This is a genomic window from Paenalcaligenes hominis, from assembly GCF_011927625.1.
Lineage (GTDB): Bacteria > Pseudomonadota > Gammaproteobacteria > Burkholderiales > Burkholderiaceae_B > Paenalcaligenes > Paenalcaligenes hominis.
The window spans coordinates 1-57,671 of the sequence record NZ_JAATIZ010000001.1 but is presented as its reverse complement, the minus strand read 5'-3'; the positions used below and the strand labels follow the sequence as shown (position 1 = coordinate 57,671).

The 57,671-nt window shown below is 47.8% G+C and carries 51 protein-coding genes and 3 tRNA genes (1 of these 54 running past the window's edge); 15 read left to right on the top strand and 39 right to left on the bottom strand.

The window, feature by feature from the left end:
- The 3 genes from GGR41_RS00270 to GGR41_RS00260 all read left to right on the top strand — a co-directional run.
- Window positions 1-373, top strand: the 3' portion of a protein-coding gene (locus GGR41_RS00270) for an RnfABCDGE type electron transport complex subunit B (RefSeq protein WP_077733675.1). The gene continues 254 nt to the left of window position 1, outside the view; 373 of the gene's 627 nt are visible here — the last part of the coding sequence; its start codon lies off the left edge, out of view; it ends in the stop codon at window positions 371-373.
- A 13-nt stretch (window positions 374-386) separates the two neighbouring features.
- Window positions 387-1,034, top strand: a complete 648-nt coding sequence (gene nth, locus GGR41_RS00265) for an endonuclease III (protein WP_167660150.1) — start codon at window positions 387-389, stop codon at window positions 1,032-1,034.
- A 79-nt stretch (window positions 1,035-1,113) separates the two neighbouring features.
- On the top strand, window positions 1,114-1,800 hold the full coding sequence (locus GGR41_RS00260; protein WP_167660149.1) for an ATP-binding cassette domain-containing protein: 687 nt from the start codon (window positions 1,114-1,116) through the stop codon (window positions 1,798-1,800).
- A 145-nt stretch (window positions 1,801-1,945) separates the two neighbouring features.
- On the opposite strand, the gene GGR41_RS00255 is transcribed toward GGR41_RS00260, so the two are convergent.
- The 4 genes from GGR41_RS00255 to GGR41_RS00240 form a co-directional block, all read right to left on the bottom strand.
- A complete protein-coding gene (locus GGR41_RS00255) occupies window positions 1,946-2,701 on the bottom strand; it encodes an ABC transporter ATP-binding protein (protein ID WP_167660148.1) in 756 nt (251 codons plus the stop codon).
- The gene (locus GGR41_RS00250) at window positions 2,702-4,537 is read right to left on the bottom strand and encodes a branched-chain amino acid ABC transporter ATP-binding protein/permease (RefSeq protein ID WP_167660147.1); all 1,836 of its coding nucleotides are present in this window, start codon (window positions 4,535-4,537) and stop codon (window positions 2,702-2,704) included. It abuts the gene before it with no gap.
- A 4-nt stretch (window positions 4,538-4,541) separates the two neighbouring features.
- The gene (locus GGR41_RS00245) at window positions 4,542-5,579 is read right to left on the bottom strand and encodes a branched-chain amino acid ABC transporter permease (protein WP_167660146.1); all 1,038 of its coding nucleotides are present in this window, start codon (window positions 5,577-5,579) and stop codon (window positions 4,542-4,544) included.
- Between the two features lie 110 nt (window positions 5,580-5,689).
- A complete protein-coding gene (locus tag GGR41_RS00240; protein ID WP_167660145.1) occupies window positions 5,690-6,859 on the bottom strand; it encodes an ABC transporter substrate-binding protein in 1,170 nt (389 codons plus the stop codon).
- A 299-nt stretch (window positions 6,860-7,158) separates the two neighbouring features.
- Between GGR41_RS00240 and msrB the strand changes: the two genes are divergently transcribed.
- Genes msrB through GGR41_RS00220 form a run of 4 tightly spaced genes read left to right on the top strand, consistent with a single transcriptional unit; the run spans window position 7,159 to window position 9,160 of the window.
- Entirely contained in the window at window positions 7,159-7,551 is a 393-nt protein-coding gene (msrB, locus tag GGR41_RS00235) for a peptide-methionine (R)-S-oxide reductase MsrB (protein WP_167660144.1), read from the top strand.
- Window positions 7,548-8,096 carry a septation protein A gene (locus GGR41_RS00230; protein WP_167660143.1) on the top strand — a complete coding sequence of 183 codons (549 nt, stop codon included), beginning with the start codon at window positions 7,548-7,550 and terminating at the stop codon, window positions 8,094-8,096. Before msrB ends, GGR41_RS00230 begins: the two co-directional genes overlap by 4 nt.
- Window positions 8,097-8,112: 16 nt before the next feature.
- Entirely contained in the window at window positions 8,113-8,370 is a 258-nt protein-coding gene (locus GGR41_RS00225) for a BolA family protein (protein ID WP_167660142.1), read from the top strand.
- A gap of 13 nt (window positions 8,371-8,383) precedes the next feature.
- Window positions 8,384-9,160: a peptidylprolyl isomerase gene (locus GGR41_RS00220; RefSeq protein WP_167660141.1), complete on the top strand. Its 777-nt coding sequence runs from the start codon at window positions 8,384-8,386 to the stop codon at window positions 9,158-9,160.
- 47 nt (window positions 9,161-9,207) lie between these two features.
- Here GGR41_RS00220 and ligA read toward each other — a convergent pair whose 3' ends face one another.
- From ligA to smc, 3 genes are read right to left on the bottom strand one after another with little or no spacing between them, the layout of a single operon-like run.
- Entirely contained in the window at window positions 9,208-11,253 is a 2,046-nt protein-coding gene (gene ligA, locus GGR41_RS00215; protein ID WP_229711086.1) for an NAD-dependent DNA ligase LigA, read from the bottom strand.
- Window positions 11,250-12,275, bottom strand: coding sequence for a cell division protein ZipA C-terminal FtsZ-binding domain-containing protein (locus GGR41_RS00210; RefSeq protein ID WP_167660140.1), 1,026 nt, complete (start codon window positions 12,273-12,275; stop codon window positions 11,250-11,252). Before GGR41_RS00210 ends, ligA begins: the two co-directional genes overlap by 4 nt.
- 43 nt (window positions 12,276-12,318) lie before the next feature.
- Window positions 12,319-15,840, bottom strand: a complete 3,522-nt coding sequence (gene smc / locus GGR41_RS00205) for a chromosome segregation protein SMC (RefSeq protein ID WP_167660139.1) — start codon at window positions 15,838-15,840, stop codon at window positions 12,319-12,321.
- 172 nt (window positions 15,841-16,012) lie between these two features.
- Here smc and lplT point away from each other — a divergent pair, with 172 nt between their 5' ends.
- Entirely contained in the window at window positions 16,013-17,317 is a 1,305-nt protein-coding gene (gene lplT / locus GGR41_RS00200) for a lysophospholipid transporter LplT (RefSeq protein ID WP_167660138.1), read from the top strand.
- Here lplT and GGR41_RS00195 read toward each other — a convergent pair whose 3' ends face one another.
- Genes GGR41_RS00195 through tsaB form a run of 3 tightly spaced genes read right to left on the bottom strand, consistent with a single transcriptional unit; the run spans window position 17,318 to window position 20,792 of the window.
- Complete coding sequence (locus GGR41_RS00195; protein WP_167660137.1) at window positions 17,318-18,688, bottom strand: amidase; 1,371 nt, start codon at window positions 18,686-18,688, stop codon at window positions 17,318-17,320.
- Between the two features lie 30 nt (window positions 18,689-18,718).
- Window positions 18,719-19,567 carry a uracil-DNA glycosylase gene (locus GGR41_RS00190; protein ID WP_167660136.1) on the bottom strand — a complete coding sequence of 283 codons (849 nt, stop codon included), beginning with the start codon at window positions 19,565-19,567 and terminating at the stop codon, window positions 18,719-18,721.
- Between the two features lie 7 nt (window positions 19,568-19,574).
- Entirely contained in the window at window positions 19,575-20,792 is a 1,218-nt protein-coding gene (gene tsaB / locus GGR41_RS00185; protein WP_167660135.1) for a tRNA (adenosine(37)-N6)-threonylcarbamoyltransferase complex dimerization subunit type 1 TsaB, read from the bottom strand.
- A 226-nt stretch (window positions 20,793-21,018) separates the two neighbouring features.
- Here tsaB and ompR point away from each other — a divergent pair, with 226 nt between their 5' ends.
- The 3 genes from ompR (at window position 21,019) to GGR41_RS00170 (ending at window position 23,763) form a co-directional block, all read left to right on the top strand.
- A complete protein-coding gene (ompR, locus tag GGR41_RS00180) occupies window positions 21,019-21,753 on the top strand; it encodes an osmolarity response regulator transcription factor OmpR (RefSeq protein WP_077733688.1) in 735 nt (244 codons plus the stop codon).
- Window positions 21,754-21,873: 120 nt separating this feature from the next.
- Window positions 21,874-23,148 carry a sensor histidine kinase gene (locus tag GGR41_RS00175; RefSeq protein WP_477529321.1) on the top strand — a complete coding sequence of 425 codons (1,275 nt, stop codon included), beginning with the start codon at window positions 21,874-21,876 and terminating at the stop codon, window positions 23,146-23,148.
- Window positions 23,149-23,211: 63 nt separating this feature from the next.
- A complete protein-coding gene (locus GGR41_RS00170; RefSeq protein ID WP_167660133.1) occupies window positions 23,212-23,763 on the top strand; it encodes a peroxiredoxin in 552 nt (183 codons plus the stop codon).
- Window positions 23,764-23,840: 77 nt separating this feature from the next.
- Here GGR41_RS00170 and ispF read toward each other — a convergent pair whose 3' ends face one another.
- Window positions 23,841-24,329: a 2-C-methyl-D-erythritol 2,4-cyclodiphosphate synthase gene (ispF, locus tag GGR41_RS00165; RefSeq protein WP_077733690.1), complete on the bottom strand. Its 489-nt coding sequence runs from the start codon at window positions 24,327-24,329 to the stop codon at window positions 23,841-23,843.
- Window positions 24,320-25,030, bottom strand: a complete 711-nt coding sequence (gene ispD, locus GGR41_RS00160; protein ID WP_167660132.1) for a 2-C-methyl-D-erythritol 4-phosphate cytidylyltransferase — start codon at window positions 25,028-25,030, stop codon at window positions 24,320-24,322. Before ispD ends, ispF begins: the two co-directional genes overlap by 10 nt.
- Before the next feature lie 12 nt (window positions 25,031-25,042).
- Between ispD and mfd the strand changes: the two genes are divergently transcribed.
- Window positions 25,043-28,504, top strand: coding sequence for a transcription-repair coupling factor (gene mfd / locus GGR41_RS00155; protein ID WP_167660131.1), 3,462 nt, complete (start codon window positions 25,043-25,045; stop codon window positions 28,502-28,504).
- Between the two features lie 86 nt (window positions 28,505-28,590).
- Here mfd and serB read toward each other — a convergent pair whose 3' ends face one another.
- The 21 genes from serB to GGR41_RS00050 form a co-directional block, all read right to left on the bottom strand.
- The gene (gene serB, locus GGR41_RS00150; RefSeq protein WP_167660130.1) at window positions 28,591-29,436 is read right to left on the bottom strand and encodes a phosphoserine phosphatase SerB; all 846 of its coding nucleotides are present in this window, start codon (window positions 29,434-29,436) and stop codon (window positions 28,591-28,593) included.
- Between the two features lie 56 nt (window positions 29,437-29,492).
- Window positions 29,493-30,035 (bottom strand): DUF2818 family protein, encoded by a 543-nt coding sequence (locus tag GGR41_RS00145; RefSeq protein WP_077733693.1) that lies wholly within the window; start codon window positions 30,033-30,035, stop codon window positions 29,493-29,495.
- Between the two features lie 12 nt (window positions 30,036-30,047).
- A complete protein-coding gene (gene nuoN / locus GGR41_RS00140) occupies window positions 30,048-31,592 on the bottom strand; it encodes an NADH-quinone oxidoreductase subunit NuoN (RefSeq protein WP_167660741.1) in 1,545 nt (514 codons plus the stop codon).
- Window positions 31,593-31,601: 9 nt separating this feature from the next.
- Window positions 31,602-33,104 (bottom strand): NADH-quinone oxidoreductase subunit M, encoded by a 1,503-nt coding sequence (locus GGR41_RS00135; protein WP_188372596.1) that lies wholly within the window; start codon window positions 33,102-33,104, stop codon window positions 31,602-31,604.
- Window positions 33,101-35,104, bottom strand: a complete 2,004-nt coding sequence (gene nuoL / locus GGR41_RS00130) for an NADH-quinone oxidoreductase subunit L (protein ID WP_167660129.1) — start codon at window positions 35,102-35,104, stop codon at window positions 33,101-33,103. The genes GGR41_RS00135 and nuoL overlap by 4 nt, the downstream gene beginning before the upstream one ends.
- A gap of 16 nt (window positions 35,105-35,120) precedes the next feature.
- The gene (gene nuoK / locus GGR41_RS00125) at window positions 35,121-35,429 is read right to left on the bottom strand and encodes an NADH-quinone oxidoreductase subunit NuoK (RefSeq protein ID WP_167660739.1); all 309 of its coding nucleotides are present in this window, start codon (window positions 35,427-35,429) and stop codon (window positions 35,121-35,123) included.
- A 2-nt stretch (window positions 35,430-35,431) separates the two neighbouring features.
- Entirely contained in the window at window positions 35,432-36,046 is a 615-nt protein-coding gene (locus tag GGR41_RS00120) for an NADH-quinone oxidoreductase subunit J (protein ID WP_077733695.1), read from the bottom strand.
- Window positions 36,047-36,064: 18 nt separating this feature from the next.
- On the bottom strand, window positions 36,065-36,553 hold the full coding sequence (gene nuoI / locus GGR41_RS00115) for an NADH-quinone oxidoreductase subunit NuoI (protein ID WP_077733696.1): 489 nt from the start codon (window positions 36,551-36,553) through the stop codon (window positions 36,065-36,067).
- Between the two features lie 16 nt (window positions 36,554-36,569).
- Window positions 36,570-37,643: an NADH-quinone oxidoreductase subunit NuoH gene (gene nuoH, locus GGR41_RS00110; protein WP_167660128.1), complete on the bottom strand. Its 1,074-nt coding sequence runs from the start codon at window positions 37,641-37,643 to the stop codon at window positions 36,570-36,572.
- On the bottom strand, window positions 37,643-39,970 hold the full coding sequence (nuoG, locus tag GGR41_RS00105; protein ID WP_167660127.1) for an NADH-quinone oxidoreductase subunit NuoG: 2,328 nt from the start codon (window positions 39,968-39,970) through the stop codon (window positions 37,643-37,645). The genes nuoH and nuoG overlap by 1 nt, the downstream gene beginning before the upstream one ends.
- Before the next feature lie 14 nt (window positions 39,971-39,984).
- Complete coding sequence (nuoF, locus tag GGR41_RS00100) at window positions 39,985-41,349, bottom strand: NADH-quinone oxidoreductase subunit NuoF (RefSeq protein ID WP_167660126.1); 1,365 nt, start codon at window positions 41,347-41,349, stop codon at window positions 39,985-39,987.
- On the bottom strand, window positions 41,346-41,837 hold the full coding sequence (gene nuoE, locus GGR41_RS00095) for an NADH-quinone oxidoreductase subunit NuoE (RefSeq protein ID WP_077733700.1): 492 nt from the start codon (window positions 41,835-41,837) through the stop codon (window positions 41,346-41,348). Before nuoE ends, nuoF begins: the two co-directional genes overlap by 4 nt.
- Before the next feature lie 28 nt (window positions 41,838-41,865).
- The gene (locus tag GGR41_RS00090) at window positions 41,866-43,119 is read right to left on the bottom strand and encodes an NADH-quinone oxidoreductase subunit D (RefSeq protein WP_167660125.1); all 1,254 of its coding nucleotides are present in this window, start codon (window positions 43,117-43,119) and stop codon (window positions 41,866-41,868) included.
- A 1-nt stretch (window position 43,120) separates the two neighbouring features.
- Window positions 43,121-43,732: an NADH-quinone oxidoreductase subunit C gene (locus GGR41_RS00085; RefSeq protein WP_077733702.1), complete on the bottom strand. Its 612-nt coding sequence runs from the start codon at window positions 43,730-43,732 to the stop codon at window positions 43,121-43,123.
- An 18-nt stretch (window positions 43,733-43,750) separates the two neighbouring features.
- Entirely contained in the window at window positions 43,751-44,227 is a 477-nt protein-coding gene (locus tag GGR41_RS00080) for a NuoB/complex I 20 kDa subunit family protein (RefSeq protein ID WP_077733703.1), read from the bottom strand.
- Between the two features lie 27 nt (window positions 44,228-44,254).
- Window positions 44,255-44,614 (bottom strand): NADH-quinone oxidoreductase subunit A, encoded by a 360-nt coding sequence (gene ndhC, locus GGR41_RS00075; RefSeq protein ID WP_077733704.1) that lies wholly within the window; start codon window positions 44,612-44,614, stop codon window positions 44,255-44,257.
- Between the two features lie 676 nt (window positions 44,615-45,290).
- On the bottom strand, window positions 45,291-46,376 hold the full coding sequence (locus tag GGR41_RS00070; protein WP_077733705.1) for a porin: 1,086 nt from the start codon (window positions 46,374-46,376) through the stop codon (window positions 45,291-45,293).
- 370 nt (window positions 46,377-46,746) lie between these two features.
- Window positions 46,747-46,831, bottom strand: a tRNA-Leu gene (locus GGR41_RS00065).
- Window positions 46,832-46,993: 162 nt separating this feature from the next.
- A complete protein-coding gene (gene secG / locus GGR41_RS00060) occupies window positions 46,994-47,374 on the bottom strand; it encodes a preprotein translocase subunit SecG (protein ID WP_167660124.1) in 381 nt (126 codons plus the stop codon).
- A gap of 19 nt (window positions 47,375-47,393) precedes the next feature.
- Window positions 47,394-48,134 (bottom strand): triose-phosphate isomerase, encoded by a 741-nt coding sequence (gene tpiA, locus GGR41_RS00055; RefSeq protein WP_167660123.1) that lies wholly within the window; start codon window positions 48,132-48,134, stop codon window positions 47,394-47,396.
- Window positions 48,135-48,212: 78 nt separating this feature from the next.
- A complete protein-coding gene (locus tag GGR41_RS00050; protein ID WP_167660738.1) occupies window positions 48,213-49,187 on the bottom strand; it encodes an NAD(P)H-quinone oxidoreductase in 975 nt (324 codons plus the stop codon).
- 181 nt (window positions 49,188-49,368) lie between these two features.
- On the opposite strand from GGR41_RS00050, the gene GGR41_RS00045 reads away from it, so the two are divergent.
- Both GGR41_RS00045 and GGR41_RS00040 read left to right on the top strand, forming a co-directional pair.
- Window positions 49,369-49,458: transfer RNA gene (locus GGR41_RS00045), tRNA-Ser, on the top strand.
- Between the two features lie 19 nt (window positions 49,459-49,477).
- A tRNA-Leu gene (locus GGR41_RS00040) sits at window positions 49,478-49,564 on the top strand.
- 162 nt (window positions 49,565-49,726) lie between these two features.
- Here the strand turns inward: GGR41_RS00040 and pnp are convergent.
- A complete protein-coding gene (gene pnp / locus GGR41_RS00035) occupies window positions 49,727-51,868 on the bottom strand; it encodes a polyribonucleotide nucleotidyltransferase (RefSeq protein WP_167660122.1) in 2,142 nt (713 codons plus the stop codon).
- 87 nt (window positions 51,869-51,955) lie between these two features.
- Window positions 51,956-52,225, bottom strand: coding sequence for a 30S ribosomal protein S15 (gene rpsO, locus GGR41_RS00030; RefSeq protein ID WP_077733709.1), 270 nt, complete (start codon window positions 52,223-52,225; stop codon window positions 51,956-51,958).
- Between the two features lie 182 nt (window positions 52,226-52,407).
- On the opposite strand from rpsO, the gene GGR41_RS00025 reads away from it, so the two are divergent.
- Entirely contained in the window at window positions 52,408-52,908 is a 501-nt protein-coding gene (locus GGR41_RS00025; RefSeq protein ID WP_167660121.1) for a hypothetical protein, read from the top strand.
- Window positions 52,909-52,943: 35 nt separating this feature from the next.
- On the opposite strand, the gene pssA is transcribed toward GGR41_RS00025, so the two are convergent.
- From pssA to ilvB, 4 genes are all read right to left on the bottom strand, one after another.
- Window positions 52,944-53,705 carry a CDP-diacylglycerol--serine O-phosphatidyltransferase gene (gene pssA / locus GGR41_RS00020; protein WP_077733711.1) on the bottom strand — a complete coding sequence of 254 codons (762 nt, stop codon included), beginning with the start codon at window positions 53,703-53,705 and terminating at the stop codon, window positions 52,944-52,946.
- 113 nt (window positions 53,706-53,818) lie between these two features.
- A complete protein-coding gene (gene ilvC / locus GGR41_RS00015; RefSeq protein WP_077733712.1) occupies window positions 53,819-54,835 on the bottom strand; it encodes a ketol-acid reductoisomerase in 1,017 nt (338 codons plus the stop codon).
- 50 nt (window positions 54,836-54,885) lie between these two features.
- The gene (gene ilvN, locus GGR41_RS00010; RefSeq protein WP_077733713.1) at window positions 54,886-55,377 is read right to left on the bottom strand and encodes an acetolactate synthase small subunit; all 492 of its coding nucleotides are present in this window, start codon (window positions 55,375-55,377) and stop codon (window positions 54,886-54,888) included.
- A complete protein-coding gene (ilvB, locus tag GGR41_RS00005; protein WP_167660120.1) occupies window positions 55,377-57,110 on the bottom strand; it encodes a biosynthetic-type acetolactate synthase large subunit in 1,734 nt (577 codons plus the stop codon). The genes ilvN and ilvB overlap by 1 nt, the downstream gene beginning before the upstream one ends.
- Between the last annotated feature and the right edge of the window lie 561 nt (window positions 57,111-57,671).

Genomic DNA, 57,671 nt, shown 5'->3' with positions numbered 1-57,671 from the left:
CTGTATTGGCTGTACGTTATGTATTCAAGCTTGCCCAGTCGATGCCATTGTGGGCGCCAATAAAAAAATGCATACGGTCTTAAGCGATCGTTGTACGGGCTGTGATTTATGTCTTGACCCATGCCCTGTGGATTGCATCACCATGGTGCCTGGCCCAGCTGTCTGGACAGTGCACCTTGCTAATCAGGCTCGCGATCATTTCAATCAACGTCAAGAGCGACTCGCTGAAAAACACGGCGAGGCCACTGGTGTTGCGGCTCGTGTTTTAGCTAATAAACCTAAAGTCAGCGCCCAAGCTGACTCAAGTACACACCGCGCAGCTACGATTGCTGATGTATTAGCCAGAGCACGAGCACGCCGTCATTCCTCTTAACTTTTTTGTCTTCATGAATCGTCAAATTCGCACCGAAATTTTTGAGCGTTTTAGAGCTGCCAACCCCCATCCCACCACAGAGCTCGAGTATGAAAATACCTTTCAACTGTTGATTGCCGTTATTTTGTCTGCCCAAGCTACGGATGTCTCCGTCAATATTGCGACACGGCGTTTCTTTCCTACCCACGGCAGCCCCGAAGGCATTATTGCGTTAGGATTAGAAGGCCTTACCGAATGCATTAAAAGTATTGGTCTGTATAAAACCAAAGCCAAAAATGTCATGCGGACCTGTGAAATCTTACTTGAAGAATACCAAGGGGTTGTACCCAACACCCGTGCCGCGCTTGAGGCCTTGCCAGGCGTTGGGCGCAAAACAGCCAATGTGGTGTTAAACACTGCCTTTGGTCTACCCGCTATGGCTGTTGATACCCATATTTTTCGAGTTTCCAATCGCACGGGTATTGCAAAGGGGAAAAACGTACGCGAAGTCGAAGACCGCTTAATGCGCCTCGTCCCCCGCGAGTTTTTACTGGACGCCCACCATTGGTTGATTTTGCATGGTCGTTATGTCTGTGTGGCACGTAAGCCCAAATGCCCAGAATGCGGTATTGCCGACCTATGCGAATTCAAAGAAAAAACCACTTTGCAACAGACTAAGTAAAACCCTCATAGCCGTTCCCTATGCTGCACCGCATAATAGGACTTATTCAGGACTATTCTGTCTCTAAAGGGGAACCGTTATGCATAAGACGGCTTTAGAAGTTCGCAATCTGCACACCTGGAATAATCACCAACCGATTATTCAAGACCTAAGCTTGTATGCCAAACAAGGCGAGACGATTGCTTTGGTTTCTAGTTGCAAAAGCACTCAGTCCTCTCTGTTGGAAAGCCTCTTAGGTATTAATCAGCACCGTAAAGGCTCCATTCGTATCCACCAAACGGAAACCATTCACCTTAGCTCCGAGCAAATGACATGGTTAGGGGTCGCTTTTTGCTCAAAGGCCACTGGCCTCGACTTCGATTTAAGCTGCGAGGAAAACTTGCTTCTGCCCCTGTCAGGGCTTAGTTTGGGCGGTGGTTTGTCTCTAACGGAAATCTACGACCTTTTTCCTTTGTTGACGCTTTATAAAGATGCACCCTGCTCGCGATTAAGCCCAGGCGAACAACACCTCCTTGCCCTAGCACGCGTGCTACGCACAGGGGCTGATATTATTGTTTTTCACGATTTGCACATTGATATTTGCCCTGCCATCTTGCCTTACGCTATCAAGGTCTTAACACAGCTGAAAAACCGGGGTTATACGTTAATTCTGAACGAATCAGATAAAAGTTTTGCCGCTAATTTGGCCGACAAAATCTATTGTTTACAAAACAATGACGTACGGCTTTCAGTCATCCACCAACGCGCACATCCTATCTCAGGTTAATCCACACGCTTAATCTATGTAGCCCACAAAAGAAAAGACGGCTATGCCGTCACATTACTCATCCTCGCCTTAAACGGCGAGGTTTTCCGTGCTATCTGATAAAAAAAACGGTGCTGTGATAGCACCGTTTTTAGTGGAGCGAAACTTAAGCGTCTTCGTTGCGATCCTTGTTACCTAACCCCAAATAACTTTCAATTACCCTTGGGTTATCACTGAGTTCTGCAGCGGGCCCCTCAAGAATGATTTCACCCGTCTCTAGCACATAGCCGTAATCGGCCACCTGTAATGCCGCCCGGGCATTTTGCTCGACCAATAAAATCGACACCCCTGAACGACGTAAACGCGCAATAATTAAAAAAATCTCGCGCACAATACGTGGTGCTAAACCCAAGCTGGGCTCGTCTAACATCAGCAGTTTGGGGCGCGACATTAAGGCTCGTCCTACCGCTAGCATTTGACGCTCGCCCCCAGACAACGTACCGGCCTGCTGGGTGCGACGTTCTTTCAGACGTGGGAAGAGCTCATAGACCTCATCCATGGTATCGCGCCACCCACTGACCCGCTGACGGTACAAACGAAAGCCCCCAAGCAGTAAGTTGTCTTCGACTGACATACTTGCAAACAACTCACGACTTTCTGGTACTAAACAAAGCCCTTCGCTGACACGACGCTCTACCTGCCAACCCGCCAAATTACGCTCATCGTACGTAACCAAGCCTTCGTTACGACCGTTAGCTGGTAGGTTACCCATAATAGAGTTCAACATGGTGGATTTGCCGGCCCCATTACCGCCAATGACGGTAACGATACTACCGGGGTTCACCACGATATTGGCATTGTTTAACGCAGTGACTTTGCCGTATTGGGTATTTAAATTTTTAACTTCTAATAAAGGCTGCATTTACACTGCCTCCTTAGTTGGATGGACACCTGCTAGCTCGTCCTCATCAAAATCATCGTCAATCCCACCTAAGTAGGCTTGTAACACGGCCGGATTTTGCTGGACCTCCTGGGGTTTGCCTTCGGCCAGCTTGGTACCGAAGTCCATCACGACCAGGTGATCAGTGAGGTTCATCACAAAGTCCATGTCATGCTCGACCAACAGAATGCTCATGCCTTCGGCACTAAGCTGATTTAAGACGTGAGCAAGTTCTTGTTTTTCTTTATAGCGTAACCCTGCCGCAGGCTCATCCAGAAGTAACAGCACAGGATCAGCAGCTAAGGCACGAGCAATTTCTAAAATACGTTGTTGACCTAGGGCTAGATTGCCAGCCTCTTCGTATAAGTAATCGCCTAAGCCTACCCGCTGTAGCTGTACCGCTGCCTCGTGTAAAAGTTCGGCTTCGCTACGGCGCTCGGCATGCAAAGCGGCGGCAACCACGCCCACATCACGACGCAAATGGGCACCTAAGGCCACGTTTTCGAGTACGCTCATTGTAGGAATCAGTTGTACGTGTTGGAAAGTACGTCCAATACCGAGACGGGCAATATCACGAGCGCGTAGATTATCAATACGCTGACCCTCAAAGCGAATATCACCACTGGTTAAAGGCAACACACCAGTAATAAGATTAAAGGTAGTGGATTTACCTGCACCGTTCGGGCCGATTAGACCCATAATTTCGCCTGCATGCAGTTTGAAGCTGATGTCGTTTACCGCCACCAGACCACCAAACTCTTTACGCGCTTTGTCTAGCTCTAGAATCAGTGTGCCTTTTTCTGGCCGCGGACGCTGTGCTAGCGCCTCAGCCTGAGCGGGTGCTTCGGCTTGACGCTTTTTCGTACCACCGCCAAGCAACTGCCCCACTCGAGCAAATAAAGGCCAAATCCCATTACCTGCATACTGCAGGATGAAAATCATCAAAATACCGAATACGATCAGCTCAAAGTTAGCAGTGGTATCAAACAGACGAGGCAACAAGTTTTGCAACTGATCTTTTAGGGTCAAAATAAGCGCAGAGCCAACCACTGCGCCCCACACACTGCCTGCCCCACCAACTACCGCCATAAATAGGTATTCAATACTGTAATTCAGGCCAAATGGGCTTGGACTAACAGCTCGCTGTAAATGAGCATACAACCAACCAGACACACACGCTAAAAGGGCGGCATAGACAAAGATAATGACTTTGTAATTAGCCATGTTCACACCAAAGGACTCCGCCATATTACTACCGCTTTTGAGAGCTCGAATAGCGCGCCCAGGACGAGAGTGCAAGAGGTTATAAGTCAGCCATAAACTGCCCAACACGAATACCCAGACCAAATAGTACATATTGCGGCCCGCCCCCAAGGAAATCCCAAAAATGGAAAGTGGCGCAATACCAGAAATACCGTCGTGCTGACCTAAAAAGCCAAGATTACCGAATAAATAATACAGCGATAAGGACCAAGCGATAGTCCCAAGCGGTAGATAATGACCAGACAAACGCAAAGTGATCGCACCAATAATCGTGGCAAACACAAAAGTTAGAGCAAGGGCTATCCATAATGTAAGCCAAGGCGACCAGCCTAACTGGGTGGTGAACCAAGCAGTGGTGTAGGCACCGATACCCACAAACGCGGCCTGACCAAAGGAGGTTAGCCCCCCCACACCTGTTAACAACACCAAACCAAGAACGACAAGACTACTTAAGCCAATGTAGTTCAGTTGAGTAATCCAAAACTCGGGTACCAGACTAAGTTGTGGCAATATGGCCAATACGCCCACCACAACAACTAAAAGTAAGCGATTCATGTCCTTAGTCCTCATCGTCTACTGGACGCACACCAAAAGAGCGCCATAGTAAAACGGGAATAATAAATGTAAATACGATGACCTCTTTGTAGGAGCTAGCCCAGAAAGAGGAAAAGGCTTCAAGAATCCCTACAAAAATCGCACCTGCTGCAGTCAGAGGGTAACTGGCAAGCCCGCCCACAATGGCCGCCACAAACCCTTTTAGGCCAATTAAGAAGCCGGTGTCGTAGTAAATCGTAGTGACTGGAGCGATAAGCATCCCTGACAACGTACCGATGGCTGCCGCTAAGGTGAAGGTAATACGCCCTGACATTAGGGTACTAATGCCGACTAAGCGTGCACCACGTCGATTCACAGCAGTGGCTCGTAATGCCCGACCGTATAGCGTTCCACCAAAAAACACCCATAGCGCGCCAATCAAAATAGCAGCTGCGGCAAGAACAAAGAGGGTCTGTGCCGACCACGTCATGCCTAATAGCTCGACCTGACCGGTCATAAAAGGAGGGGTACGCCAGCCTTCTGCACCAAAGAAAACCAAACCTAAACCAGTTAATGCAAAGTGCACCGCTACGGAGGTGATCAGTAGAACCAAAACACTGGCTTCAGCGACACGCTGATACACCAAACGATAGATCATGGGCCCCATAGGTACCACAAGTGCCATGGAAAATATCACTTGCAACCATAAGGAAGTATCTTTCTGCAAAACAAGCGGCAAACAATAATACAAAGCCGCGGGCAATGCCAGGGCCCATAGCGCGGTGCGCCATAGCCCACTAAATACCTTAGCCCGAATAGCACAGCCTAATTCGAGCAAAAAGACCAGCCCACCCATAATGAGCAAAAGATGCACAGTACCAGGCACCTGACCATTTACTAAAAAAGCTAAGGTCAGCGCACCAAAAGTAACAAACTCACCTTGAGGAATAAAAATAACACGAGTGACGGCAAAGACTAGCACCAAGGCTAGACCAAGCAGAGCATAGATCGCTCCGTTTAAGAGGCCGTCCTGCAGTAATATCAGAACTATCGTTGAATCCATTTCGGATGCACCATGACAACACATATAAAAAAACCAAAGGTTAATGTAACCAATGGTCAGGCTAACCCGTAATATACAGGCTAGCCACTCGAAAACCTATAGGCAGTAGTTTATAGGTCGGGCTGGTAGGTCCACTTGCCGCCTTCTATTTTGACCATGACGCGGGCACGCTCGTCTAAACCTGCGTGATCGTCTGCTGACATAGTAAATACACCCTGCGAGGCAGCTAAATCTGATGTTTTTTCAATTGCATCACGTAATGCGGCGCGGAATTCGGGAGTGCCTGGCTTGGCACCGCTTTCTAGAGCACGAGGAATGGCATCATGGACAAGTAACGCAGCATCCCACATATGGCCGCCAAACGTATTAATGGAGCCATCGCCGTATTTGCCTTCATACAGTTTTTTGTATTCGAGAGCGGATGCTTTTACGGTATTGTCGTCAGGTAACTGATCGGCTACGAGTAACGGGCCGGCAGGTAAAATCATGCCCTCGCAATCTTTGCCACACACGCGCAACACATCATTGTTGGCCGAGCCATGGGTGTGATAGAGCACCCCTTTATAGCCGCGGTTAATGATTTCACCCTGTGGTAGAGCCACTGGAGTGCCCGCACCAGCAATTAAAATACCATCTGGATTTGCTGCGGTTAATTTCAACACAGGACCCGTAACCGAAGTATCGTTACGGTTGTAGCGCTCTACTGCGGTTATTTTAATACCTTTGGCTTCGGCAGCTTTAGTCATAACATCAAGCCAACCATCGCCATAAGCGTCATTAAACCCAATGAAGCCTAGAGTTTTAACACCTTGTTTTTCCATCGCATCCGCTAGGGCTGCTGCCATTAACTGGTCGTTTTGCGGTGTTTTAAAGACCCACTCGCGAGCGCCCTCTACAGGCTCTACGATACGCGCATTGGCGGCCACACTGATCATGGGCGTTTTGGTTTCACCGGCCACATCCACCATGGCTAATGAGCCAGGGGTAACGGAGGTGCCAATCACCACATCCACGTTATCTTCAGTAATGAGTTTACGCATATTGCGTACTGCTACTGTCGTATCCGTTCCATCGTCCAGTACAATGTATTCCACCTTTTGGCCTGCTACCTCGGTAGGTAACAAACTAACGGTGTTGCGCTCAGGGATACCCAAAGAGGCGGCTGGGCCTGTAGAAGCTACCGTAATGCCGACCTTTACCTGAGCCATAGCAGCCATAGGTAAAGCCAGTGCAATAGCACTTGCTAGTACAGTGCGTTTCATAGTTTGAGAGAGCTGCATAGTATGTCTCCAGAAGTGTTGATTTGAGCTGAGAGTGATTCGTTAGCTCGTTGTTATACATTTTTCATAACAGATACAGCGTAACCGTATCAAATCGTTGGTTAAAACCATATAGGTATTAACCTTAAATAGCTCAGTTCTAAACTAATTACGCTGCGCTGCCCTGTATTATCGTAAAGTTACTAACGCTAACGCTTTAAGGATTATCCCTGCTTTTATTGCGCATAGAATAGTTTGCGTCCGCCTCGATCAAGGCTACACTGTTATCTTATTTATTTTGTTTTATCACCAAACCTTTTATGAAAAAAGTCCATAAAAGCTTAGCAGAATGGCAAGCTCAGCTTAGCCCTGACGCTTTTTATGTTACGCGCCAACAAGGCACTGAACGGCCTTTTACTGGTCAATATAATCATCACACCGAACTGGGCATTTATCATTGCGTTTGCTGTGACTCCGCATTGTTTGCTTCCGATACGAAATTTGATGCAGGGTGTGGTTGGCCTAGTTATTTTGCTCCTTTAAATCCGGAGCATGTGCGCGAAGAGCCCGACTTCAGTCATGGCCGTGTACGTACTGAAATTCTCTGTGCGCTATGTGATGCGCACCTTGGCCACGTTTTTCCCGATGGGCCCGAGCCCACTGGCTTGCGCTATTGCATTAACTCCGTAGCTCTTCGCTTTGAACCCGCATGAAGAAATTTCTGTTTGACCTTTTCCCCCTTATTTTATTTTTTATTGCTTTTCGCACTTTTGATATTTATACGGCGACAGCCGTAGCTATGGCGGCGGCAGTTGTACAAATTGTATGGCTAAAGGTGCGCCAACACGCTATCGAAGGCACTCATTGGATTAATTTAGGCGTTATTGTTGTTTTTGGTTCCGCCACGCTGTTTTTTCAAAATGATGCGTTTATTAAATGGAAACCCACTGTTTTGTATTGGCTGTTCGCCACCGTTTTAATTGGCAGTCACCTCTTTCTGCGCCGCAACCTAATGCAAAAACTGATGGGCTCTCAATTAGTTCTTCCTGTGCCGGTATGGACAAAACTTAACTACAGCTGGGCTTTATTCTTTTTATTCTCTGGTGCAGTGAATTTATTCGTGGCTTTTTCTGGCTACTTCAGCGAATCCCAATGGGTCAGTTTCAAAGTATTTGGCTCGCTGATCTTACTCGTGATTTTTATCATTGTTCAATCGCTTTGGTTGGGCAAATACATGAACGACCAATCTGAACGTTAGCAAAACCATAACTACTATGTCTAAACAAGAACTCATTGAGCTGGTCACACAGCGTATGCAAGCATTAAACCCGACCTATTTCGATTTAATTGATGAGTCACATCTTCACGAAGGCCATGCCGGGGCCAAAGGTGGCGCCAGCCATTTTCGTGTGGTGATCGCTTCCGATCAATTCGACGATTTAAACACCGTGGCTAAACATCGCTTGATCTATCAACAGGTGACTGATTTAATGCCTCTTCCTATTCACGCCTTAGCCATTGAAATTATCTAACCAAGGACCTTATATGAAACGATTTGCTATTGCTGCGCTTAGCTGCGCTCTAGCCTTTCCTTTAGCTGCTCAAAATGTGGCTACGGTAAACGGTGAAGCCATTACTCAAAAACAAGTAGATGAATTTATTACTCTATTAGTTGAGCAAGGCGCCAAAGACTCCCCCGAGCTGCGTGAACAGGTCAAAAAAGAAATGACCGTACGTTTAGTCGCCACCCAAGAAGCCAAAAAAATGGGCTTAGATAAAAAACCTGAAGTCGCTCAAGAATTAGAGCTCGCTCAGCAAGGCATTCTAGTCCGTGCATTACTTAATGACTACGTTACTAAACACCCACTTTCTGACAAAGACATCAAAGCGGAATACGATCGCCTAAAGAAAGAGGAAGCCGGCCAAAAAGAATACAAAGTTAAACATATTTTGGTCAAAGAGGAAGCCGAAGCCAAGCAGCTCTTAGCCGACATCAAGGCCAAAAAAATTAGTTTTGCGGATGCTGCCAAAGAAAAATCCATTGACCCTGGCAGTGGGGCACAAGGCGGCGACTTAGGTTGGGCTCCTAATACCGTGTACGTAGAAGAGTTTTCTGATGCGGTAGCCAAACAAAAGAAAGGCGAGCTCAGTGCGGCGCCCGTTCAGTCTCAGTTTGGATGGCATATTTTACAAGTCGATGATGTGCGTGATATTACCTTCCCAGCGTTAGACGAAGTAAAACCGCAAATTGAAGAGTTATTACGTCAGAAACAATTGACGGACTTCCAAAACTCGTTAATGGAAAAAGCAAAAATTCAGTAATCGAAAACGGTTCAGCACAGGGCTAGCCCTGTGCTGAATAGAGAGCCCTAGCTTCGTAATAACTCTAAAAACTGGGCTTCATTTAAAATCGTAATCCCTAAGCTTTGCGCTTTGGTTAGCTTAGACCCCGCCTCCGAACCTGCCACCACAAAGTCTGTTTTTTTAGACACCGACCCTGTTACCTTGCCGCCCCCTTGTTCAATTAAGACTTGGGCTTCGGTACGAGATAACGTAGGCAACGTTCCTGTTAACACGATAGTTTTATTGCTGAACGGTGTGACGGCAACACGGTTTGCTTGTACGTCTGGCTCAATAGGCACCACCCCGACTTGCTCTAGTTGGCCTAACACTTCACGATTATGTGGCTCGGCAAAAAAATTAACAATTTCAGCTGCTACTACCGGCCCTACGTCATCAATTTGTAGTAGCTCTTCTTCGTTTGCTTGAACCAAGCGCTCTAAGCGCACAAAATGATCCGCTAAGGCTTTAGCGGTGGCCTCGCCTACGTGACGTATACCTAAGGCGTAAATAAAACGAGCCAAGGGCGGGTTTTTAGCTTGCTCTAAGGCAAGCACCACATTACCGGCCGACTTAGAGCCCATGCGCGGATAAGTAGATAGCTCTAACTGAGTCAAGGTAAATAAATCAGCCAAGTTTTTTACTCGATTCGCATCCACAAGCTGTTCGATCAGTTTGGTGCCAAGACCATCCACATCTAAGGCTTTACGGCTGACGGCATGCTCGAGACTTTGCTTGCGTTGCGCCGCACAGACTAACCCCCCTGTACAACGAGCAATAGCTTCATCCATAGGGCGCTCGATCGCTGAGCCACAGACAGGACATTGATTGGGAAAGACAAAGTGTTCCGTCTGTTCGGGTCTGAGTTCGATAATGGGTGCAACCACCTCGGGAATCACATCCCCTGCTCGGCGCACAATGACCGTGTCGCCTGCGCGCACGTCTTTACGACGAATCTCATCTTCGTTATGAAGGGTAGCATTGGTTACCGTAACCCCTCCTACAAAAACAGGCTCTAAGCGTGCCACGGGGGTAATGGCTCCGGTACGACCGACTTGGACATCGATACTTAACAGCTTGGTGGTCATTTCCTGAGCAGGAAACTTATGTGCTACAGCAAAACGCGGAGCGCGAGCTACATACCCTAATAGCTCTTGTTGAGCTAAAACATTGACCTTGTACACTACCCCATCAATTTCATAGGGTAACTCGGCACGGTTCTGTTCAGTGTGAACATAAAACTGCTGTAAGGCCGCGGCGCCATGCAGCACACGTCGATGCTCATCCACAGCAAAGCCTAATTGACGTAGCCAGTCCAGCATAGCCGATTGGGTAGGATACGGTTCAGTATGGGGGGCAGTTCCTTGGACTTGTATTTCGCCCCATCCGTAAGCAAAAAACCGTAAAGGGCGTTGAGCAGTGATACGTGGGTCTAATTGTCGCAAACTGCCTGCAGCAGCATTACGAGGATTGACGAAAATTTTTTCCCCACGACGTAATTGCGCTTGATTTAAGGCCTCAAAATCAGCCCGATGCATAAGCACTTCGCCACGCACCTCAAGCACCGCAGGCCAATGCGCCGCCTCGCCTTGAAGGCGAAGTGGGATCGAGCTAATTGTACGTACATTCGACGTAATATCTTCGCCAGTCACCCCGTCGCCTCGAGTTGCACCCTGTACTAATAAACCATTTTCGTAGCGTAAGCTGACCGCTAAGCCGTCAAACTTATACTCGGCATTGTATTCAATGGCTTGGTTTTGAATGACTCCTTCGGCACGCAAAAGATCAGCTATGCGTTTATCAAACGCGTATAGCTCTTCTTCGTCAAACACATTACCCAAAGACAACATAGGGCGACGATGGGCGACGGTGGTAAAGGCTGAAACCGGTGCCGCTCCCACACGTTGCGTGGGTGAGTCGGCGGTAACCCATTCAGGATGAGCGGCTTCGATTTGCTGCAGTTCGCGCAACAAGGCGTCGTACTGAGCATCAGCAATTAAAGGCTGATCTAAAACGTAGTAGCGGTAATTATGAAAATGCAGTTGTTCTTTCAGTTCTTCTAAGCGTTGTTTCACGTAAATACCCGTAACGTTCTGTTTTCGCCAGCATTAAACCCAGCGTCTTCTAATTGCTCGTAAATTTGATAGAGTTGTTGATCAATTTCGTCATCGTAATGAGCGGTTAAAGGCTGACCCTGATCATCAATCAGCTCAGCATCTAAGCGCATTGCGAGATCGCGTCCCACGGTCGCCATGCGGCTAAATGCATTCTCGTCCTTTGGGCTATTAGGTACATCTAGCAGCAAATCTAAGCGACTCACTTGGGCAGAATGCAAGTCCATAGCGGGCTTGCCATCAAATAACAAAGTAAAACGCGGTATGCCCGAGCTAGCTAGCCAACCTAACTGTTTGCCATATTCCATAAAGCCTGCGCTTAGGGCCACTTGTCGCACTTCTGCAGTGGCTAATGGCTGGGGCAGACGTAAGCTTAAGCCAACTTGTGCATCTAGGTTGGCACAGAGGTTATCCAACTGCTGGGCCCGCTCGATTACCTCTTGTTGCTCGGGCCCATCCACGGTGCCATCCAACTGCTGAGCCAAGTTTTGTGCTGCCATCCATAATCGTGACCAGTCAATTTCACTGATTGGCCCTTTTCGATTGGCCAACAATACGGCTAGCTGCATGCCCACATACTGCTCTGCCTCGTGGGGATAAGCGTGGTGCTCGCCCTGAGTACTTAGCGCAAACAAACGCACCGGCTTTGTTTCTACGCGCAAGTAGGCTCGTAGTAAATCCATGAGCTCTGCCCCGGGCACGGCTTTGGGGAACTGCACGTCAATCACGGCTTCGGTGGCCGCATCGATGTCTTCGGCTAACACGGCTGGCTCTGCTTTGGATTGCGCTAGCGTCTCTGCTATGCGCACGGTGGGTTCGCGTCGCTCGGCTTCTAGTTGCGTCATCAGCGGATCAGCTGGCGCCTCTGGAAACTTATCTTTCATGGTGTTACGCACACGACGGTCTTGCCACCAATTGAAAAGCAATACCAACAAAATGAGTATGGCTCCTAAGGCCACTAAGGCTATTTTTAAATCACTCATTCTCTGACCCGACCCTTATTAGGCTAAATAATTGCAAATCACATTAATGTGCCATTTCTACAGCAGCTGCCATATCGACAGCAACAATGCGAGATACACCTTGTTCTTGCATAGTAACGCCAACCAGCTGCTTTGCCATCTGCATAGCAATTTTATTATGAGAAATAAATAAAAATTGAGTTTGATCGCTCATACTTTCAACTAAATTAGCGTAGCGCTCGGTATTTGCATCATCCAAAGGCGCATCTACCTCGTCTAATAAACAAAAAGGCGCCGGGTTCAATTTAAAAAATGCAAAAACTAATGCGGTTGCTGTTAATGCTTTTTCACCCCCCGAAAGAAGTTGGATAGTACTGTTCTTTTTGCCTGGGGGCTGCGCCATCACCTGTACGCCGGCATCCAGAATTTCCTCGCCCGTCATGACAAGTCTTGCCTCACCCCCACCAAAAAGCTTTGGAAACAAGTCACCAAAATGCGTATTGACCTCGTTAAACGTGCTTTGAAGCAATGCGCGTGTCTCTCTGTCAATTTTTCGAATGGCATTTTCTAGGGTTTCAATTGCTAGCGTTAAATCATCATGCTGTGACTGTAAATACACGTGTCGTTCTTGGGCGGTCTGTAATTCCTCGAGTGCGACTAAGTTCACCGCGCCTAAGGCCTCGATAGCACGATTAATACGCTGCACCTCACTTTGTAACCACGTCACTTTATGCCAGTTTTCCTCTTGTTCTTGCATAAAAGCAGCTAAGGCATGGCGATTTACGTGCTGGGCATCCAATTGCGCCGCATACTGCTCTACTGTGAGCCGTGCCGACTGCTCTGCGAGTTGTAATTGGGTGACCTGCTGACGCAAAGGCTCTAAACCATCACCCGTTTGATGGCGGCTGTGTTGAAGGTCGTGTAACTGCGTGGTGAGCTCGGTCAATTGCTTTTGCTCTGTATGAAGTAAGTCTTCCGCATGCACACGCTGTTCCAGTGCTTCTTGAAGCTGCTGGTGTAGCTCTGCCACATCCGTATTTTCGTATTCATCCACTAACCCCGCCAACTCAATCTGTGCTCGTTGGGCCAGCTCTTGAGCCTGTTGCTGACTGCGCAATAGCTCATCCACACGAGCCTGTGTCAGGTTTTGATTATATTGCAAGCTCTGACTCTGCTGCTCCAATTCACGCAGCTGAGCACGTAAAACCTGCAATTGATCGTTAAGTTCCGTTAAGTTTTGCTGCTGCTCGTCGTGCTGCTCTAGTAGCGTTTCAAGAATAAGCGCTTGCTCTTCACGTTGCTGCACTGCTTGTTCTTGCGTTTCCTGCCAATGTACTTTGAGCTCATTGATCTCTTGTAACTCAACCTGAACCTGGTCTAAGCGTTCGCGCTGCTGCTGAACTTTTTGCTCGGTTTGATGATAGTGTAACTGCAACTCATGTGCCAAATGGGTGAGTTCTTGTAAACGAGTACGGGTTTTGGTTTGTTCCTCTTTGTTAACAACAAGAGCCTGCTGCGCCTGCACGGCTTTTTCTTTAGCGCTTTGCACATGCAGGAGCTGTGCTTTTAGGGCTTTATGTTGTTGCTCTATTTCTTGTTGCCGTGCCAAGATGCCGGCTTGCTCTGTATCAGCGGTATACAACATAACCTGATGCGATTGAACAATATGCCCTTCTGGCGTCACCAAAGACATGGTGGGGCTTAATGCAGAACGAAGATCCAAGGCCTGTGTTAACGTCGGCACCACATACCATCCGGCTACCCATTGATTTAGGGCGTCTTGCCAGGCACTGTGTTTTGCTCGAACATAAGCACTTAATGGACTCAACATCTGACTTTCTAAAGTATCAGTGTGCTCTTGTTCAAAGGGTTCGACTAACCAGAGTCGTGTGGGTGGCACACTATTTAAATCGGCTAAGCCGTTTAGCTCATCAACTGTTAACGCCTGTAAACGTAGACCCAATACAGCCTCTAAGGCGGTAGCCCACCCCTCATCAACCTGCAATCGCTGCCAAAACGGCTGTGATTGATCTAAACCGTATTGCTCAAGCCAAGGCGCCATTTGCTCGTGCCGCTGCAATTGAGCCTGTAGCTGCTCCATCGCCTGAAGTTGCGCCTGTATTTGGGTATAAGATCGCTCTTGCTCATGCAAAATTTGCTGAGTTTGCTCCTGAGCCTGTTGTAAAGCTGACTCTTGCTGTAGCAGCGTTTGCATACTGAGCTGCTGCGCGCCAACACGCTCTTGCGCTTGTAACCATTCCGTTTTTAAGGCGGAACTATCGAGGTGTTTTTCTACTTGCAACTGGCTAAGATCCGCCTCGAACCGTTGTTGACGTTGCTGCAGTTGCTCTTGTTGCACCTGCGCTGAGCTTAGACGCTGCGTTGCTAAAGCAATATGTTGTCGAGTTTGTTGTATTCGTTCTTGCAAGTGCTCTTTTTCTTTTAGGGCGCGATCTTGAGCGCTTTCCAATGGGTTTAGACGCTGCTGACACTCCTCTAAGCGCCCGAGGGCCTCTTCATTACGTAATGCGAACTCCTCTAATTCGTCTTGTTTTAACTCTAATTCGTGACTGCTGTCGGTACGCAACTGCTGCCATTCGAGTTGTTGGGCTTGAAGCTGTTGTTGACGCTGCTCTAGACGTTGCTGAGCCGTTTTAGCATGGTGGATCTCTGCTTCAATCTTATTGACGGCGGTGGCGTGCTGATAGAGTTGAGCTTGGGCTTTTTGTACCGCATCCGTTTGATCAAGCTGTGCCTGACGCAACGCCTCTAGTCGTGCCTCGGTACTGCGCATATCGGCCATAGCGGCCTCCACCGCGGTTTGTGCCTGCTCAATGGCTAAAGCATGCTGACGTTGTTCCTGACGGGCGTTTTGTTCACGTAACCACCACAAGGCGTGTTGCTTTTTTTCGCCTTCATCCTGCAAGTCTCGGTATTGACGGGCAATTTCTGCTTGCACCTCTAGACGTGCTAACTGCTGCTCTAGCTCTTGCAGGATATCCTCTAACCGAACGAGGTTTTCATTGGTATCACGTAACCGACTTTCTGTTTCCTTGCGGCGCTCTTTGTAGCGTGACACGCCAGCGGCCTCCTCAAGATAAACACGTAACTCTTCGGGTTTGGCTTCAATCAGCCGATTAATCATGCCCTGACCGATAATGGCGTAGCCTCTAGCACCTAGCCCCGTTCCTAGGAAAATATCGTTAATATCACGTCTACGAACTTGCTGTCCGTTAATAAAATAGCCACTGGTGCCATCACGGGTGAGTTCGCGCCGTACCGAAATTTCGGTGTAGGTGCCCCATTGCCCTAGTACTCGCCCTTCGGAGTTATCAAAGGTTAACTCTACCGAAGCCCGTGCCGAGGGTTTACGTTGCCCCGACCCGTTGAAAATGACATCTTGCATGGAGCCACCACGTAGCTCTGAAGCACGACTCTCCCCCAGCACCCACCGTACTGCATCAATAATATTTGACTTCCCACACCCGTTTGGCCCAACCACACCCACTAACTGGCTAGGGGTTGGGATTAGTGTAGTATCTACAAAGGATTTAAATCCTGATAATTTAATTTGTGTTAAACGCACCAAGTACTCGCTTAGGCAAGATAATTACAGCTTTCGTATAATAGCCCAAGCCATTATAGAGATGCTGACTTACCTAGAAAATAGCATAGAGTTATACTGATTTACTTATTAAAGCAGGCAGTATGTTTTCCTGCGCCGCCCTTTCCGCCCTTCTTGCTTATCGAGATCCATTTTGAACAAAGGTTTCTATCTAGTTATGGCAGCTCAAGCGCTGTCATCTGTAGCCGATAATGCCTTACTTATCGCTGCTATAGCCCTAATTGTAGAGTTAAGTGGTCCCGACTGGATGGCTCCTTTAATGAAGTGGTGGTTTGCGCTTGCGTATGTGGTTTTGGCTGCGTTTGTGGGCGCCTTTGCTGATGCATTCCCTAAAGGCCGTGTGATGTTCATCACAAATGGCATTAAGGTCTTAGGTTGTCTTTTAATGTTCGGCGTGCATCAGTTGGCTCAACACCAAGACTCCCAGCTTTTTCTTGTGTTCTTTGCCTATACCCTAGTAGGCATCGGGGCCGCGGCGTATTCTCCCGCTAAATACGGTATTGTCACTGAAATGCTCAAGCCCGAGCTCCTCGTTAAAGGCAATAGCTGGATTGAAGGCCTAACCGTACTGTCTATTATTTTAGGTACGGTATTGGGCGGCGTGCTGATTCACCCTGACATCAGCCCCGTGCTACGCAATGCCCCTGTTATCCAAGATATAGCCTTAAGCCATACGGAAACGGCGATTCTTATTATCGGGTTTATTTATTTAGCCGCCGCTGCCTGCAATTTACTCATTCCTAAAACCAATATTATTTACCCAAAACAAAAAACCAATCCCATTGAGCTCGTTAAAACCTTTAAAGGCTACGTGGTTATTTTATGGGGCGATAAGCTTGGGCAAATTTCGTTGGCCGTCACCACTCTATTTTGGGGTGCAGGCGCTACGCTGCAATTTATCGTCATCGAGTGGGGAGCCCATCAGTTGGGCTATCGACTGGATCAATCCTCAATCTTGATGGGTATGGCGGCATTAGGTACGGTAGTAGGCGCCTACCTAGCGGGAAAAGTCCCCTTAAAGCAGGCCCTAAAGGTATTGCCCATGGGGGTTGTCATGGGGCTGACTGTACTGTTAATGCCTTTTGTAAAAAGCACTTGGGCTGTCTATAGCTTACTGTTATTAATTGGTGCGACCTCTGGCTTTTTTGTGGTGCCCATGAACGCGTTATTACAACACCGTGGTCACGTCTTATTATCAGCGGGACACTCTATTGCGGTGCAAAACTTTAATGAACAGCTAAACATTCTATTTATGTTGAGCTTTTATAGTTTTATGTTGTGGCTAGACATTCCTATCAACGTCATTATCACGATTTTCGGATTGCTTGTGGCTACGCTTATGGTGGTGTTTATCCGTTGGGACAAACAAAACCATCTGCGTAACCCCCATTTAGATGACTGCATTGGCGAGGAATGTCATGGCCAAGCCTTGCGCTAATTAGTTCAAGGCGACTTGCTCACGCTGAGCATAAAAATCAGCCAGATAATGGCGCTCGTAGGCATAGGCCACCTGCAATAACACGCGCTCTCTGTGATGCGCAGACACCAACTGTAAACCAATTGGAATGGCGTGTTGACCTAAGCCACAAGGCAGCGACAAGGCAGGGTGTCCTGTGACGTTAAAGGGTGCACAATTATGCACAATTAACCCAAAAAGATCCTGCATTTGCCCGTCTACCTCAAGCTCATTAACACCTATCTCTTGTGCAGTCACAGGCGTAGTGGGCGTAATCAACACATCAATGTCTTGCAATAACGCCTCAAACTGGTGGGTAAGCTGCACTTGACGCTCTTTGGCTTTAATATAATCCACCGCAGAAAAGTTCTGCGCAGCACTTAGGGCTGCCCAGACATCGGTACCATACTGATCTTTATATTGGGCCATCCGCTCTGCATGCTCCGCAGCCCCTTCGCATATCGCCAATGCGAAGACCACGCCTGCATCGGCCTCGGTGTAAGGCACATCGACCTCGATCAGCACCGCACCTAAAGCCTGCAACTGTTGTAGTGCGCGTTCATAAGCCGCGCCTACGGCAGCATCTACCTGATGCCAAAAATAATTGGTAGGCACGCCAATACGTAGCCCTTTTAAAGAGCGAGGTAGATGGGTTAAGTAATCATGCCCCGTTAAAACCTCTAGGCTCAGCGTCATGTCCTCGACTGTTTTAGTGAGAGGGCCAACATGGTCTAAGGACGCCGAAATAGGTCGTGTTCCTTGACAAGAAATGATGTCTCGGGTTGCTTTTAAGCCGATCACACCACAGGCTGCAGCAGGAATGCGAATAGACCCGCCAGTATCCGTGCCTAAAGTGATCATGGCTAAATTGGCTGCCAACGCTGCACCGCTGCCGCCACTTGAGCCTCCAGGGCTAAAACGGCGATTCCAAGGGTTCTCTACAGCGCCATAAAACGGGTTTTGACTTGTTATACCAAACGCATACTCATGCAAATTAAGCTTACCTAAATTGATAGCACCGGCCTGTTGCATACGTCTGACTGCGGGAGCGTCTTGAGTAGGAATAAACGACTTTTCTATGACGGAACCGGCAGTGTTAGGTAGACCACGCACAAAAATATTGTCTTTATAGGCTACCGGTATTCCTTCTAGCAGCCCAGAGGCCTCGCCTAACTGATAGCGCTGCGTTGCAAGCGCTGCTTGATGGCGCGCTTGCTGGGCGTTTACCGTAATATAAATATTGGTATCCTGATGTTTTTCTATTCTAGCTAGGTAGTCTTCGACCACCTCTGAAGGCGATAACTTTTTAGTTAAAAATAATTCACGCATCTGCCTTAATGAAAAGCTAGACATACAGCCTCCTAATAATACGTAGTTGTCTTTTTAGAATAGGGTTTGCATTAATAATAAATCTGCCCACGCGCTCACTTTGTCTTGAGGACGTAATAACAATGACACGGGATCATACGTCACAATGACGGGGATCGTGTCCCCGTCTGGGCGCTGCCAGGATTGCACCTTGGCGCGGAGCTCATCAAAAGGGGTCTGAGCGCCAAAAAAAAGTTCTGCGCTGGCTTCGCCCAATAAAATAATATGTTTAGGTTGAATCAGCGCGATCTGACGCCACAAAATTTGCTGACACGCCTGGATATATTCTGTCTTTGTATGATGAGGGCTGCGGCATTTCACCAGTTGGGTCGTGTAGAAAGTCAGGTGCGGCGGCACCGCTATACTTTGTAGCTGTTGAGCAAAAAGCTCTCCTGTTTTACCTTGCATAGGTAAGCCCACCATTTCCTCGTTACTACTAGGAGCAATGGAAATCACCATCCAATCGGGTTGTTCAGTATGCCCAGCACCTATCACTGCACGTTGCCGCTGTTCATGTAACGCACATGCCGAACAGTGATCCGCATAGTTTTGAATTTGCTCTAGGCTAAGGGCGTTTAATGCTTCTCTTACTATCGGTTGCGTTGGTGCCTCTGGCTCTGCTGCCACGGGGGGAGTCGATTTTTTTAGACCCAAGTGCTCGTGCAGTGCGGCTCGAGCAGTCGCTGGCATCGTACCGGCGGCGTTTGACGTACTGACTGGCGTATCAGAGACTGGCGGAGGACTGCGCTTTAACTCTTGCGGTGCGGCGACCACAACGGGCCTTGCTAAAAACGCTGGTGCCACCTGCAACTCGCGTAACCAGGCATGCTGGATGGGGCTAATTTGAAGAGACGGGTCCGTCATAATATTCCTACGCTAAGGTCTTACTATAAAGCACGGCCGCTTCCTTTTCTGCTGTCGGTGTTTTGTAATAGTTTTTACGAAGCCCAACGGAACGGTACCCTGCCCCTTTGTAAAGCTCTTGGGCGGCGGTGTTTGACTCTCGCACCTCTAAGTGCATCACTGAACACCGCTTGGCTCTGGCATCTTGTTCAACATAGCATAATAACTGTTGCGCTATGCCCTGCCGCTGGTGCTCCGGCGTGACACCGATCAGTAATAACTCGGCCTCATCTACAGTGGGCATGACGACTGCATAGGCGACCACATGCCCCTCGTATAATGCCACCCACGCCCAATGCCCCGACTGAATGCTTTGTTCAAACTGAGCCATAGACCACGGGTCGTACTGCAGTACGTGCTCTATAGCAGCCACTGTTTCGAGATGTTGGGTAGCCATGGGTTTGAATTGAACAGCTTGCCACAAAGCACTGGGATTGCCTCCTAAGCCTGTTTCACGCTCTGCAATAGTAAATGCCACACGATTACGCACATATAACGGGGTAGCTAAAGCGGGATCAATGAGTTGGTCTTGTTCAAACGCTAAAAGCGCTAAGTGCGCTAGGGTTTGCACCTGAACCCGCCCCGTATTTCCTAATTGCGCCCCGAGGCCTAGCGCCTGCTGATTAAGTGTAGGAAACGCATCTAAGCCATCGCCCGATACACGCACTATGGCTTTAGTTTGCAATGCCGTTTGTTGTTGAATGAGTTGTTTTAAATAATAATAAAAAGTAGCTTCAGCAATCAAAATGGGTTTATGCAGACTATACCAACCGTGTTGGGTACGTTGATACGCCCCTACATACAGCTCTTGCATACGCGCATCGGTTACTATCACTTCAATCGAAGGCTGCGCTAATGGGTCTTGTTGGGCAGCAAGCGCTAATAACGACGGGATCGGAGCCACTTTTAACCCTAATGCATACGCCAAACCTTGGGCAACCCCACAGGCGACTCGTAAACCAGTAAAACCACCTGGGCCTTGCGCAAATGCAATACCATGTAAATCAGCGCGTTGTAGGTCGGCCTCTTTTAAACAACGCTCTATTAAAGGCAACATGTGCTCTGCATGTTGAGCAGAACCTTCATGTTCAGCCACAGTTAACTGGGTTTGACCGGTTTCGGATTGCAAGATTGCAACACCACACACAGCATTCGCACTGTCTAGAGCTAAAAGATTCACTTTCATTGACGTATTAGTTTGCTCAGGTAAGAAAGATTTAGCATTAAAATGCACGGATAGATGGATTGTAAATGTGTAGTAGCTTTGGCGTGATAACTAGTTAGCGCCCAAAATCTGTAACAAAATGAAAATTCTTCCGTTAATTCTCGGGGGTTTCATGAATGAAAAGCATCAATTGTAAAAATGTTCTACGAGCCTGTACGCCCCCCTTTTTGCCTGTTACATTTTAATCATGAACACACAAAATCAACCTCTTACCAGAAAAATACTCGTCGTCGATGACGATCCACGTTTACGCGATTTATTGCGACGCTATCTAACGGAACAAGGCTTTAATGTTTTTGTTGCCGAAGATGGCAAAGAAATGTCTAAACTCTGGCAACGCGAACATTTTGATTTACTTATCCTTGATCTAATGCTGCCAGGCGAAGATGGACTTTCAATTTGTCGTCGTTTACGAGGGGGTCACGATAACACACCTATTATTATGCTAACAGCAAAAGCGGAAGAAATTGACCGCATTGTTGGCTTAGAGATGGGTGCAGACGACTATTTAGTAAAGCCATTTAACCCACGCGAATTACTTGCTCGGGTAAATGCCATTTTACGCCGTCGCGGCACAGAAGAGCATCCTGGCGCTCCTAGCCAAGAAAATGAAGCGATCGAATTTGGTCCGTATTCACTCAATCTGTCTACGCGTACGCTTACTAAAGGAGATGAAGTCGTCCCTATCACTACCGGCGAGTTCTCTGTATTAAAGGTCTTTGCACGTCATCCAAAAATCCCGTTGTCTCGTGACAAACTAATGGAATTAGCACGTGGCCGAGAATACGAAGCATTTGATCGCAGTTTAGACGTTCAAATTTCTCGTTTACGCAAGCTGATTGAACCTAACCCATCCAAACCCGTTTTTATTCAAACTGTCTGGGGTTTGGGCTATGTTTTTGTTCCTGATGGTGGTCATTAAAGGTATGATAAGGGCATGAGCAAAACTGCCCTTTCGACCTCTAGCACCCCTTCCAAAAAGCCCCCTTTTAAAATGGGGCTTTTTAGTCGTACTTTTTTTCTTTTGCTTGGCCTTATGGGCATGAGCTTCGGCATTTGGTTGCAAGTCTTCTTTTCTATCGAGTCAGGCCCTCGTGCTATTCAAATGGCACAACGGGTTTCTACCTCCGTAAGCATTACACGTTCCGCATTAACTTACGCTCCATTCGACCAGCGCCCCGCTTTGCTGCTTGATTTAGCCACCAAAGAAAGTCTACGCATTCAACCGCGCGAGCCCGATGACATTCTCGAGCCCATCCAGCATTCAGCCTATTGGAATAAAGTCTCCGAAGAGGTACGCAAAGACTTGGGTAGTAACACACTGATTATGTGGTCAGTCAACAACGTGCCAGGTATTTGGGTTTCTTTCGAGCTCGATACAGAACAATACTGGCTGGTATTTAACCGCGAACAGCTTAGCCTAATTGCAGGTGCTGAATGGATTGGCTGGTTGTTGTCAGCGCTTCTTCTTTCTTTCTTAGGCGCTGCGATTAGTGTGCGTTTTGTAAACCGTCCTTTAGCCCGTTTAGCTCAAGTTACTCATCAGCTTGCTCGCGGCGAAACCCCGTCACCTCTACCAGAGCGTGGTCCCGCTGAAATCCGAGATATGAACGTAGCGTTTAATCGAATGACACGCGATATTCGTCAAGCCGAAGCCGATAGGGAAATTATGTTGGCAGGTATTTCCCACGATTTACGTACTCCTCTTGCACGTATGCGGTTAGAAATCGAACTATCCAACGTCAGCGATGCAACGCGTCAAGCCATTGACGAAGACCTGGCGCAAATTGATCACAGTATTGATCAGCTCATGGAGTACGCACGCCCTGCCGCCAAGGCCCCAGAGCAAGGTATCGATATCAGCAAGGCGCTAAGCTCTCTCTATGAGCGTGAACGTAGTCATACTGAAAGTCTAGGGGGGGAGCTCACCGCCGATATTTCTCCCAACCTTTTTGGTCGGATTGATGAAAACGACTTAAAACGCATCGTAAGTAATTTAATTGAAAACTCCAGACGTTATGGGCGCAGTGCAGCCGACAACAAAGCCTATATTCACCTTTCTGCACACCCTAAAGGCAATATCATTGAGATTAAAGTTCAAGACCAAGGCGTCGGCATTGAAGAACACGAAGTTCAACGTTTATTACGTCCTTTCTCTAGAGGCGAGTTAGCCCGTACTGGGGTAAACGGAGCCGGTCTAGGCTTAGCCATCGTAGAACGCCTATTATTACAGGTAGGGGGTCGTTTTGAGCTCACCTCTCCTCCAGGCCAAGGCCTGACAGCACGTATCGAAATCCCTAAGTTAAAAGTCCGCTAAACGACTAGGCAAACAAATCCATTCGGGTAGAATTATTCTGATTAGTTTACTGAAAGGATCTTTATGAAAACGGTTGGCGATCGACTCGAGCCTTTTAAAGTTACCGGCGTAAAGCCTGGCTTTAACGAAGCTCAAGAAAACGGCATCTCGGCTTTCGAGGAAATCACAGAAAGCTCTTTTCCACACAAGTGGAAAATTATTTATTTCTACCCAAAAGATTTCACTACGGTATGCCCGACTGAAATTTCTGATTTTGGCCGTTTACAGGCCGATTTTCATCAACGTAATGCAATTGTCATGGGTGGCTCTAGCGATAACGAGTTCGTGAAACTGGCGTGGCGTCGTGAACACCCCGATTTGCATCGTCTACAACATTATCAATTTGCAGACACCAGTGGTGCGCTCATTGATCAGCTAGGAATACGTGACAAAATCGAAGGGGTAGCATTACGTGCTACGTTAATTGTTGACCCTGACAATATCATTCAGCATATTTCTGTGAACAACTTAAACGTAGGCCGCAGCCCCGAGGAAATATTACGGTTACTTGACGCTATCCAAACCGATGCGTTATGTCCTAGCAATCGGCAAATTGGTGGTCCCACTCTAGACTAATAAAAAAGCGTAGAAAATTTCTACGCTTTTTTTATCCATGTCGCTGTAAAACCTTGGCCTTCAGGGCAGGCAGGATGTCAAACAGGCTTATGTAATAACACCACGACATTAGCCGCAATGCCTTCTTTACGGCCTAGATGACCTAACCCCTCGTTAGTTTTGGCTTTGATATTAATACGGCTTGTGTCTACTTTTAAATCCGTACTTATTACCTGAAGCATAGCGGGTGCATGTGGCCCGATTTTTGGCGCCTGTGCATGAAGGGTGGCATCTATGTTTATTATTTGCCAACCCTGCTCTTGAACTAATGCATACGCATCGCGTAATAAAACACGGCTATCTGCGCCTTTATACCGTGGGTCTGTATCAGGAAAGTGGCGCCCTATATCACCTAGTGCGGCCGCACCTAACAATGCATCTGTTAATGCATGCAGCAATACATCCGCATCAGAATGCCCTAAAAGACCGTGCGTATGAGGAATCGTCACCCCACCAATAATTAAGGGACGTCCCTCAACCAGAGCATGGACATCAAAGCCCTGACCTACACGCAAATTCATAACCATTTCTCCAAAATTTGAAAATCCCCCGGCCATGTCACCTTGAAGTTTTGCGGAGCGCCCCGAATTAATAAAGAGCGATGGCCTGCTTGTTCCATAGCGGATGATTCGTCAGTAACAGACCACTGTTCGTGCTCTGCTTGCTCAAGTGCCTGCAGCAGGTCAATGGCTTTAAACATTTGGGGCGTCTGGGCTAACCAAAGGTGGTCACGCGGCACTGTTTGGGCTACCTCTGGGTTGGGCTCCCCCTCTGCTTTTTTAACGGTGTCCGGCACAGGCAGTGCGAGCAAACCGCCTTGGTCTTGTTCCAAGCAGGTGTCTAATAGACGTGCTAAGGCCTCTGCAGGCAGCCCGGGTCGAGCCGCATCGTGCACCACAACCCATTGACCTGGCTCTGGATTTAACTCTTTTAACCCGTTACGTACTGTATCGGCCCGAGTTTCACCCCCGACTGCACGCCATGTGGTGCGTTCTAGACCTGTTAACGCATCATTTACCCATGTGTCAGTCGGACTTACAATAACTCGCACATGATCAATGCGGGGATCGGCTAACATAGCCTTTACTGAGAGTCGCAACATCGGCAACCCCTTTAGCAGCTCGTACTGCTTAGGTAAATCTGGTTTTAAGATTGCCGCTGTAGTTTGTCGTCTTGCTCGCGCACCAATACCAGCAGCAGGCACTAAAGCAATTATTTTCTTTGACATAAACGTATTCCCATGAGCAAAACTAAAAGCCCTACTACAACCAGCCTTTATCTTAGCAGCACCTCATCCAGTTTACAGGCCTTAAAAGTTGGGCAACGTTTTCAGCAACCCTTGCCTCCCGGCTCGGGAGATGCGCTGCTGCTTGCTGATTTAGCTCGGCAAAGCACCCACAGTGTAATCGTGTTTTGTACTGATCCGCTAGATGCGCAGCGCTTAAACCATGAAATTAAGCTTTTTGGGCCTGAACTTACCGTCCAGCAATTTCCTGATTGGGAAACCCTGCCTTACGATAATTTTTCGCCTCATGAGGATTTAATCTCAGCACGCCTTAAAGCCTTAAATGCCTTATTGCATAATGAGGTAGATGTGCTGACCATTCCTGTTAGCACAGCACTGTATCGCTTAGCTCCCCCTGCTTTTTTAGCTGCGCACAGCTTTAGTTTTCAGCAAGGGGAAAAGCTTGATGAGCAGCAGCTAAAAGAACAAATGGTGCTTGCTAACTATAATCATGTCACCCAAGTTACTGCCCCTGGCGAATTCTCTATACGTGGTGGCCTGATTGATTTATTTCCAATGGGCTCGGTGGTACCGTATCGTCTGGATTTATTTGATAATGAAATTGAATCTATCCGTGCCTTTGATGCCGATACGCAGCGCAGTCTCTACCCAGTCAAAAAAGTGGACTTACTGCCTGGTCGCGAGTTCCCTATGGATGAAGACGCACGCCATGTCTTTAGGGCTCAATTTCGCGAGCATTTTGAAGGTGATCCTTCACGCGCATTACCCTATAAAGAAATAGGAAATGGCATTGCGTTTGCAGGGGTTGAGTACTACCTACCTTTGTTTTTTGAGCAAACGGCTACGTTGTTTAATTATTTGCCCAAGGACAGTATCGTGGTCACTCATGGCACAACAGCGCAAGCGATTCAAGGGTTTCACGCCGATGCTCAACAACGCTACCATTTTTTGAAAAGTGATAACGAGCGCCCTGTTTTAGCTCCCGAGTTTTTATTCTTAAGCGAGGACGAGTTTTTTGGCGCACTCAAACGGTTTGCCCGTCTAGACCTCCAACCCAATGGACTACACCCTGATTTTATTCCGGTACCTGATGTGGCTGTAACTCGCCGCGCAGACGATCCACTCTCTGCGTTACGTACCGAAGTTCGTGACCCATTGCGACGTACCCTCCTTTGTGCCGAGTCGCCTGGAAGACGGGAAACCATTGCACAGATGCTCGCTGAGCATCACTTAATTCCGGACCCCCACTGCTTAGAGCTAGACAGCTTTTTATATGGCGAGGCATCGTTTGCCTTGGTCACAGCCTCGTTGTACCAAGGTTTTGCCTTACACGAGGCTGCTATTACCTTACTCACTGAAAACGATCTCTACCCTCACCAAGTACGCACACGCCAACGTACACGACGCAGTCATCGCACGAATGTTGAGGCGATGGTTCGGGACTTATCCGAGCTGCGTACGGGCGACCCTGTTGTACACACCGAACATGGCATAGGACGCTATCAAGGTCTGATCGAAATGGACTTAGGCGAAGGCCCTGTCGAGCTTCTGCATTTGGAGTACGCCAACGAGGCCACTCTGTATGTGCCTGTTTCACAGTTACACGTAATTTCGCGTTATAGCGGCACCGATGCTGAGTCAGCTCCCTTACATCAGCTTGGCTCAGGGCAATGGGAAAAAGCACGGCAAAAAGCGGCTAAACAAGCTCGCGATACGGCTGCTGAACTGTTGGCTCTGTATGCACAACGTGCACTGCGCGAAGGTCAACAATACAAGGTCCCTCTTAGTGATTACGAAACCTTTGCAGCAGGTTTTGGCTTTGAGCCTACCCCTGACCAGGCCGCTGCTATCGAAGCGGTATTAGATGATATGAAATCTGGTCAGCCAATGGACCGCCTCATTTGTGGCGATGTGGGTTTTGGTAAAACAGAAGTCGCACTACGTGCCGCTTTTGTTGCAGTGGCTAATGGCAAACAGGTTGCTATTTTGTGCCCCACCACTTTGCTAGCAGAGCAACACGCCCAAAATTTTGCAGACCGTTTTGTTGACTGGCCTATCCAAGTGGCTGAGCTTTCCCGTTTTAGAACCAGCAAAGAAACCAAAGCCGCTATAGAAGGGCTGGCTAACGGGCATGTCGATATCGTAATTGGTACCCATAAACTGCTTTCCAAAGACGTTAAATACAAGAACCTAGGTTTGGTCATTATTGACGAGGAGCATCGTTTTGGCGTGCGTCAAAAAGAGGCATTTAAGGCCTTGCGTGCCGAAGTCGATATGCTCACCCTCACCGCAACTCCTATCCCACGTACCCTAGGGATGTCCCTAGAAGGAATACGCGACTTTTCTATTATTGCCACAGCGCCAGAAAAACGTCTTGCTATCAAAACCTTTGTGCGCAGAGAAGACAATGGCACCATACGTGAGGCCCTCTTACGAGAGCTAAAACGCGGGGGGCAGGTCTATTTTCTACATAATGAAGTGGAAACCATTGAAAATCGTCGTGCCCGACTGCAAGAACTGGTCCCTGAAGCGCGCATTGGCGTAGCACACGGTCAAATGCCTGAACGTGAGCTAGAAAGTGTCATGAAAGACTTTTATCAAAAGCGCTTTAATGTATTGCTGTGCACCACAATTATTGAAACAGGTATTGATGTGCCCAGCGCTAATACTATTGTCATTCAGCGTGCCGATAAGCTGGGCTTAGCCCAGCTGCATCAGTTACGTGGTCGCGTTGGCCGCTCCCATCACCAAGCCTATGCGTACCTATTAACACCAGGTGACGATGCTATCACCGCGAATGCTAAAAAACGACTCGAAGCTATTCAAGCTATGGATGAGTTAGGTGCTGGGTTTTTCTTGGCAATGAATGATTTGGAAATTCGTGGAGCCGGTGAAGTCTTAGGTGAACACCAATCAGGGAATATTCATGAAATTGGCTTTTCCATGTATTCAGATATGCTGAACAAAGCCGTGAAAGCGCTTAAAGCCGGCGAGGAGCCTGACTTGATGTCACCCTTTGATATCAAGTGTGAAGTGAATTTACGTAGCCCGGCTTTGTTACCTAACGATTACTGTCCAGATGTGCATGCCCGATTAGGTTTTTACAAAAAGCTTTCCCATGCTGCGACCACTGACGAATTAGCCCATATTCAAGAAGAACTCATTGATCGCTACGGGTTATTGCCTGAGCCAGCTAAAAATCTTCTCACTGTGCATCAGCTTCGCATTAAAGGCGAACAGTTAGGGCTAGAAAAAATGGACTTACAAGAAGATCAGCTTGTATTGCAATTTACTGCTAAGCCTAATGTAGACCCGGTGCGATTAATTGAGCTGGTGCAAAAAGACAAAGCGGTTCGGTTTAATGGGCCTGATAAATTACGTGTCAGTTTAGCGGATGCCACCCCTATCCCCCAACGTGTTCAAAAAGTTAATCAGCTCATGCAACAGTTAGGTTAAAAAAAGCCGCTCTTAAATGAACTCACCCCAAGCAGTTGGACATCCCTCTAACTTTTTGGGGTCTTTTTTATGGCCAAATAAAACAGCTAAAACCTAAACCAATTCCAAATACTGTCTAAAGCTGAATAATTTAACGCGTAATTAGCCTGTGCTTGAACCACGGGTTTAGCACGGTAAGCCACTGAGTAATGGGCCTGCGCCAACATAGGTAAATCATTTGCACCGTCACCCACCGCTACGATTTGTTCTTTGGTCGCACCCAACTCGGTAGCTAAGCGCGCCACGTGATCCGCCTTAGTTTGGGCCCCCACAATTGCCCCTTCGACTCGGCCTGTTAATTTACCGTTTTTGATCTCTAGTGTGTTGGAGTAGGCCTCATCAATACCCAATTGTTGTTTTAAGCGCTCGGTGAAAAAAGTAAAGCCCCCTGAAACCAGCAAGGTTCGGATACCGTTTTCTGTAGCGGTCTGCACCAACTGCTTAGCCCCTACATTTAACTGCAAGCGTTGATCGTACACCTGCTGCAAGGCAGCTTCGGGCACCCCCTCGAGTAATGCAACACGACGCGTTAAGCTTTCCGCAAAGTCTGTGATTTCTCCACGCATAGCAGCTTCAGTAATGGCGGCGACCTCGGCTTTGCGCCCCACGGCAGCAGCAATCTCGTCAATGCACTCAATGGTAATTAACGTGGAGTCCATATCCATCGCTAAGAGTTTAACGTCACGTAAATAGTGAATTGGCTCGATAAAAGCAAAATCCAATTTAGCCTGCTCACAAATGGGTTTGATTTCTGCTTGTGTGCTTGGGTCAGCCCCCAACAGACGTACTACCGTTGGCCCTAGCTCTTGAACACCGTCTGCCCCCACAATGGCGGCAATTTTTTCAATAGCAGACGCATCTAACGATGGTGCTTGTAAAATTAAATTAGACATAGATAGCAATAAAAAGACCCCTCGGAATAGAGGGGTCATTATAAAAGAAATAACAACTACGCGGTTTTTGGTTGCGTCACTAAAACGCGTCTGCGTTTCAGCAAGTAGCGCAGCACAAAACCAGGGTAAGCCAGAATAATAAATAAGCAGTAAGTGATGACATAAAACTCCCACCGCTGGGGAAACACACTGCCTAAACTGGATTCAAAACCTACCCCTAACAAGCCCACAAATGCATACAGAGCTGTGAACTCAAGTAAACGCGCGAAAAAGGACTTTTCTATCGGTTGTGTACGTTGTAATAACGCGGGAATAGCAAACATGACGATAGCGATCACCACACACACCGTACTAATTAAAAGCAAATGCAATGGACTCACAAAAAGCGTTTGACTTAAAGTACGGTGCATAAACCAACCGACAGCTAGCAAACACGCGGTGTAGGCCAGAAAAGTAAACCAACGCAACACCGCAGGACGTGCGACCTCGCCTGTTTGTTGCCAGGGCAAAAATAACAGGGGACGTTGTATATAAAACGGTAAATTAGCACCGATTAACGACACCAGTATTAATACCCAAATAGCAACATTTTGACTCATGACTAACCTAATTTAAAAGCGTAGAGATTCCTGAATAACACGCATGCTGGTCTCCATGAGGCCGCTTGGTAAAATGCCTAACACCAGTATTAGCAAACCGTTAATAGCTAATACCGTTTTAGCTACCACACCAATTTGCAAAGGCTGATCAAGCTGATCGTTTTCTGGTTGGTCAAAATAAGCAGCTTTTACAACACGAATGTAGTAAAAGGCCCCTACTAAAGACAGCAACACGGCTAAAACGGCTATACCAATGTGTCCGACCCCTACTACAGCTTGAAGAATACTAAGCTTGGCATAAAAGCCCGCCATAGGAGGAATACCAGCCAACGAGAACATAGCTAACAGCAACAGCAAAGCGAGAAAAGGATGACGGGCGTTAAGACCTTTTAGGTCAGCAATTTCCTCGCATTCAAAGCCTTTACGGCTAAGCACCAAAATAATACCAAAAGTCGCTAGCGTAGTAAGCACATAAATAACGGCATAAAACAGAGCGGAACCATAGGCAAAATGCGCCATGGCCACATCAGCACCGATCAGCTGGCGAATTAAACCCGCTAAACCTTCTGCTGCGCCAACCTCTGCGGATACCCCTGCCATTAACCCTAGGAAGATAAAGCCCATATGAGAAATGGTGGAATAGGCCAACATACGTTTAAAGTTAGTCTGCACTAGCGCCGTAAAGTTCCCTACTGCCAAAGACAGTACAGCAAGCAACAACAGCATGGGCTGCCAGTCTAGCGCAATACCGTGCAGTGCCTCTGTAAGTAAACGCAAGGTGATGGCGACAGCGGCTAACTTTGGCGCGGCGGCAATGATGAGCGTCACGGTAGTGGGTGCGCCTTGATACACGTCGGGTGTCCACATGTGGAAAGGGGCTGCGGTTAATTTAAACGCCAAGCCAGACACCACAAACACCACACCAAAAACTAAAGCAAGACGGCCTGCCTCACCCGCGTTAATCACAGCGGCAATTTGCTCGAGATCTAAATGCCCTGTGGCACCATAAATCATCGACATACCATACAACAGAACCCCAGAGGACAATGCGCCTAGGATAAAGTATTTCATGGCGGCTTCAACGGATTGGGTGTGCTCGCGTCGAATCGCAACCAAGGCGTACAAGGCAAATGACATGAGTTCTACACCTAAGAACACCATGATTAAGTTGCCAGCCGAGATCATGAGCAATTGCCCTAGTAATGCCAACATAGTCAACGAATACAACTCGCCGCCGCGTTCTACCATCTGACGATTTTCTGCATACTGCCGGCCGTACAGCAAAGTAACCCCTACGGCGATACACGACAATAATTTTAGAAAATGAGACATGGCGTCGACTACGTACAGACCACTAAAGGTGACGCCGTACAAATCGTTATACCATTGCCAAGCAACAGCTAACCCCACCACAATCAGACTAAATTGGCTAAACGCAAAGGTACTATGTCTAGCTTCTGACTTAGAGAAAGAATCAAAAACCAATACACCTGCAGCAAGGATCAGAAGCAGGATCTCAGGCAAAGCCAGAGCGATATCAAATGAATTTTGCATAATGTTCCAGGTCTACAGTTTCGATACAGACACATGCTGCAGCAGAGCATCGACGGAGGTGTGCATGACTTCAGTAAATGGCGCCGGATAAATACCCATGCCCAACACTGCAATTGCCATTACACCCAACACAAAAAACTCACGACCACTTAGGTCATTCATCGCGCCCACTGCAGGGTTCGTGACAGGACCGTAAGCTACACGCTTGAGCATCCAAAGGGAATACGAAGCACCGGTAATTAACGCGGTCGCTGTTAATAAACCAATCCAGAAGTTGTATTCTACGGCGCCCATAATGACGGTAAATTCGCCAATGAAACCGCTTGTACCAGGCAAACCACTATTTGCCATAGAGAACAGTACAAAGAACGTCACAAAGCGCGGCATTACGTTAACTACCCCACCGTAGTCGGCAATTTCTCGTGAGTGCAAGCGGTCGTACAACACGCCAATACACAAGAACATGGCAGCGGAAACAAAACCGTGCGAAATCATTTGCATGATGGCACCTTCCATTCCCGTTTTATTGAAAATAAAGAAGCCAAGTGTCACAAACCCCATGTGCGCCACAGAGGAATACGCCACGAGCTTTTTCATGTCTTTTTGGACGATGGCAACTAGACCGATATACACCACCCCAACTAAAGACAAGGTAATCATCAAACCGGACAAGCTTTGTGATGCATCGGGAGCAATGGGTAAAGAAAAACGTAAAAACCCATACGCCCCAAGCTTCAGCATAATGGCAGCTAACACCACTGAACCGCCTGTAGGCGCCTCGACGTGAGCATCAGGCAACCACGTGTGTACTGGCCACATAGGCACCTTGACCGCAAAAGCCATTAGCATTGCCAAGAACACCAGTATTTGTGCATTCATACCTAATGGTAATTTGTGCCAAGTGAGGATATCAAAGCTGCCTCCGGCACTATGCCAGAGGTAAATAAAGGCAATCAGAGTCAGCAGAGAACCTAAAAGCGTATAGAGGAAAAACTTAACTGATGCATACACACGACGCGGTCCACCCCATACCCCAATAATGATATACATCGGGATAAGAGTCGCCTCGAAGAAGATGTAGAACAGCAAGCCATCTAATGCAGCAAACACCCCTATCATTAAGCCAGAAAGAATTAAAAAGGCGCCCATGTACTGGGGGACACGCTCTTTAATTACTTCCCAACCCGCTAACACCACAATGATAGTAATAAAGGCCGTTAAGGGAATAAACCACAAAGAAATCCCGTCAATACCTAAATGGTAATTCACCGAGAACGTGTTAATCCATGGAGCAAACTCCACAAACTGCATGTCCGCTGTGGTCGGATCAAAGCCCGTTATCAGCGGTAAAGTCATTAAAAACGCAATTACGGAGCCTATTAACGCGAGGGTACGCGTAAAGTTGGCTCGATCATCACGCCCTAGGGCAAGGACTAAGAGCCCTGCCACGATAGGCGTAAAGATAGTTAGCGTTAACCAAGGGAAAGTAGAAGACGCCATATCGCTAGCCATTATTGAACCGTCAACACGAAAAAGGTTAAGAGCGCCATAATGCCAAGAATCATGGCGAAGGCGTAGTGGTAGATGTAGCCCGTCTGTAAACGACGGGATACCGCGGCAATCCAGCCCACAACACGAGCACTGCCGTTGACAACTAGGCCATCAATTAAGCCCATGTCCCCGCCTTTCCACAAGCCGGTTCCTAAACAACGTACACCGCGTGCTATGACCTGCTCATTAACCCAGTCCACGTAATATTTGTTTTCGAGGATACGGTAAATGCCTGAACAATTACGCTTAATAGCAGCTGGAATACTTGGGTTCACCAAGTAGAAATACCAGGCAACAACTAGACCTGCAATCATGAGCCAGAAAGGTACCGTCACAAAACCATGTAACGCATACGCCATCCACCCATGCCAACCGTCTTTCAGGGTTGCCATAACGGTCTTGTCCGGGCTGACAGCAATAATGCCGTCAAAGAAGTTTCCAAATAAGAGCGGGTCAATAAACCAAATACCTGCCATCACAGACGGTATAGCCAATAAAACTAATGGCAGAGTGACCACCCACGGGGATTCCTTAGGCTCGCCATGCAAGGCCTCGTGTTCACCTAAGGCTTCAGGGCTTGGGTTACGGAAGTTTTCTTTGCCATGGAATACCAAGAAGTAAACACGGAATGAATACAGCGATGTCACAAAGACGCCGATTAAGGTGGCATACTCAGCAAACGTCGCACCCCATACCCCTGCAGCAGACGCGGCAGCGGCAGCTTCAATAATGTGCTCTTTGGAATAAAACCCAGAGAAAAATGGCGTACCTACTAAAGCAGCTGTACCAATTAGGAAAGTCAGCCAAGTGATGGGCATGTACTTGCGTAAGCCCCCCATTGCTCGGATATCTTGGTTGTGATGCATACCAATAATGACTGAACCTGCACCTAAAAACAGCAACGCTTTAAAGAAGGCATGAGTCATTAAGTGGAAAATGGCAACTGAGTACGCCGATGCCCCTAGCGCTACGGTCATGTAACCTAGCTGGGACAAAGTGGAATACGCCACCACGCGTTTGATGTCGTTTTGAATAATGCCCAAAATACCCAGAAACAGCGCACCAATCGAACCGATCACCAAAATAAATGACAATGCGGTGGTGGATTGCTCGAATACAGGAGAGAAACGCGCCACCATGAAGATCCCCGCTGTCACCATCGTAGCCGCGTGAATCAAGGCAGAGATAGGAGTAGGACCTTCCATGGAATCGGGTAACCACGAATGCAAAGGTACTTGTGCAGATTTACCCATTGCCCCAATAAACAAAGCAATACTGGCTACCGTTAATAACTGCCAAGTGGTGCCAGGGAACGTTAATTGAGCTAGTTGCTCGATTTGAGCAAAGATTTCACCGTAGTGCATGGTGCCGGTATAGGCATACAGCAAACCAATTCCTAGCGCAAAGCCAAAGTCACCGACTCGGTTAACCAAGAAGGCTTTCATATTGGCAAAAATGGCCGTTTCCTTTTTAAACCAAAAGCCAATCAGCAAGTACGACACTAAACCGACGGCTTCCCATCCGAAGAAGAGCTGTAACATGTTGTTTGACATGACCAGCATCAGCATGGAGAAGGTAAAAAGCGAAATGTAAGAAAAGAAACGCTGATACCCCGGATCGTCTGCCATGTAGCCGATGGTGTAGATATGCACCATCAAGGACACAGAGGTAACAACAACCATCATGAGCGCAGTTAAGTTATCAATTAAGAAACCAATTTGCCATGTGGCATCGCCAATGGTTGCCCAGGTATAGACCGGGCCATCGAAGGTTAAACCGCCTAAGGTCTGTTTAAGCACCATGACGGAACCAACGAAGGACACCACTACCCCAAGGATAGTAATAATATGTGCGCCTTTTTTGCACACGAAACGGCCTAAGAAGCCCGTGCCAAAAAGACCTGCAATCAGCGCCCCAACAAGGGGAGCTAACGCAATGATTAGATATAGACTTGGTGAGTTCATTGTATGTGCTACCCCATCAACCCTTCAGGTGATCTAGTTTTTCTACGTTAATCGTATTCAGGTTACGGAACAGCAAGACCAGAATAGCCAAACCAATAGCGGCCTCTGCTGCCGCCACCGTTAATACGAAGAAAACAAAGACCTGACCCGCCGTATCCCCAAACCAAGAGGAAAAAGCGATGAAGTTCATATTGGCAGAAAGCAAAATCAGCTCGACCGACATCAACAAAATGATCAAGTTGCGACGGTTTAAAAAGAAGCCAAATAAGCCTATGGTGAACAAAATGGCGCTAAGCACCAAATAATGCGTTAATCCCACGGTCATCATTATTTGTCTCCCGCTTGGACCGAAGTCGATTGAGTGGCTTCCATCTTGACGATGCGCAGGCGATCTGACGCCTTAACACGAACCTGATCAGATGGCACCGTGCGTTTAACGTCTACACGTTTACGCAAGGTCAGCGCAATGGCTGAAATCATGCCCACCAACAGCACAATACCCCCTACCTCTACAGCTAAAATATAGTCGGTATACATCGCGGTTCCGACCGCTAAGGTATTGTTGTAGTCGTCGGGCATTTGAGCCGGTGCACCCGCATCCATCCAGGCACGAGTTAAAACAAACGCCATTTCTAAAATCATAATAATGGCAACGGTAGCCCCTAACGGTAAGTAAGCTTTTAAGCCACTACGTAAGGACGGCATGCGCGTGTCTAAGAGCATGATGACGAATAAGAACATCACCATCACCGCGCCCACATACACCACCACAAGGAGCAAAGAAAGAAACTCGGCACCTAAGGTCATCCACAGCATAGCGGCGGTGAAAAAAGCCAGAATAAGGTTAAGCGCCGCTGCCACCGGGCTTGGAGCCATAACCACACGAAATGCCGCAACCACTAAAATAAGGGCTAAGACATAAAACAGAATAGTAGTAAACATAAAGTCTGTCCCTCTGCCCTAGCGATACTTGGCGTCAGCATTGCGACGCTCGGCGATTTCTGACTCGTAACGATCACCAATCGCTAAAAGCATGTCTTTGGTGTAATACAAATCACCACGCTTTTCCCCGTGATATTCGTGAATATGTGTTTCTACAATAGAATCCACAGGACAACTTTCCTCACAGAAACCACAGAAAATGCACTTAGCTAAGTCAATGTCATAACGAGTAGTACGGCGTGTGCCGTCTTCGCGCTCGTGTGACTCGATAGAAATAGCTAATGCTGGACAGACGGCTTCGCACAATTTACATGCAATACAACGCTCTTCACCGTTTTCATAACGACGCAGAGCATGCAAGCCACGAAAACGTGGTGAGGCCGGCGTTTTTTCATAGGGGTAATGCAGTGTGACTTTACGACGGAAAAAGTACCGTCCAGTCAGGCGCATCCCCTTCAGCATTTCCGACAGCATTAAACTGCCAAAAAAATCCTTAATTGCTTCCATAATTTACCCCTGTGCCTTAGTTCCAGATGTTCCATGGCGTTTGCATCCAAATCGCCACCACAACTAGCCATACACCCGTCAAGGGAATGAAAACCTTCCAACCTAAGCGCATGATCTGGTCATAGCGATAGCGTGGGAAAGTAGCGCGGAACCATACAAACATGGACACCACTACAAAGGTTTTTAATCCTAACCATAACCAACCGGGTACCCAAGTAAATGGCGCAAAGTCCAAGGGGGGTAACCAGCCGCCTAAGAACATGATTGAAGCCAACGCAGACAGCATGATCATGTTGGCGTATTCGCCCAAGAAGAATAAGGCAAAACCCATGCCTGAGTATTCAACCATTGGACCCGCCACAATCTCAGATTCCCCTTCCACCACATCAAAGGGGTGACGGTTTGTTTCTGCCACGGCGGAGACCACGTAAATGACAAATAAAGGTAATAAAGGCAGCCAATTCCACGACAAGAAGTTCATGCCTCTATCTGCAAACATCCCCGCATCTTGACCTTGTACGATGCCACTGAGATTGAGCGTACCGGACACCAATAAAACAGTAACCAATACAAAGCCAATCGCCAGCTCGTAAGACAAAACCTGAGCCGCTGCTCGTAGCCCACCTAATAAGGCATATTTAGAGTTAGAGGCCCAACCAGCCACCACCACCCCATATACGCCTAATGAGCTAATCGCTAAGACATAAAGTAGCCCTGCGTTCACATCGGCTAACACCAATTCGGGTCCGAACGGTATAACAGCCCAAGCAGCTAATGCAGGCATTAATGTCACTACGGGTGCCAACAAAAACAAAATGCGGTTTGCTTTGCTAGGAATAATGACTTCTTTGGTTAGCAGTTTGAACACATCCGCAAATGGCTGTAACAAACCACGATAACCAACGCGGTTTGGGCCCTTGCGAACGTGCATGAAGCCAATCATTTTGCGTTCCCAATACGTTAAGTAGGCAACACAAAGAATAATAGGCAAGGCAATACAAACAATTTTGATTAAAGTCCAAACGCCGTACCACAGGGTGGGGCCTAAAAGACCCTCGCCAAAACTTTGAATAGTAGCCAGCAACTCCATTACACGCGCTCCACTGTCAATTGACCAAAGGCGCTGCCCAACGCAGCCGTTTCAGCAAAAGCAGCCGCTATACGTACGCAACCCGTTGCTACTGAAGCGTCAAGCTGAACAAACAACTGCACCTCGCCTTGAGCAGAACGAACACGAACCTTGTCGCCGTCGACTAGCTGCAAATCAGCTAATGTGGCGGCAGCCATACGCGCAGTAGGCAATGCACTAGCGGGCGTTTGCTGTAGAGGCTCGGAACGACGGGCAATGCTATCTGTACGATAAATTGGCACTTCCGTTACGCGCTCTAGCGTCGTGGCAGCTGGCAGTACCGCAGGAGCTGCGGCAATATCATTGCTGAGACGACTTAAGATATTCGAGCTAAGGACCGTGTCGCGTACTGTTTCTGAAGTTTCTTCCTCAAAGCCATCAAGCGCAAACAAATTACCTAAGACCCGTAACACCTTCCATGCAGGACGGGAATCGGCAACTGGTGCGGCAACGCCCTTGAAGCTTTGGGCGCGCCCTTCGGCATTAACGAACGTGCCAGACGTTTCTGTAAAGGGAGCAATGGGTAGCATCACATCCGCCCAGTCTTGAGCCGCCGATCTATACGGCGTCAAAGCCACGGCCAAGGTTGCACCTTTTAGCGTCTCTACTGCTCGTTCACCTAAATCGCTGTCTAGGCTTGGCTCTACATTTAATACAAAATAAGCACGTAATGACTGTGCCAACATTTGCTCTGCCGTTAGGCCACCATTTTGCGGGGTGGCTCCAGCCAAGTATCCCCCAACCGTATTACCACCAGCTGTTAAGAAGCCCAATTTGGCATTGGTGGCTTTGGCTAAGGCTGCGGCATTGGCCATGATGACACTGGCCTGATCAGAGGCCACCGCCATATTACCTAAGAACACAGCAACGCGTTCACCCGAAGCTACGCTTTGGGCAATGGTTTGAGCTTGCTCTGAGGCCTCAAGCCCTTGATAAGAATCTGAAGGCGTTTGGTTACGTAGCTGCGCTAGAGCCACTGAGACCTCGGCCACTGCATTCGCTATTTGGCTTGGTGCCACGGTCATGCGCCCAGCAACCTGAGTAAACAGCGGGTCATCGGCAGCAGAGTCAATAAATGACACCTGTGCGCCTTGCTTAACAGCTTGGCGTAAACGCTGCGCCATTAAAGGATGATCTTTGCGTAAGAACGAACCAATCACAATGACGCGGTCAAGTTGATTAAGCTCGGTTAATGGCATGCCCAACCAAGGTACACCGGTTAAGGCTTGGTCAAAGCGTGCATCGGTTTGACGTAAGCGGAAGTCAACGTTTTCAGAACCTAATGCCCGAGTCAAACGTGCTAACAGGGCAAGCTCTTCCGTTGTAGAAGTCGCTGAGCCTATAGCACCGATTTGATCATTGCCAAACTTTTCTTGGATGGCTTTCACGCCATGCACAATCATTTGCAACGCGTCGTTCCAAGAAGCTTCGCGCCAAGAGCCATCGTTTTCACGAATCATGGGGTGCTCTAGACGGTCTTGGTAAAGGCCTGCATAGGCAAAGCGATCTTTGTCGCTAATCCAGCACTCGTTAACGGCCTCATTTTCAAAAGGCACCACACGCAACACGTGATCACGCTTGGTATGGACGACCAGATTGGCGCCTAAGCTATCATGTGGGCTAATAGTGCGTCGACGTCCTAGTTCCCAAGAGCGTGCTTTAAAGTGAAAAGGCTTGGAGAGCAAGGCACCGACTGGACAGACATCAATCATGTTTCCAGACAACTCGGACTCGACTGCTCGGCCTACAAACGTGGTGATTTCCGCATGTTCGCCGCGGTTAACCATGCCGACCTCTTGGATACCTGCTATTTCTTCGCCAGTACGAACGCAACGTGTACATTGAATACAGCGCTGCATGGCTTCAGTGGAAATGAGTGGCCCCATGGACTTGGCGGACACAACACGTTTTTCTTCTTTATAACGAGAAGTGGAGCCACCATAGCCAACAGCTAAGTCTTGTAATTGACATTCGCCACCTTGATCACATACAGGGCAATCTAAGGGATGGTTAATAAGCAAAAACTCCATGACATCTTTTTGTGCGGCAATGGCCTTTTCAGAGCGTGTGTGCACAATCATGCCATTGGTTACCGGCGTTGCGCAGGCCGGCAAAGGCTTGGGAGCTTTCTCTACGTCAACCAAGCACATACGGCAGTTTGCCGCAATGCTGAGCTTTTTGTGATAACAGAAGTGCGGCACATAAACGCCTGCTTCGTGCGCAGCTTGGATAACCATGCTGCCTTCAGGAGCTTCCAGTTTAATGCCATCGATGGTGAGTTCTACCATTTGTTTTCCTGAGCCTACAAATATTGGGGCACCACACAGCTTTTGTGCTCGATGTGGTGTGCGAACTCGTCGCGGAAATGCTTAACAAAACTACGTACCGGCAAGGCTGCTGCATCACCTAACGCACAAATGGTGCGTCCCATGATGTTGCCTGCGATCTCGTCAAGCATAGCTAAGTCTTCGGGGCGACCTTGGCCGTTCTCGATACGATGAACCATACGCCAGAGCCAACCTGTGCCTTCACGACACGGCGTACACTGGCCGCAACTTTCGTGATAATAAAAGTAGGACAAGCGTAGTAAGGACTTCACCATGCAACGGGTTTCGTCCATGACAATGACGGCGCCAGAGCCTAACATTGAGCCGGCTTTAGCAATGGAGTCATAGTCCATATTGGTTTGCATCATAATGTCAGCAGGAACCACTGGCGCACTTGAGCCCCCAGGGATGACTGCTTTGAGCTTGCGACCACCACGTACACCACCTGCTAGCTCTAAAAGCGTAGAGAAGGGGGTGCCCATAGGAATCTCGTAGTTGCCGGGTAATTCGACATCGCCAGAGATTGAAAAGATTTTGGTTCCGCCCGCATTAGGTACACCCACCTCGAGGTATTCCTGGCCGCTATTACGCATAATCCAAGGCACCGCAGCAAAGGTTTCAGTGTTGTTAATGGTGGTTGGTTTGCCATACAAACCAAAACTGGCAGGGAAAGGCGGTTTAAAGCGGGGCTGCCCTTTTTTACCTTCGAGCGACTCGAGTAAGGCTGTTTCCTCGCCACAAATATAGGCACCATACCCATGAAAAGCATGAAGCTGGAAATTAAAGCCTGAGCCTAAGATATTATCGCCTAAATAACCTGCCGCACGCGCTTGGTCTAGAGCGTCTTCAAAACGCTTGTAGACCTCAAAAATTTCGCCGTGTATGTAGTTATACCCTACGGTAATACCCATAGCATATGCAGCAATGGCCATGCCCTCAATCACAGAATGAGGGTTAAAACGTAAAATATCGCGATCTTTAAAGGTGCCTGGCTCGCCCTCGTCTGAGTTACAGACTAGGTATTTTTGCCCAGGCATCGTGCGAGGCATAAAGCTCCACTTCAGACCGCTAGGGAAACCCGCACCACCACGACCACGCAAAGCCGACGTTTTGATTTCAGCAATCACATCATCAGGCGTTAAGCCAGTAGTCAAAATACGGCGTAAGGCTTCGTAGCCTCCGCGTTGCACGTACCCGTCTAGATCCCAGTTGGTGCCATCTAAATCTGCCAAGATCTGTGGATTGATATGTCGACCATGAAAAATCATGCTGGTTGTCAAATCATTGCCTGGATTGGGATTTAGGCCTTCGGCTAACCGATTTAATACATCTAAGTTCATGCCGACTCTCCGTTTTTCAGGGTGTCTAACATGGTATCAATACGCTCTGGCTCCATGCGTACGCACATGAAGTGATTATTCACCAGCATGACAGGAGAATCACCACACGAGCCCATGCACTCACACTCTTCGAGGGTAAAGAGGCCATCTTCAGTGGTTTCACCGTAGCCAATGCCTAATTTGTCTTGGAGGTACTGACCTGACTTCACCCCATTGCGCAAAGCACAAGGTAGATTCGTACAGACAGAAATGGTGTATTTTCCTACGGGCTGTAGATGATACATATCATAAAACGTAGCCACCTCTTGCACCATAATAGGAGGCAAACCAAGATAGTTCGCTACGTCTTCTATGAGCTCGTTAGAGAGCCAGCCCTTTTCTTCTTGGGCAATGGTTAACGCAGCCATAATAGCCGAGCGTTTTTGCTCGGTTGGGAATTTCGCTAATTCCCTATCAATGTGTTGATAGGCTTTTTCGGAAAGCAGCATAATTCGATTCCGTTATGTTAATGCCGCCTTAGCGGTCGATCTCGCCAAAAACAATGTCTTGGGTACCGATGATAGTCACCGCATCCGCCAACATATGACCACGGGACATTTCATCCAACGATTGCAAGTGCACAAAACCAGGGGCACGAATTTTCATGCGGTAGGGTTTGTTGCCCCCATCAGAAATAAGGTAAATACCAAATTCCCCTTTGGGGTGCTCGATGCCCGCATAGGCTTCGCCTGTTGGCACATGCATGCCCTCTGAGAACAGTTTAAAGTGGTGGATAAGGTCTTCCATACCCGATTTCATTTGAACTCGGCTAGGTGGCGCTACTTTATGATTGTCAATAATGACAGGGCCTGGGTTTTGGCGCAGCCAATCAATACACTGACGAATAATACGATTGCTTTCACGCATTTCAGCAATACGTACAAGGTAGCGGTCGTAACAGTCGCCGTTGGTACCTACAGGAATATCAAAATCTAAGCGATCATAGACTTCGTAAGGTTGTTTTTTACGAACGTCCCACTCTACGCCTGAGCCACGTAACATCGGGCCAGTAAAACCTAAGGCCATCGCGCGCTCGGGGGTGACAATACCCACGTCAACCAGACGTTGCTTCCAGATACGGTTATCAGTGAGTAACGACTCGTATTCATCAATACATGCTGGAAAACGATTAGTGAAGTCTTCGATAAAGTCGAGCAATGAACCGGAACGTGCGTCGTTCATTTGGCGCAGTTCTTTTTCACTACGGTATTTGTTGCCTTGATATTGAGGCATGGTGTCGGGTAAGTCGCGGTATACGCCACCTGGACGATAGTACGCTGCATGCAAACGTGCCCCTGAAACTGCCTCGTACATATCCATGATGTCTTCGCGTTCGCGGAAAGCATACAAAAACACCGCCATAGCGCCTACGTCTAGGGCATGCGAGCCGACTGACATTAAGTGGTTGGAAAGACGCGTGATCTCATCAAACATGACGCGGATGTATTGTGCACGCAAAGGTACCTCTACACCCAGTAATTTCTCTACAGCCAAACAATAGGCATGTTCATTACACATCATGGACACGTAATCCAGACGATCCATGTAAGGCATCGTTTGAAGGTAAGTGCGGTGCTCGGCGAGTTTTTCTGTTGCACGATGCAATAACCCAATATGAGGGTCGGCGCGCTCAATGACCTCGCCATCCATCTCTAGCACGAGACGCAACACACCGTGCGCCGCTGGGTGCTGAGGTCCAAAGTTGAGTGAGTAATTTTGAATTTCAGCCATCTTAGCGTCCTACTCCATAATCATCTTCACGCACTACACGTGGCACAATTTCGCGTGGCTCAATTGTGACAGGCTGGTACACCACTCGTTTTTGCTCGGGGTCGTAACGCATCTCTACATAGCCGGAGATAGGAAAATCTTTACGGAATGGGTGCCCAATAAAACCATAATCGGTCAAGATACGACGTAAGTCTGGATGCCCTTCGAACACAATACCGTAAAGGTCAAAAGCTTCGCGCTCGAACCAATTAACAGTAGGCCAAACCGGGAACAAAGTGGATATTGAAGGAAACTCGTCATCGGTGTTAAAAGCACGAACGCGCAAACGCCAATTATGAGTTAAAGAAAGTAAATGAATGACAACAGCAAAACGATGAGGGAAGACAGCAGAGGCCAGTTCGTAGGTGGGGGCTTTCCATGCAGAATAATCGACGCCACATAAATCGATACAGGTCTCAAAGCGCAATAATTCGTGATCGCGCAATGTGGTACAAACATCTACCCATTTCTCGGAAGGCACCTCTAGGGTAATTTCATTAAGCGCCTGGGTGATTTTTGCGTCTTCACCAAATACCGTTCGCAAATTTGAGTGTAGTGTTTCAAGCCAAGTCATTTTTGTACCTTAAAAGCTTTAACGAGCAATGGTATTGGTTAAGCGAATTTTATTTTGCATTTGCAATAAGCCATAAACCAATGCTTCAGCAGTCGGAGGACACCCTGGCACATAAATATCTACAGGCACAATCCGGTCGCAACCACGGACTACCGAATAGGAATAGTGATAATAACCACCCCCGTTCGCACAGGACCCCATTGAGACCACCCAACGCGGCTCAGCCATTTGGTCGTATACTTTGCGCAAAGCAGGAGCCATTTTGTTACACAGCGTACCCGCAACAATCATTAAGTCTGACTGGCGTGGACTGGGACGGAAAATAATTCCAAATTGGTCCAAGTCGTAACGGGCTGCGCCAGCGTGCATCATTTCAACCGCACAACAAGCCAAGCCAAACGTCATGGGCCACATTGAGCCTGTTTTCGCCCAGTTCAGGAGCTTGTCTGCACTGGTGGTGATAAAACCTTCTTTTAGAATGCCATCGATAGCCATAGTGTTGCCTTTTAAGCGTTAAGCTATTTACTCCCAATCGAGAGCGCCTTTTTTCCATTCGTAGATAAAACCTACTGTTAGGATTAACAGAAAAACCATCACCGTCCAAAAGCCCACTATGCCGACTGCGCCCTGAGCCATCGCCCATGGGAACAAAAATGCAATTTCAAGATCGAACATAATGAAGAGAATGGCAATGAGGTAATAGCGGATATCCACTTTCATGCGCGAGTCGCCGAAAGCTTCAAAACCACACTCATAGGGTGACAGTTTTTCATCGTAAGGGCGATGTGGGCCAAGCAGTCGACCAGCCCCTAACAAAGCCAAGCCGATTAGTGTTGCCACAATAATGAAGAGTAAAACGGGAAAGTAATTTTGCAGATTCATGCAACCACCCACTCACAATAGATAAACTCTTAGATTGTAGCATTTTACATTCCGAGTTTACGTAAAACGCTCATAAAACAAAGATTTATGAGGCATAAGGACGCGTAAAGAACGCCACCATTGAGTTTGGAGCGAGCTGAACTCACACCAATCTGTACGTAGCGCGTACAATTTATTGCAGTAATTTTGCAACGCACTTATTTTAACAGAAGTATTACTCTTATATAAGAGTAACACTCGGTAAAATCTCATTTTACGTGCATTAACGCGATTTACTTTCGCTCTATTTTTTAGCCGTTAAAGCCCTTCAACCAAGCGCATTTATGCCTGCTTTTAACAGTCCTACACAGCAGAAGCTTTAGACGCACACTTCTTTTCCGTGCATTTGCACTTCATTGACGCCCTTCCCGCCCTAAACGACAAGGCTTTACGCACATTTTGGTAAAAGCTATTTCCACAGAGGCCACTACGAGGAATGAAGTAAGTTGTTTCGCCCCACCACTCGATATTCCTTAGCTATTTGTTTATTTCTTATTCTTATTACAAAATCGCATAGTCATTGTGGCTTTAAAAACAAAAAACCCCAAAAAGTCATAATGAACTTTTTGAGGTTTTTAAAGAGCGACCCGGAGGCCGCCCTGCATCTAACTCTAGACAGCTAACGCTGCGTTAGAGATTAGAAGCGGTGTGTTAGACCTACACCAGCAACAGTACGTGTATCTTTGTTCTGGTTGTTTAGGTTTTTCACGTAACCACCAACAGCGTAAACGTCTGTACGCTTGGATAGTGGGTGCTTGTAAGCCAAGCTGTAAGCGTGCTGTTTCTTCTCGCCTGCATCTTTAGCAGCTTTACGTGGCTGTTTCATTGAGTACTCACCACTTAGCTTGCCTTCACCGAGTGGGAAAGCTAGCGCTACAGCGTAGTTGTTGTAGTCAAAGTTTTTGTTGTAAGTACGGTTAGCACCGTAGGCGCTTGTGTAGTTACCGTTGAAGTCTTGACCGAAAGCCAAAGATAGCGCTACAACTTCGAAGTCGTAAGAACCGCTAACAGCCCATGTTTGGCCGTTTTTGTATTTCTCGGCTACACCTGGAACAGGCAAACGAACTTGGTCATAAGAAGCGGCAACAGCGATAGGGCCGTTTGCGTAGCGAATACCAGTTGTGATGGCGCTCTTGTTAACGTCTTTGCTACCGGATACTTTAGCAACCTGACCACCGTTAGCTTGGAAGCTGTAACCTACACCAGCTTGGAAGCCGGAGAAGTTAGGTGTTTGGTAAATGATGGAGTTGTCGATACGGTTTGTATCTTGGCCGCGGAAAGCACGACCTGAACCAGTTGCATCCCAATGTTGACCGTGTACGTCAACAAAGTACTGAGAGCCAACGGTGGTTTGACGACCCATGTCTAAACGGCCCCAGCTGTCGCCAGCTAGACCCAATGTAGCCCAACGACCAAACAAACGATCGTTAGAGGAATCGCTTTGTAGTTGGTTACCAGTAGCTAGTTCAAAACCGCTTTCTAGTTGGAAAGTAGCACGTAAACCATTGCCTAGGTCCTCTGTACCTTTTAGACCCCAACGGTTACCGGACTGTACGCCCTGAAGTAAACCAGTGCGTGTTTGCTTTTCGCCGTTAACGTGGGTTTTAGTGCGATCGTAGCCTACACCAGCGTCAACAATACCGTACAAAGTAACAGAAGTTTCTGCTTGAGCGATGCCAGCAAAACCGGCCATCAGAGCAGCAGCGAGCAGAGTCTTTTTCATTTGTGAAATCTCCGTGGATTTTTTTGAGTAAATCAGAGCAGCCCAACAACAGGTTGTGTGCTACTGCTCTTTCTAACTCCGCAATGGGAAGTTGATGCTATTGCAGCAAAATTCAGAGCAACTGGCTATGGTTTGAAGTAAAAAACCCACATATCCACTGCTTTTCGTTGCTTAACCACAACAAGTCGTAGTGTAAAACTAACACGACTGCTTGAGGTTGCTGGCATCTGAACCGTAGATGCTCTTTACGTTAATTTTGCTCAAACAACATCACGTCGCCATGCGGCTAATGAATGATTCCATTTAAGCTTGCAATGCATCAAACATGCAAGCATAAAAAAAACCGAGCCACGCTCGGTTTTTGAAATTTTGGTGCCGACGGCGAGAATCGAACTCGCATAGCTTTCGCCACTACCCCCTCAAGATAGCGTGTCTACCAATTCCACCACGTCGGCTTTGTTTAGGCGGACCTAAACAACGAAGACCAAACTATACCATGCCTTTTCAAAAAAACACCACCTGCTTGTGAAAAGACAGCCAATACCCAAAAAATATGTTGCCTTAATGCAACAACTCTTTTTTTAGTGACCTGACCATAGACCACAAAACCAAATCGTTTAGTTTGTTGTAGGGGATGGTTTTTCTGGAACTTCTGGTACAGAAATTGAATTATTAGGTTGTTGCGCTGGTGCAACAGAGCTACCTGGCACGATGGATTCGTAACCTTGCATGATGCTGTTTTCTGTTTCGACTCGAACGGGATGATGTGCAACCCAAGCTAGGGCACCCGTCGCAATGAAAAACACAATAGCAGCCCAACGCGTCATGCGAGAAAGAAAATTAGCTGCGCCTGCCGCACCAAACACACTGCCCGCTGAGCCCGCGCCAAACGCTGACCCCATTTCAGCGCCTTTACCTTGTTGTAAAAGCACCAAACCAATAATAGAAAGCGAAGCAATGACCTGCACTGCCTGCAATAAAGGAGATAACCATTCCATGAATTTGACTCCGAGCCGCTTAAGCGGCCGCTATAGATAAAAAATCGACTGCATTTAATGAGGCGCCACCCACCAATGCCCCATCAATATCCGGCATAGCAAATAATGCCTGGGCATTTGTGGCATTAACACTACCGCCATAAAGAAGAGGAACAGAGCCTGCCTGATGTTGGGCTAGCAGATCTCTGATGTAAGCGTGAATCTCTTGGGCTTGCTCTGGCGTCGCACTTTTTCCAGTGCCAATAGCCCAAACAGGTTCGTACGCGATGACTAAACGCTTTAGTTGTTCATTTTCTAATTTTAGTATGGACTGAAGCTGCTGCAAAACAATTGCTTCAGTTAAACCTTCGGCATGCTCCTTAGCTGTTTCGCCCACACAGACCACAGGCGTTAACCCCGCATCAAGTGCTGCTTTTGTTTTCAAAAGCACATCTAAATCGGTCTCGCCATACAAGGTACGTCGCTCGGAATGCCCTACCAGTACCCACTGACAACCAAAATCTTGAAGCATGGCTGCGGAAACTTCGCCTGTAAAGGCCCCGTTTTGTTGAGAGCAAAGATTTTGTGCGCCCCACTGTAAACCTGAATTTTGCAGCGCGTCATGCGTTTGCGCCAAATAAGGATGTGGCACACACACAACAACATGACTTTGAGCTAAGAACTCATCTTGCTGTGCAACCAGCTGCTCTAGAAGCTGACGGTTTTGCTCTAGCGATCCGTTCATCTTCCAGTTGCCTATTACTAATCGTTGTCTAGTCATAATAAAAGCCCAAACGTGGCTCCACACCACAAAGAGGTAGCTAAACCTCGCATTGTAACGTGTAGAGCCCAAGAAAAACTAGACAGTTAGAATAATCTTGCCTATTTGCGCCCCGCTTTCCATCAGCGCATGCGCTTGTGCGGCTTGGTTAAGAGGATAAGTAGCATAAATTAACGGCTTGACTTTACCTGCCTCGATTAAAGGCCAAATATGCTGACGCAAACCCTGCGCCATCTCGGCTTTTTTCGCATCGGTCTGAGGACGTAAGTTTGACCCAGTAATATGCAAGCGACGACGTAGAATCTGCGCCATATTAATGGTGCTTTTAGCCCCACCCAATAAGGCAATAACAACTAAACGGCCGTCATCAGCTAAACAGCGCAAGCCCCGATCAATGTAGTCACCTGCGACCATGTCTAAAATAACATTAACCCCTTTGCCTTGAGAGTGTTCCTCTATTACAGCAGCAAAATCGTGGGTTTTGTAATTGATGCCTATGGCCCCTAAAGCCTCGATGGCTTGAACTCGCTCATCAGAACCTGCTGTCGCGTAAACCGTATGACCTAATGCGACAGCCATTTGAATGGCAGTAGTTCCTATGCCACTCGCTCCGCCATGCACGAGTAATGTCTCCCCTGGCTGTAGAGCCGCTCGCATCCATACATTGCTATACACCGTAAAACACGTTTCCGCCAAACCCGCGGCTTCGATCAGGCTTAAATTCGACGGAACGGGTAAACAATGCTGAGCCGAGGTAATCACGTATTCAGCGTAGCCCCCGCCTGGTACTAACGCGCACACGGCATCGCCCAGTTTTAAGTCCGTTCCACTTATATCACCTGCTACCAGTGTGCCAGCCACTTCTAAGCCGGGGAGGTCAGAAGCGCCAGAAGGTGGTGGGTAAATACCTTGGCGTTGAAACACATCAGGTCGGTTCACCCCTGCTGCTGCCACTTTAATCAGCACTTGTCCGGCTAGTGGTGTTGGGCGTTCACGCTGAGCTAGTGCTAGCACCTCGGGGCCACCTGGAGCGGTGATTTCTATGACATTCATTAACTCTGACAAAGCTTCCTCCGTAATCGTGTATAAGCTGTGACTGTTATTATAAAGCATCAACTTTGGGGCTTTATGCTCTTTTAGGTAAAAATTGCGTGACATTTAGTTTTAGATAGGCTAATATAGTTTTTTTAGCTTAATGCAGAAAACTAAAAAACAATTTGTGTAGTTAGGCACCGGAAGCGTGCCAGAGTGGTTGAATGGACTGGTCTTGAAAACCAGCGATGGGGTAACTCATCCGTGAGTTCGAATCTCACCGCTTCCGCCACACCAACTATACAAATATCGCATCCATGGCGGAATAGGTAGACGCAAGGGACTTAAAATCCCTCGAACGCGAGTTCGTCCCGGTTCGATTCCGGGTGGATGCACCAAGATCCAAAGCCCTGACTAAATACTAGTCAGGGCTTTTTTCATTGCTAAAGCTAATCCAAGCCCTTTCTCGCTTTAGCCCTCCCCACTCCTCGCGCCCAAGTTGCCACAAAAACAAAAAACCCCTCCGGGGAGGGGGTTTCTGTGTTGCAGAATAAATAAAATTACTCTTCGCTAGCTGGATCCTGAGGACCACCCTGGGCTTCAATGCCACCAATTGCCTTCATGGACAAACGCAAACGGCCTTTGTCATCGGCTTCGATGACTTTCACACGTACAGCTTGACCTACAGTAATCACATCATTGATGTTATTAATGCGGTAATTAGCAATTTCAGAGATATGCAATAGGCCGTCTTTACCAGGCAGCACCTGAACAATCGCACCAAAATCTAACACACGAACCACAGAACCGTCGTATTCTTGACCGACTTCAACCTCGGCGGTGAGTTCTTTGATACGGCGCTCGGCTTCTTGGGCCATGGTTAAATCTGCACTAGAGATAGTGATGGTACCATCGTCACCAATATCAATTTGTGTGCCGGTTTCTTCGGTTAGGGTACGGATTGTGGCACCGCCCTTACCAATCACATCACGAATCTTGTCAGGATTGATTTTGACAGTCAACATGCGGGGCGCAAAGGCGGATAGCTCGGTACGAGAACCATCTAGAGCGGCTTGCATGCGGCCTAAGATATGCATGCGGCCTTCTTTGGCTTGAGCCAAGGCAACGCGCATGATGTCGGTGGTAATGCCTTGGATTTTAATATCCATTTGCAAAGCCGTGATCCCTTCTTCGGTACCCGCTACTTTGAAGTCCATATCACCAAGGTGATCTTCATCACCCAAGATATCGGTGAGCACTGCAAACTTACCGCCTTCTTTGATGAGACCCATAGCCACGCCTGCGACGTGATGCGTTAGCGGTACGCCAGCGTCCATCATAGCTAATGAACCACCACAAACGGATGCCATAGAGGACGAACCGTTGGACTCAGTGATTTCAGATACTACGCGTAAAGAGTACTGGAAATCCTCTGCGCTGGGCAGCAAGGGAGTTAAAGCACGCTTAGCCAAGTTCCCATGACCGATTTCTCGGCGCTTAGGCGCACCAAAACGGCCGGTTTCGCCAGTAGCAAATGGCGGGAAGTTGTAGTGCAACATAAAGCGATCACGTGCCTCGCCCATGACAGAGTCAATGATTTGCTCGTCTTGACGGGTGCCTAGCGTTGTCACGACCAAGGCTTGAGTTTCACCGCGGGTAAACAACGCGCTACCGTGAGCACGCGGCAATACACCAAGACGAATCTCGATAGGACGAACAGTGCGTGTGTCACGACCATCGATACGTGGCTCGCCATTTAAGATTTGGCCACGAACGATTTCACTTTCTAAATCAAAAACAATGTTGTCTACCTCAACGGCGTCCACAGGGCCTTCGTTGGCTGCTATGGCTTGTTCGTTAAGCGCAGCTTCAAGCTTGGTGCGTACATTTTTTAGCGCATCGGTACGGGCTTGTTTTTGGCGAATTTGGTAGGCAGCTTTTAGGTCTTCAAAGGCGATGGCTTTGACTGCAGCAACCAATGACTCGTTTGCTGGTGCAGGTTGCCAATCCCACTCGGGTTTACCGGCTTCTTCGACTAATTCGTTAATTACATTAATTGCGGCTTGCATTTGCTCGTGACCGAACGCAATAGCACCTAGCATCACGTCTTCGGACAGTTGCTCGGCCTCAGACTCAACCATGAGTACGGCTGCCTCTGTACCCGCTACAATCAAATCAAGCGCTGACTCTTGAATTTGAGAAGAAGCAGGATTTAGAACGTATTCGTTATTGATATAACCAACACGTGCGGCACCAACAGGGCCATTGAATGGAATACCCGAAATAGCCAAAGCGGCTGATGCGCCAATCATGGCGGGTACATCAGGTTGGATGTCTGGGTTAACCGACAACACGTGGATAATAATTTGCACGTCGTTGTAAAAGCCCTCTGGGAAAAGAGGACGCAAGGGACGGTCAATGAGACGAGCCGTTAACGTTTCACGGTCAGAAGGCTTGCCTTCGCGTTTGAAAAAACCGCCAGGTATACGACCCGCTGAATAGGTTTTTTCTACATAATCAACAGTTAGAGGAAAGAAGTCTTGGCCGGGCTTTGCTTTTTTAGCACCGACCACCGTAGCTAAGATAACCGTGTCTTCAATTGACACGAGCACAGCACCAGACGCTTGGCGAGCAATCTCGCCCGTTTCAATTACAACTTGGTGCTGTCCATATTGAAATGACTTCGTCACTTTATTGAACATTAGGATATATCCTTACAATAAAAAAGCCGCGCACAGCGAGCTAAGCTCGCCATATGCACGGCTGTATCGCGGGACCAAGCCCGAGTATCACTTACGCAGACCGAGTTTTTCGATCAATTGGCGGTAAGAGTCAGGTTTGCGATCTTTTAGGTAGTCGAGCAATTTACGACGACGACTTACCATGCTTAACAAACCACGACGTGAGTGATGATCTTTTTTGTGGCTCTTGAAGTGCTCGGTTAGCACTGTGATGCGTGCAGTTAATAGTGCAACTTGAACTTCAGGAGAACCTGTGTCGCCTTTAGTACGTTGAAACTGTTCAACGACTTCAGCTTTATTGATATTTGTACCAGACATTTTAACCTCGATAAACATGCGTCAGGGCCGAGATTGCTCTGACGTGCAATACAAAAAACTTAAAAATTTAAGCTAAGTAGAAAATTATAACGGATTTAACGTAAAAAGCCGATACTATAATAAGAATAAATGCACCCAGTCGTAGGACTGCCATTGATTCGGCCTCATTATCAGGAGACGTTATGCTACGAAAACTGTGCTTGGCCCTCTCTCCTTTATTATTTACTGCGTGTACCACACTTAGCGATATGCCTGTCGGTACGCCCCTCAGTGAATTACACCGCCAATTTGGTCAACCTTCTGTCGCTTGCCCCCCACAATCGCCACAACGTTTTATTTGGACGCAACAACCTTTTGGCCAGTTGGCCTGGGCTGCTGATGTTAATGAACAACAAGAGTTGATTCGGATGACTCAGGTATTAACAGATCGTGAATTTGAGCTATTAGCTCAAGGTGATTGGAATAAAGAACGCGTATTTTGTCATTTTGGCCCACCCGCTGAAAAAGACTACACACCCTATGTGGGTGTCAAAATGCGCGTCTGGTCGTATCGCTACAAACAAAATGGTGTGTGGCCAGCATTTATGTATGTATATTTTGGTGACGATGGATTAGTTAAACATCATCACCCTGGCCCCGACCCCTTGTCACTGCGTGAAGAGCGTCCTTTTTTTGATTTTTAGAAAGCAAACGGTGCGTTAACGCACCGTTTCTTTATTTACTGCGCGCGGCGGCTAGCAGCCAATTGCCTGGCCTTGCGCCAACGCCACGCCATAAGCCCCCAACCTGATAAACCATAAACAATAAACAGGCTAAATAACACAATGGGTGGGTCGGACGAAACAAACACAAAAAGCAATACAAAAAGCAGCATGACCCAAAAGGGGACGCTGCGGCCCAAGGCAAATGACTTGCCACTGTAAAAAGGCGCATTCGATACCATCGTAACGCCTGCATACACCGTTAACGTAAAGGCCAACCACGACATGGGCTGTGCCTCGACGTTGATTTTGTTATCGACAGACAACCACACAAAGCCGGCAATTAACGCGGCAGCAGCCGGACTTGGCAAACCTTGAAAAAAACGTTTGTCGATGACTGCAATATTCGTGTTGAAGCGGGCTAAGCGTAATGCTGCCCCCACCACATAGACAAAAGCAGCCAACCAACCCCAACGCCCCAAGTCTTGAAGCACCCACACATACATCACAAAAGCTGGGGCCACACCAAATGAAATAATGTCGGCCATGGAGTCGTATTGTTCCCCAAAGGCTGACTGCGTATTCGTGAGGCGTGCCACGCGTCCATCCATGCCATCAAACACCATAGCCAAGAAAATCGCTATGGCGGCCACCTCAAAATAACCATTCATTGCCTGAACCACGGCATAAAAGCCAGCGAATAAATTAGCTGTAGTAAACGCATTAGGTAGCAAATAAATACTACGACGACGCTTGTCTTCGGAATGCAAATTAGGCATACACGTTCAATTAAAAAAAAGTTATTCTGGATTTAAGCTACAGCATAACCCAGAAAAAAACCCCTGCCATCATTTGACAGGGGTTTTACTAATATTAACTAATAGTTAAATCATTAGTTTTTGCTTTGGTCTACAAGCTTGTTCGCTGCAATCCAAGGCATCATAGCGCGTAACTGCGAACCCACTTGTTCAATTTGTGAGTCGGCATTGATACGACGACGGGCTGTCATAGAAGGTGCGCCAGCGGCATGCTCTAGAATAAAGTTCTTGGCATACTCACCGTTTTGAATGTTTTCTAAACACTCGCGCATGGCTTTACGTGTGTCGTCAGTAATAATACGAGGGCCTGTTACGTACTCGCCGTATTCTGCGTTATTAGAAATGGAGTAGTTCATGTTGGCAATACCGCCTTCGTAGATGAGGTCTACGATAAGCTTTAACTCGTGCAAACATTCGAAGTACGCCATTTCAGGCGCGTAACCTGCATCGACTAGGGTTTCAAAACCAGCTTTGATGAGCTCGACAGCGCCACCACACAGAACGGCTTGCTCGCCGAACAAGTCGGTTTCTGTTTCTTCGCGGAAATTGGTTTCAATGATACCAGCACGACCACCACCGTTTGCGCTCGCGTAAGACAAAGCCACATCGCGTGCCGCACCCGATACGTCTTGGTATACCGCCACTAAATGAGGCACACCGCCACCTTGTTGATACGTACCACGTACGGTGTGACCAGGTGCTTTAGGCGCAACCATAATCACGTCCACGTCTTTGCGAGGTACGACCTGACCGTAGTGTACGTTAAAACCATGGGCAAACGCTAATGCTGCACCCGCTTTGATATTAGGTTCTACCTGATTACGATAAACCTCAGCGATGCTTTCGTCAGGCAATAGGATCATGACGACGTCTGCATCTTTCACTGCGTCTGCGACTTCTTTTACTTTTAGGCCAGCGGCTTCGGCTTTGGACCAAGAAGCACCGTCTTTACGTAAACCAACTGTTACGTTAACGCCTGAATCATTTAGGTTGTTTGCGTGGGCGTAACCCTGTGAACCGTAACCGATGATGGCAACGTTTTTGCCTTTAATGAGAGACTGATCGCAGTCCTTATCGTAAAAAACTTTCATGAATAACTCCGAAAAACGATTTGATATGTCTTAATCTAAACGAGGTGTTTTTATAATTTTAGGATGCGTTCACCGCGGCTAATGCCGGAAACACCAGTGCGCACCGTTTCAAGAATAGCACTACGATCTATAGCTTGAATAAAAGCAGCAATTTTTTCCTGTACACCTGTAAGTTCAATGGTGTAGGTTTTATCGGTGACATCAATAATGCGACCGCGGAAAATATCAGCCATACGCTTCAGCTCTTCGCGCTCTTTTCCAACAGCACGGACTTTAATGAGCATGAGCTCGCGTTCCACATGTGGGCCTTCGGATAAATCCACCACTTTGACTACGTCAACTAAACGATTGAGGTGTTTAGTGATTTGCTCGATGGTTTCATCTGAGCCTACTGTCACAATAGTCATGCGAGACAGGGTTTCGTCTTCGGTTGGTGCAACGGTTAAGGTTTCAATGTTGTAACCCCGCGCAGAAAACAAACCCACTACCCGCGATAACGCACCGGGTTCGTTTTCTAACAAAACGGAAATAACGTGTTTCATTATGCCCCCTCCTCGAGATCCGCCGCACTAAGAATCATTTCTGTTAGGCCTTTGCCGGCTTTCACCATTGGCCACACGTTTTCAGATTGATCTGTGATGAAATCCATGAAAACCAAACGGTCTTTATATTTGGTAAAGGCTTCACGAATAGCAGGAACCACATCGGAAGGACTTTCGATACGTAAGCCCACATGACCATAGCTCTCGACCAGCTTGACGAAGTCTGGCAATGCATCAACGTAGGACTCGGAATAACGAGAACCGTAATCAATTTCTTGCCACTGACGGACCATGCCTAGGTAGCGGTTGTTTAAACAAAGAACCTTGGGAGATAGACGATATTGGCTGCAGGTGGAGAGCTCTTGGATATTCATTTGAATAGAGCCTTCGCCGGTAATGACCGCCACATCGGCATCGGGATTAGCCATTTGCACACCCATGGCGTACGGTAAGCCCACACCCATAGTGCCTAAGCCGCCAGAGTTAATCCAACGACGAGGATGGTTAAACTTGTAGTACTGAGCTGCCCACATTTGGTGTTGGCCCACATCAGAGGTCACAAATGCATTACCACCGGTGACTTCCCACAAGGCTTCAACAACAGACTGAGGCTTAATCACACTGTCTGATTTTTGATAGGACAGACACTCGACACCACGCCATTCGTTAATTTGTTGCCACCATTTTGCCAATGCCGTTTTTTTAGCTTGGCTGGCTGCTTTGGACTGCTTGTAGAACTCATTGAGCTCGACTAAGACGTCTTTCACACAGCCTACAATAGGAACATCCACCTTGACGCGCTTGGAGATAGAAGACGGGTCGATATCAATATGAATGATTTTGCGGGGGACTTGAGCAAAGTGACGTGGGTTGCCAATAACACGGTCATCAAAACGAGCACCTACGGAAATCAACACATCACAGTGCTGCATTGCCATATTTGCCTCGTAGTTGCCGTGCATGCCGGGCATACCTACGTATTGATCATCGCAGCCAGGGAAAGCACCCAACGCCATAAGCGTAGTGGTACATGGCGCACCGGTTTGCTTAACGAGATCAATGACTTCACTTGAGGCGTTGGCTAAAATAGCACCACCACCTACGTAAATCATGGGGCGTTCGGCTTGAGCTAATAACTGAACGGCTTTTTTGATTTGCCCTTGATGCCCTTTAGTAACAGGCATATAGGAACGCAAGCGCGGCTCACCTTTTTTAGGGGTGTAACGGGCCGTCGCTACGGTAATGTCTTTAGGGATATCAACCAGCACAGGGCCAGGACGGCCTGTTTGAGCGATATAGAATGCTTTGCGAATGGTGTCTGCTAAATCGCGGACATCACGCACAAGGAAGTTGTGCTTAACACAAGGACGTGTAATACCAATGGCGTCGCATTCTTGGAAAGCGTCTTCGCCAATAGCCTGACTAGGGACTTGGCCGCTAATCACTACCATAGGAATTGAATCCGTATAAGCAGTAGCAATACCCGTCACCGCATTTGTCAGACCAGGACCACTGGTTACCAAAGCAACGCCTACCTTGTTGGATGAACGTGAGTATGCATCCGCTGCATGAACAGCTGCCTGCTCATGACGTACTAAGATATGACGAAATTTGTCTTGCTTGAAAATAGCATCGTAGATGTAAAGTACCGCACCACCGGGATAGCCAAAAACGTGTTCAACACCTTCTTCGGCTAATGTGCGCACTACGATATCGGCGCCATTAAGTTCCATGATAATAATTTTCCTTTCAGGTTTTGCTCAAACACCCCACTTGGCACCTAAGCCGGAGTCTGGATCAGCCACTGCAACATGACCTAGCGCTTTAAAGCTCACTGAGCTTTGCCACCTAGACACATTACAGAGCCATCTGCCCTCTGTGAGATACGGCAATCACGCCAACATGGCGTACAGCTTGAAACGAAAGCTCGGCATCACACGCTTGTGGCGTGGCCAGCAGCAGTAAAAAAGGCGCAAAATAACAGGCGGATAACCGTGCAACTTAAAGCCTAGCACTTCATTCTGATAAGAATGAATTAATTAGAATAACCCGTTTATCAAACCCTAAGCAACCCCAAGCCATAGCATGTTGGTATTGTGCAATGCAATAGCATACCCTTAAAAAGGCTTTTCGTTGCTCTTTAAACTAAAAAAAGCCAAGTAGTGAACTTGGCTTTTATTGACATCCTCCCCCGCCTAGAGGCCGGGGATTCCTACGGCGCTCAAGGGAGGCATTGAGCCGTCCCAGAGTCGCTTCGGTGGGTTCCTGCTGCTGGCGGCCTGACTGCACCACTC

Coding starts and splice junctions, on each gene's coding strand:
- nth (WP_167660150.1), top strand. CDS start 387: ATGAATCGTCAAATTCGCACCGAAATTTTTGAGCGTTTTAGAGCTGCC.
- GGR41_RS00260 (WP_167660149.1), top strand. CDS start 1,114: ATGCATAAGACGGCTTTAGAAGTTCGCAATCTGCACACCTGGAATAAT.
- GGR41_RS00255 (WP_167660148.1), bottom strand. CDS start 2,701: ATGCAGCCTTTATTAGAAGTTAAAAATTTAAATACCCAATACGGCAAA.
- GGR41_RS00250 (WP_167660147.1), bottom strand. CDS start 4,537: ATGAATCGCTTACTTTTAGTTGTTGTGGTGGGCGTATTGGCCATATTG.
- GGR41_RS00245 (WP_167660146.1), bottom strand. CDS start 5,579: ATGGATTCAACGATAGTTCTGATATTACTGCAGGACGGCCTCTTAAAC.
- GGR41_RS00240 (WP_167660145.1), bottom strand. CDS start 6,859: ATGCAGCTCTCTCAAACTATGAAACGCACTGTACTAGCAAGTGCTATT.
- msrB (WP_167660144.1), top strand. CDS start 7,159: ATGAAAAAAGTCCATAAAAGCTTAGCAGAATGGCAAGCTCAGCTTAGC.
- GGR41_RS00230 (WP_167660143.1), top strand. CDS start 7,548: ATGAAGAAATTTCTGTTTGACCTTTTCCCCCTTATTTTATTTTTTATT.
- GGR41_RS00225 (WP_167660142.1), top strand. CDS start 8,113: ATGTCTAAACAAGAACTCATTGAGCTGGTCACACAGCGTATGCAAGCA.
- GGR41_RS00220 (WP_167660141.1), top strand. CDS start 8,384: ATGAAACGATTTGCTATTGCTGCGCTTAGCTGCGCTCTAGCCTTTCCT.
- GGR41_RS00210 (WP_167660140.1), bottom strand. CDS start 12,275: ATGAGTGATTTAAAAATAGCCTTAGTGGCCTTAGGAGCCATACTCATT.
- GGR41_RS00195 (WP_167660137.1), bottom strand. CDS start 18,688: ATGTCTAGCTTTTCATTAAGGCAGATGCGTGAATTATTTTTAACTAAA.
- GGR41_RS00190 (WP_167660136.1), bottom strand. CDS start 19,567: ATGACGGACCCGTCTCTTCAAATTAGCCCCATCCAGCATGCCTGGTTA.
- tsaB (WP_167660135.1), bottom strand. CDS start 20,792: ATGAAAGTGAATCTTTTAGCTCTAGACAGTGCGAATGCTGTGTGTGGT.
- ompR (WP_077733688.1), top strand. CDS start 21,019: ATGAACACACAAAATCAACCTCTTACCAGAAAAATACTCGTCGTCGAT.
- GGR41_RS00175 (WP_477529321.1), top strand. CDS start 21,874: ATGAGCTTCGGCATTTGGTTGCAAGTCTTCTTTTCTATCGAGTCAGGC.
- GGR41_RS00170 (WP_167660133.1), top strand. CDS start 23,212: ATGAAAACGGTTGGCGATCGACTCGAGCCTTTTAAAGTTACCGGCGTA.
- ispF (WP_077733690.1), bottom strand. CDS start 24,329: ATGGTTATGAATTTGCGTGTAGGTCAGGGCTTTGATGTCCATGCTCTG.
- ispD (WP_167660132.1), bottom strand. CDS start 25,030: ATGTCAAAGAAAATAATTGCTTTAGTGCCTGCTGCTGGTATTGGTGCG.
- mfd (WP_167660131.1), top strand. CDS start 25,043: ATGAGCAAAACTAAAAGCCCTACTACAACCAGCCTTTATCTTAGCAGC.
- serB (WP_167660130.1), bottom strand. CDS start 29,436: ATGTCTAATTTAATTTTACAAGCACCATCGTTAGATGCGTCTGCTATT.
- GGR41_RS00145 (WP_077733693.1), bottom strand. CDS start 30,035: ATGAGTCAAAATGTTGCTATTTGGGTATTAATACTGGTGTCGTTAATC.
- nuoL (WP_167660129.1), bottom strand. CDS start 35,104: ATGAACTCACCAAGTCTATATCTAATCATTGCGTTAGCTCCCCTTGTT.
- nuoK (WP_167660739.1), bottom strand. CDS start 35,429: ATGACCGTGGGATTAACGCATTATTTGGTGCTTAGCGCCATTTTGTTC.
- GGR41_RS00120 (WP_077733695.1), bottom strand. CDS start 36,046: ATGTTTACTACTATTCTGTTTTATGTCTTAGCCCTTATTTTAGTGGTT.
- nuoI (WP_077733696.1), bottom strand. CDS start 36,553: ATGGAAGCAATTAAGGATTTTTTTGGCAGTTTAATGCTGTCGGAAATG.
- nuoH (WP_167660128.1), bottom strand. CDS start 37,643: ATGGAGTTGCTGGCTACTATTCAAAGTTTTGGCGAGGGTCTTTTAGGC.
- nuoG (WP_167660127.1), bottom strand. CDS start 39,970: ATGGTAGAACTCACCATCGATGGCATTAAACTGGAAGCTCCTGAAGGC.
- nuoF (WP_167660126.1), bottom strand. CDS start 41,349: ATGAACTTAGATGTATTAAATCGGTTAGCCGAAGGCCTAAATCCCAAT.
- nuoE (WP_077733700.1), bottom strand. CDS start 41,837: ATGCTGCTTTCCGAAAAAGCCTATCAACACATTGATAGGGAATTAGCG.
- GGR41_RS00090 (WP_167660125.1), bottom strand. CDS start 43,119: ATGGCTGAAATTCAAAATTACTCACTCAACTTTGGACCTCAGCACCCA.
- GGR41_RS00085 (WP_077733702.1), bottom strand. CDS start 43,732: ATGACTTGGCTTGAAACACTACACTCAAATTTGCGAACGGTATTTGGT.
- GGR41_RS00080 (WP_077733703.1), bottom strand. CDS start 44,227: ATGGCTATCGATGGCATTCTAAAAGAAGGTTTTATCACCACCAGTGCA.
- ndhC (WP_077733704.1), bottom strand. CDS start 44,614: ATGAATCTGCAAAATTACTTTCCCGTTTTACTCTTCATTATTGTGGCA.
- GGR41_RS00070 (WP_077733705.1), bottom strand. CDS start 46,376: ATGAAAAAGACTCTGCTCGCTGCTGCTCTGATGGCCGGTTTTGCTGGC.
- secG (WP_167660124.1), bottom strand. CDS start 47,374: ATGGAATGGTTATCTCCTTTATTGCAGGCAGTGCAGGTCATTGCTTCG.
- tpiA (WP_167660123.1), bottom strand. CDS start 48,134: ATGACTAGACAACGATTAGTAATAGGCAACTGGAAGATGAACGGATCG.
- GGR41_RS00050 (WP_167660738.1), bottom strand. CDS start 49,187: ATGAATGTCATAGAAATCACCGCTCCAGGTGGCCCCGAGGTGCTAGCA.
- pnp (WP_167660122.1), bottom strand. CDS start 51,868: ATGTTCAATAAAGTGACGAAGTCATTTCAATATGGACAGCACCAAGTT.
- rpsO (WP_077733709.1), bottom strand. CDS start 52,225: ATGTCTGGTACAAATATCAATAAAGCTGAAGTCGTTGAACAGTTTCAA.
- GGR41_RS00025 (WP_167660121.1), top strand. CDS start 52,408: ATGCTACGAAAACTGTGCTTGGCCCTCTCTCCTTTATTATTTACTGCG.
- pssA (WP_077733711.1), bottom strand. CDS start 53,705: ATGCCTAATTTGCATTCCGAAGACAAGCGTCGTCGTAGTATTTATTTG.
- ilvC (WP_077733712.1), bottom strand. CDS start 54,835: ATGAAAGTTTTTTACGATAAGGACTGCGATCAGTCTCTCATTAAAGGC.
- ilvN (WP_077733713.1), bottom strand. CDS start 55,377: ATGAAACACGTTATTTCCGTTTTGTTAGAAAACGAACCCGGTGCGTTA.
- ilvB (WP_167660120.1), bottom strand. CDS start 57,110: ATGGAACTTAATGGCGCCGATATCGTAGTGCGCACATTAGCCGAAGAA.